The 55,612-nt window shown below is 64.3% G+C and carries 56 protein-coding genes (1 of these 56 cut by a window edge); 21 read left to right on the forward strand and 35 right to left on the reverse strand.

Going from position 1 to position 55,612, the window contains the following annotated elements:
* Positions 1-586 precede the first annotated feature (586 nt).
* The 3 genes from QWL29_RS19525 to QWL29_RS19535 are packed head-to-tail and all read left to right on the forward strand — an operon-like array spanning position 587 to position 1,897.
* Positions 587-1,075 (forward strand): Hcp family type VI secretion system effector, encoded by a 489-nt coding sequence (locus QWL29_RS19525; protein ID WP_305824545.1) that lies wholly within the window; start codon positions 587-589, stop codon positions 1,073-1,075.
* Position 1,076: 1 nt separating this feature from the next.
* Positions 1,077-1,487, forward strand: a complete 411-nt coding sequence (locus QWL29_RS19530) for a BPSL0067 family protein (protein WP_305824546.1) — start codon at positions 1,077-1,079, stop codon at positions 1,485-1,487.
* Positions 1,484-1,897 carry an STY0301 family protein gene (locus QWL29_RS19535; protein WP_305824547.1) on the forward strand — a complete coding sequence of 138 codons (414 nt, stop codon included), beginning with the start codon at positions 1,484-1,486 and terminating at the stop codon, positions 1,895-1,897. The genes QWL29_RS19530 and QWL29_RS19535 overlap by 4 nt, the downstream gene beginning before the upstream one ends.
* A 110-nt stretch (positions 1,898-2,007) precedes the next feature.
* Here the strand turns inward: QWL29_RS19535 and QWL29_RS19540 are convergent, their stop codons facing one another.
* Positions 2,008-2,637: a type 1 glutamine amidotransferase domain-containing protein gene (locus tag QWL29_RS19540; protein ID WP_305824548.1), complete on the reverse strand. Its 630-nt coding sequence runs from the start codon at positions 2,635-2,637 to the stop codon at positions 2,008-2,010.
* A gap of 87 nt (positions 2,638-2,724) precedes the next feature.
* The gene (locus QWL29_RS19545) at positions 2,725-3,639 is read right to left on the reverse strand and encodes a DnaJ C-terminal domain-containing protein (RefSeq protein ID WP_305824549.1); all 915 of its coding nucleotides are present in this window, start codon (positions 3,637-3,639) and stop codon (positions 2,725-2,727) included.
* Positions 3,640-3,819: 180 nt separating this feature from the next.
* Here QWL29_RS19545 and QWL29_RS19550 point away from each other — a divergent pair, with 180 nt between their 5' ends.
* Entirely contained in the window at positions 3,820-5,229 is a 1,410-nt protein-coding gene (locus tag QWL29_RS19550; RefSeq protein ID WP_305824550.1) for an MATE family efflux transporter, read from the forward strand.
* Between the two features lie 57 nt (positions 5,230-5,286).
* On the opposite strand, the gene QWL29_RS19555 is transcribed toward QWL29_RS19550, so the two are convergent.
* The gene (locus QWL29_RS19555; protein WP_305824551.1) at positions 5,287-5,826 is read right to left on the reverse strand and encodes a hypothetical protein; all 540 of its coding nucleotides are present in this window, start codon (positions 5,824-5,826) and stop codon (positions 5,287-5,289) included.
* Between the two features lie 155 nt (positions 5,827-5,981).
* Between QWL29_RS19555 and QWL29_RS19560 the strand changes: the two genes are divergently transcribed.
* Positions 5,982-8,201: a S9 family peptidase gene (locus tag QWL29_RS19560; RefSeq protein WP_305824552.1), complete on the forward strand. Its 2,220-nt coding sequence runs from the start codon at positions 5,982-5,984 to the stop codon at positions 8,199-8,201.
* A 362-nt stretch (positions 8,202-8,563) separates the two neighbouring features.
* Positions 8,564-9,760 (forward strand): right-handed parallel beta-helix repeat-containing protein, encoded by a 1,197-nt coding sequence (locus QWL29_RS19565; protein ID WP_305824553.1) that lies wholly within the window; start codon positions 8,564-8,566, stop codon positions 9,758-9,760.
* Positions 9,761-9,879: 119 nt separating this feature from the next.
* Here QWL29_RS19565 and QWL29_RS19570 read toward each other — a convergent pair whose 3' ends face one another.
* On the reverse strand, positions 9,880-10,065 hold the full coding sequence (locus QWL29_RS19570; protein ID WP_305824554.1) for a CsbD family protein: 186 nt from the start codon (positions 10,063-10,065) through the stop codon (positions 9,880-9,882).
* A gap of 198 nt (positions 10,066-10,263) precedes the next feature.
* Between QWL29_RS19570 and QWL29_RS19575 the strand changes: the two genes are divergently transcribed.
* A complete protein-coding gene (locus QWL29_RS19575) occupies positions 10,264-11,358 on the forward strand; it encodes an AI-2E family transporter (protein WP_305824555.1) in 1,095 nt (364 codons plus the stop codon).
* A 99-nt stretch (positions 11,359-11,457) separates the two neighbouring features.
* Here QWL29_RS19575 and QWL29_RS19580 read toward each other — a convergent pair whose 3' ends face one another.
* The 3 genes from QWL29_RS19580 to QWL29_RS19590 are packed head-to-tail and all read right to left on the reverse strand — an operon-like array spanning position 11,458 to position 14,440.
* Entirely contained in the window at positions 11,458-11,634 is a 177-nt protein-coding gene (locus QWL29_RS19580) for a CsbD family protein (RefSeq protein WP_305824556.1), read from the reverse strand.
* 38 nt (positions 11,635-11,672) lie between these two features.
* On the reverse strand, positions 11,673-12,371 hold the full coding sequence (locus tag QWL29_RS19585) for a class I SAM-dependent methyltransferase (RefSeq protein WP_305824557.1): 699 nt from the start codon (positions 12,369-12,371) through the stop codon (positions 11,673-11,675).
* A complete protein-coding gene (locus tag QWL29_RS19590; RefSeq protein ID WP_305824558.1) occupies positions 12,371-14,440 on the reverse strand; it encodes a M13 family metallopeptidase in 2,070 nt (689 codons plus the stop codon). Before QWL29_RS19590 ends, QWL29_RS19585 begins: the two co-directional genes overlap by 1 nt.
* A 283-nt stretch (positions 14,441-14,723) precedes the next feature.
* Here QWL29_RS19590 and QWL29_RS19595 point away from each other — a divergent pair, with 283 nt between their 5' ends.
* Positions 14,724-15,005 carry a flagellar protein FliT gene (locus QWL29_RS19595; protein WP_305824559.1) on the forward strand — a complete coding sequence of 94 codons (282 nt, stop codon included), beginning with the start codon at positions 14,724-14,726 and terminating at the stop codon, positions 15,003-15,005.
* Between the two features lie 410 nt (positions 15,006-15,415).
* Here QWL29_RS19595 and QWL29_RS19600 read toward each other — a convergent pair whose 3' ends face one another.
* A complete protein-coding gene (locus QWL29_RS19600; RefSeq protein WP_305824560.1) occupies positions 15,416-16,750 on the reverse strand; it encodes a FimV/HubP-related protein in 1,335 nt (444 codons plus the stop codon).
* Between the two features lie 87 nt (positions 16,751-16,837).
* Here QWL29_RS19600 and fumC point away from each other — a divergent pair, with 87 nt between their 5' ends.
* From fumC to QWL29_RS19615, 3 genes are all read left to right on the forward strand, one after another.
* Positions 16,838-18,232, forward strand: a complete 1,395-nt coding sequence (gene fumC, locus QWL29_RS19605) for a class II fumarate hydratase (RefSeq protein WP_305824561.1) — start codon at positions 16,838-16,840, stop codon at positions 18,230-18,232.
* A gap of 75 nt (positions 18,233-18,307) precedes the next feature.
* Positions 18,308-18,520: an RNA-binding S4 domain-containing protein gene (locus QWL29_RS19610; protein ID WP_305824562.1), complete on the forward strand. Its 213-nt coding sequence runs from the start codon at positions 18,308-18,310 to the stop codon at positions 18,518-18,520.
* Positions 18,521-18,691: 171 nt separating this feature from the next.
* Entirely contained in the window at positions 18,692-18,976 is a 285-nt protein-coding gene (locus QWL29_RS19615; RefSeq protein WP_305824563.1) for a DUF883 domain-containing protein, read from the forward strand.
* Between the two features lie 41 nt (positions 18,977-19,017).
* On the opposite strand, the gene QWL29_RS19620 is transcribed toward QWL29_RS19615, so the two are convergent.
* The 7 genes from QWL29_RS19620 to QWL29_RS19650 all read right to left on the reverse strand — a co-directional run bounded on the left by QWL29_RS19620 (position 19,018) and on the right by QWL29_RS19650 (position 23,962).
* Positions 19,018-19,218, reverse strand: a complete 201-nt coding sequence (locus QWL29_RS19620; RefSeq protein WP_305824564.1) for a YjfB family protein — start codon at positions 19,216-19,218, stop codon at positions 19,018-19,020.
* Positions 19,219-19,255: 37 nt separating this feature from the next.
* Positions 19,256-19,810 (reverse strand): molybdopterin-guanine dinucleotide biosynthesis protein B, encoded by a 555-nt coding sequence (gene mobB, locus QWL29_RS19625; protein ID WP_305824565.1) that lies wholly within the window; start codon positions 19,808-19,810, stop codon positions 19,256-19,258.
* Positions 19,797-20,774 (reverse strand): general secretion pathway protein GspB, encoded by a 978-nt coding sequence (locus QWL29_RS19630; RefSeq protein ID WP_305824566.1) that lies wholly within the window; start codon positions 20,772-20,774, stop codon positions 19,797-19,799. The genes mobB and QWL29_RS19630 overlap by 14 nt, the downstream gene beginning before the upstream one ends.
* Complete coding sequence (locus QWL29_RS19635; protein ID WP_305824567.1) at positions 20,775-22,382, reverse strand: ExeA family protein; 1,608 nt, start codon at positions 22,380-22,382, stop codon at positions 20,775-20,777. It abuts the gene before it with no gap.
* A gap of 6 nt (positions 22,383-22,388) precedes the next feature.
* Positions 22,389-22,874, reverse strand: a complete 486-nt coding sequence (locus QWL29_RS19640) for a hypothetical protein (RefSeq protein WP_305824568.1) — start codon at positions 22,872-22,874, stop codon at positions 22,389-22,391.
* Positions 22,871-23,056: a hypothetical protein gene (locus QWL29_RS19645; RefSeq protein WP_305824569.1), complete on the reverse strand. Its 186-nt coding sequence runs from the start codon at positions 23,054-23,056 to the stop codon at positions 22,871-22,873. Before QWL29_RS19645 ends, QWL29_RS19640 begins: the two co-directional genes overlap by 4 nt.
* 81 nt (positions 23,057-23,137) lie before the next feature.
* Positions 23,138-23,962 carry a metal-dependent hydrolase gene (locus QWL29_RS19650; RefSeq protein ID WP_305824570.1) on the reverse strand — a complete coding sequence of 275 codons (825 nt, stop codon included), beginning with the start codon at positions 23,960-23,962 and terminating at the stop codon, positions 23,138-23,140.
* Between the two features lie 179 nt (positions 23,963-24,141).
* Here QWL29_RS19650 and QWL29_RS19655 point away from each other — a divergent pair, with 179 nt between their 5' ends.
* The 8 genes from QWL29_RS19655 (at position 24,142) to QWL29_RS19690 (ending at position 33,515) form a co-directional block, all read left to right on the forward strand.
* A complete protein-coding gene (locus QWL29_RS19655) occupies positions 24,142-25,236 on the forward strand; it encodes a head GIN domain-containing protein (RefSeq protein ID WP_305824571.1) in 1,095 nt (364 codons plus the stop codon).
* Positions 25,237-25,601: 365 nt separating this feature from the next.
* Positions 25,602-26,492 (forward strand): glucosamine kinase nucleotide-binding domain-containing protein, encoded by an 891-nt coding sequence (locus QWL29_RS19660; protein ID WP_305824572.1) that lies wholly within the window; start codon positions 25,602-25,604, stop codon positions 26,490-26,492.
* The gene (gene nagA / locus QWL29_RS19665; RefSeq protein WP_305824573.1) at positions 26,489-27,583 is read left to right on the forward strand and encodes an N-acetylglucosamine-6-phosphate deacetylase; all 1,095 of its coding nucleotides are present in this window, start codon (positions 26,489-26,491) and stop codon (positions 27,581-27,583) included. The genes QWL29_RS19660 and nagA overlap by 4 nt, the downstream gene beginning before the upstream one ends.
* Positions 27,580-28,608, forward strand: coding sequence for an SIS domain-containing protein (locus QWL29_RS19670; protein ID WP_305824574.1), 1,029 nt, complete (start codon positions 27,580-27,582; stop codon positions 28,606-28,608). Before nagA ends, QWL29_RS19670 begins: the two co-directional genes overlap by 4 nt.
* A 4-nt stretch (positions 28,609-28,612) precedes the next feature.
* Entirely contained in the window at positions 28,613-30,124 is a 1,512-nt protein-coding gene (locus QWL29_RS19675) for a glycoside hydrolase family 3 protein (RefSeq protein WP_305824575.1), read from the forward strand.
* A 191-nt stretch (positions 30,125-30,315) separates the two neighbouring features.
* The gene (locus QWL29_RS19680; protein WP_305824576.1) at positions 30,316-31,638 is read left to right on the forward strand and encodes a tetratricopeptide repeat protein; all 1,323 of its coding nucleotides are present in this window, start codon (positions 30,316-30,318) and stop codon (positions 31,636-31,638) included.
* 157 nt (positions 31,639-31,795) lie between these two features.
* Entirely contained in the window at positions 31,796-32,866 is a 1,071-nt protein-coding gene (locus tag QWL29_RS19685) for a flavodoxin family protein (RefSeq protein ID WP_305824577.1), read from the forward strand.
* A 136-nt stretch (positions 32,867-33,002) separates the two neighbouring features.
* Positions 33,003-33,515 carry a GNAT family N-acetyltransferase gene (locus tag QWL29_RS19690; RefSeq protein WP_305824578.1) on the forward strand — a complete coding sequence of 171 codons (513 nt, stop codon included), beginning with the start codon at positions 33,003-33,005 and terminating at the stop codon, positions 33,513-33,515.
* On the opposite strand, the gene QWL29_RS19695 is transcribed toward QWL29_RS19690, so the two are convergent.
* The 10 genes from QWL29_RS19695 to rpsP all read right to left on the reverse strand — a co-directional run bounded on the left by QWL29_RS19695 (position 33,516) and on the right by rpsP (position 42,396).
* A complete protein-coding gene (locus tag QWL29_RS19695; RefSeq protein WP_305824579.1) occupies positions 33,516-34,304 on the reverse strand; it encodes a glucose 1-dehydrogenase in 789 nt (262 codons plus the stop codon).
* Between the two features lie 97 nt (positions 34,305-34,401).
* The gene (locus QWL29_RS19700; protein ID WP_305824580.1) at positions 34,402-37,149 is read right to left on the reverse strand and encodes a M16 family metallopeptidase; all 2,748 of its coding nucleotides are present in this window, start codon (positions 37,147-37,149) and stop codon (positions 34,402-34,404) included.
* Between the two features lie 192 nt (positions 37,150-37,341).
* Positions 37,342-37,791, reverse strand: coding sequence for a CBS domain-containing protein (locus QWL29_RS19705; RefSeq protein ID WP_305824581.1), 450 nt, complete (start codon positions 37,789-37,791; stop codon positions 37,342-37,344).
* A 79-nt stretch (positions 37,792-37,870) separates the two neighbouring features.
* Complete coding sequence (locus QWL29_RS19710; RefSeq protein WP_305824582.1) at positions 37,871-38,221, reverse strand: DUF3579 domain-containing protein; 351 nt, start codon at positions 38,219-38,221, stop codon at positions 37,871-37,873.
* Positions 38,222-38,398: 177 nt separating this feature from the next.
* Positions 38,399-39,358: a CobD/CbiB family protein gene (locus QWL29_RS19715; protein ID WP_305824583.1), complete on the reverse strand. Its 960-nt coding sequence runs from the start codon at positions 39,356-39,358 to the stop codon at positions 38,399-38,401.
* A 147-nt stretch (positions 39,359-39,505) separates the two neighbouring features.
* A complete protein-coding gene (locus QWL29_RS19720) occupies positions 39,506-40,177 on the reverse strand; it encodes a CoA pyrophosphatase (protein WP_305824584.1) in 672 nt (223 codons plus the stop codon).
* 80 nt (positions 40,178-40,257) lie between these two features.
* The gene (gene rplS, locus QWL29_RS19725) at positions 40,258-40,647 is read right to left on the reverse strand and encodes a 50S ribosomal protein L19 (RefSeq protein WP_305824585.1); all 390 of its coding nucleotides are present in this window, start codon (positions 40,645-40,647) and stop codon (positions 40,258-40,260) included.
* Between the two features lie 110 nt (positions 40,648-40,757).
* The gene (gene trmD, locus QWL29_RS19730; protein WP_305824586.1) at positions 40,758-41,525 is read right to left on the reverse strand and encodes a tRNA (guanosine(37)-N1)-methyltransferase TrmD; all 768 of its coding nucleotides are present in this window, start codon (positions 41,523-41,525) and stop codon (positions 40,758-40,760) included.
* Between the two features lie 26 nt (positions 41,526-41,551).
* Entirely contained in the window at positions 41,552-42,130 is a 579-nt protein-coding gene (gene rimM, locus QWL29_RS19735; RefSeq protein ID WP_305824587.1) for a ribosome maturation factor RimM, read from the reverse strand.
* Between the two features lie 17 nt (positions 42,131-42,147).
* Positions 42,148-42,396 (reverse strand): 30S ribosomal protein S16, encoded by a 249-nt coding sequence (gene rpsP, locus QWL29_RS19740; RefSeq protein WP_182991427.1) that lies wholly within the window; start codon positions 42,394-42,396, stop codon positions 42,148-42,150.
* 263 nt (positions 42,397-42,659) lie between these two features.
* Here rpsP and QWL29_RS19745 point away from each other — a divergent pair, with 263 nt between their 5' ends.
* Positions 42,660-43,073, forward strand: coding sequence for a TM2 domain-containing protein (locus tag QWL29_RS19745; protein WP_305824588.1), 414 nt, complete (start codon positions 42,660-42,662; stop codon positions 43,071-43,073).
* Positions 43,074-43,264: 191 nt separating this feature from the next.
* Here QWL29_RS19745 and QWL29_RS19750 read toward each other — a convergent pair whose 3' ends face one another.
* From QWL29_RS19750 to QWL29_RS19785, 8 genes are all read right to left on the reverse strand, one after another.
* A complete protein-coding gene (locus QWL29_RS19750; protein ID WP_305824589.1) occupies positions 43,265-45,067 on the reverse strand; it encodes an acyl-CoA dehydrogenase in 1,803 nt (600 codons plus the stop codon).
* 155 nt (positions 45,068-45,222) lie between these two features.
* The gene (locus QWL29_RS19755) at positions 45,223-46,155 is read right to left on the reverse strand and encodes an electron transfer flavoprotein subunit alpha/FixB family protein (protein WP_305824590.1); all 933 of its coding nucleotides are present in this window, start codon (positions 46,153-46,155) and stop codon (positions 45,223-45,225) included.
* Between the two features lie 14 nt (positions 46,156-46,169).
* Entirely contained in the window at positions 46,170-46,919 is a 750-nt protein-coding gene (locus QWL29_RS19760) for an electron transfer flavoprotein subunit beta/FixA family protein (RefSeq protein ID WP_305824591.1), read from the reverse strand.
* Between the two features lie 208 nt (positions 46,920-47,127).
* Positions 47,128-47,355: a sulfurtransferase TusA family protein gene (locus QWL29_RS19765; protein WP_231059000.1), complete on the reverse strand. Its 228-nt coding sequence runs from the start codon at positions 47,353-47,355 to the stop codon at positions 47,128-47,130.
* Between the two features lie 228 nt (positions 47,356-47,583).
* On the reverse strand, positions 47,584-48,591 hold the full coding sequence (locus tag QWL29_RS19770) for an OmpA family protein (RefSeq protein ID WP_305824592.1): 1,008 nt from the start codon (positions 48,589-48,591) through the stop codon (positions 47,584-47,586).
* Positions 48,592-48,755: 164 nt separating this feature from the next.
* Positions 48,756-51,365 carry an alanine--tRNA ligase gene (gene alaS, locus QWL29_RS19775; protein WP_305824593.1) on the reverse strand — a complete coding sequence of 870 codons (2,610 nt, stop codon included), beginning with the start codon at positions 51,363-51,365 and terminating at the stop codon, positions 48,756-48,758.
* Positions 51,366-51,874: 509 nt separating this feature from the next.
* A complete protein-coding gene (ugpQ, locus tag QWL29_RS19780) occupies positions 51,875-52,642 on the reverse strand; it encodes a glycerophosphodiester phosphodiesterase (RefSeq protein ID WP_305824594.1) in 768 nt (255 codons plus the stop codon).
* Complete coding sequence (locus QWL29_RS19785) at positions 52,639-52,980, reverse strand: DUF1294 domain-containing protein (protein ID WP_305824595.1); 342 nt, start codon at positions 52,978-52,980, stop codon at positions 52,639-52,641. Before QWL29_RS19785 ends, ugpQ begins: the two co-directional genes overlap by 4 nt.
* Before the next feature lie 669 nt (positions 52,981-53,649).
* On the opposite strand from QWL29_RS19785, the gene QWL29_RS19790 reads away from it, so the two are divergent.
* Complete coding sequence (locus tag QWL29_RS19790) at positions 53,650-54,096, forward strand: DUF3597 domain-containing protein (RefSeq protein ID WP_305824606.1); 447 nt, start codon at positions 53,650-53,652, stop codon at positions 54,094-54,096.
* 106 nt (positions 54,097-54,202) lie between these two features.
* Here QWL29_RS19790 and QWL29_RS19795 read toward each other — a convergent pair whose 3' ends face one another.
* Together QWL29_RS19795 and trpS are read right to left on the reverse strand one after the other, a co-directional pair.
* The gene (locus QWL29_RS19795; protein ID WP_305824596.1) at positions 54,203-55,252 is read right to left on the reverse strand and encodes a serine endopeptidase; all 1,050 of its coding nucleotides are present in this window, start codon (positions 55,250-55,252) and stop codon (positions 54,203-54,205) included.
* A gap of 177 nt (positions 55,253-55,429) precedes the next feature.
* Positions 55,430-55,612, reverse strand: the end of a protein-coding gene (gene trpS / locus QWL29_RS19800; protein WP_305824597.1) for a tryptophan--tRNA ligase. It continues 858 nt past the right edge of the window; the window shows 183 of its 1,041 coding nt (coding positions 859-1,041); the start codon falls outside the window, past its right edge; the stop codon is at positions 55,430-55,432.

A 55,612-nucleotide genomic window follows, 5' to 3' on the forward strand; every position in this document is an offset into this window, starting at 1 on the left:
AGCCGGTGGGGTTTTGTTTTTGAATACTTCGTGCCGGACAGCGGGGATTGAGCCCACGGACGAAACGGACGCGTAGGGGTGAGTGGGGAATTCGAACTGCGCAGCAGTGAGCCGACGAACGCCTTTGCGCATGCAGGCGCAAAGGCAGCAGGGGTTTCGAGCTGCGCAGCAGCGAGCCTGCGAGCGACCTTGCGCCTCCGGGCGCAAGGGCTCTTCGATTCGTCCGATTAAGGGAATCGCGAAGCGATTCCTGCAGTTCGCCTCCACCAGTATTCAAAAACAAATCCCTGCCGGCGCAAGCCGGTGGGGCTTTGTTTTTTAAATACCTATGCCGAACAGCGAGAATTGAATTCAAGACTGCACGGATGCGGGACAAGCAGGGATTTCGGACTGCGTGGCTGCAAGCCTGCAGATGACCATGCGCTAACTGCACAAGATCCTTCTACTCCACCTGGCTCGAAGATGTCGAACAAGGCTTGGATTCTTGCCTCTTCAATCCCAGATGCACCCCATTGCCTTAAGCACAATCAAATCGTCAGCTTCACCATAAACGCACAATGACCTCCCGCACATACCCGGAGGCATCATGGCAAGCGACGCATATCTGCAGCTCGATGGCATCAAAGGCGAATCCCAGGATCAGGGGCACACCGACTGGATCGAAGTCTCGGGAGTACGGTGGGGCATCCAGCAACCGAAGTCCGCGACAAGCTCCACAGCCGGCGGGCACACGGCGGAACGTGCCGAGCTCACCGATATCACATTTGAAAAGATCGCAGATCTCGCATCGCCTATCCTGATGCAGACCTGTGCAATGGGAAAGACCATACCCAAAGCGAAATTCGAGTTCATGCGCGCCGATGGGAACGGCGAGCCCATCAAGTATTTTGAAGTCGAGCTGGAGAATGTCCTCATCGGCATGATTTCACCTTTGCTCAGCGTCGGACTGCATCAGGAAACGGTTGGCCTCAAATTTTCCCAGGTGAAGTGGCGCTATACCAAACAGAAAGTCGGCGGTGGTGCCTCCGGCAATACTGCTGGAAGCTGGAACCTCGCCACAAACCGAATGGCATGACATGCCGCATATTTATCCGGAAGTAAAGAAACTCGAGGGTAAGGATAAGATCGGTGATGGAAACTGCGTAGCACTCGTTCAGGTACTGACAAAAGTAGGCCACACTAGTACGTGGCGGCCAGGCGAGCGCGTTTTGGATGCGATGGTGATCGCTCCAGGCACCGTCATCGCCACGTTTGAAAATGGCAGATATCCGAACAGGTCAACCGGGAACCATGCTGCGCTTTACCTGTACTCCGGTCCGCGCAGTCAACAGACTGGCAAGCCGCAATACATCGTGGTAATGGACCAGTGGACCCGAAAGCCAAAAATCACTGCACGCAGCATTTATCCACGTGGAGCGCAGTTGCATTCGGCAGGAAACCGAATCGACGATTCCGATAACGCCGACCATTTCTACGTCGTGAAATGAAAACACTCTTACTTGCGATCTTTTCCCTAAGCCCTCCGGCATTCGCTGCAGAGCAGCACATCGAATGTCCTGCCCGCTATCCGGCGGAAGACATCGCGCTTCCACAAAGCGGACAATGGGAAACCGGCCTCGTACCTGCCGGGATTCCACTCGACGGCGGTGGCATGTACGCCGGACCGATTCAACGTCGTGGTGAACTGCGCGGGAGCGAACGGCGCATCAAGGGCGGCTTTGTCACGCACTTCGGCTTCGGCCGCGATCAGCGTCCGCCCGGAAAATGGTTCGTCTGCTATTACGGACATGTGCAACTGATGCGCCGTGTAGCGGATACTGCCACGGCATGTGAGCTGACACACAAGAATCCAAAATTTCCAGATGCGCCAACTGTAAAACTCATCTGCCGGGATTAAGGCGAGCTGGCAAGGATAACCGGCGCATACAGTCGCTGACGTATCGAAGAGGAGGCAAGCAAGCGAGCATTGCGCCGGTACTTGCCGGCGCAATATCGATACGCTTCAGATCACGAACTCGCCCCCGCATCCGCAGCCTGCGGATCCATCCGCAACGCCTTGAACAAAGCATCGTTAAACGCCGGAATATCGTCCGGCTTGCGGCTCGTGATCAGCTTGTCGTCGATCACCACCTCCTGGTCGACCCATTCCGCCCCGGCCGCACGCATGTCGTCCTGGATCTCGGGATAGCTGGTCAGGTGCTTCGACTCGGCAATCCCCGCGTCGATCAACACCCACGGCCCGTGGCAGATCGCGGCCAATGGCTTGTCCTCGGCGTAGAAATTCCGGACAAACGCCACCGAGTCCGCATCCTTGCGCAGCAGCTTCGGATTTTCTTCGCCACCCGGCAGCACCAGCGCATCGAAGTCGCCCGGCACCGCATCCTTGACGTTCATCTCGACCTTGAAAGTATCGCCCGGCTGGTCGTGGTTCATACCCTGCACTTCCTCGCCCACGCCCTTTGGCGAAACCAGAATCACCTGCGCGCCCTGCTCTTCAAGAAAGCTGCGCGGCCCCGTGTATTCGACCTGCTCCACGCCGTCCGTCATCAGCACGGCAATGCGCTTGCCCTGCAGCGTGCGTGCCACGCCGACGCCTTCGACTGCCTGGTCAACGCCGCCATGATTACTCTGTTCCATACGATCTCCTCAAGATGAATAACTGTGAATCATTTGTTATCGATTGTAGGAGGCCGCATCCGGAAATGGCGCGCGCTACGCGGCGCGCTACGCGACGCGCGGATTAAACGCCAGGTCGCGCGCCATCGCCTGATAAATCGCCCGCGCCTTGTCGTTGTCGGCCGGCGGCAGCACCACTTCCAGCACCAGGAACAGGTCGCCCGGCGTCGCCGCAGGAATTCCCTTGCCCTTCAGCCGCAGCTTGCGCCCGCTCTGCGAGCCGGCCGGCAGCGCCACCTCGACCTTGCCCGATGGCGTCTGCACCGATACGCTGCCGCCAAGCGCCGCTTCCCACGGCGTCACCGGCACCGTTTCGTACACGTGCGCACCGTCCACGCGATACCGCGCATCCTGGGAGAACTGGATTTCGAGATACAAGTCGCCCGGGCCGGCGCCGCCATGCCCCTCGTGCCCCTGCCCCGCCAGGCGCAATTGCTGCCCCGGCGTCACGCCGCGCGGAATGCTCACGTTCAGCGTCTTGTCGCGCAACACCGTGCGTCCGCGGCCGTCCTGGTGCGGCACGCGCAGGTTCACGGTACGCGTCGCGCCGCGATAGGCATCGGCCAGGTCGACCGTGATGGCGGCGTGGATATCGTCGCCGCGCATCTGGAAGCCGCCGCGGCGCGACCCGCCCGCCTTGGCGAACAGGTCGGCAAAGAACTCGTCGGCGCCGGTGCCGCCGAAGTCGAAGTGCCCATTCCAGTCCGGCGACGCATCGAACTGTTCGCCAGCGTATTGGGCACCCGCGTAGGCACGGCCGCGCGCATCGTAGGCGGCGCGCTTGTCGGCGTCGCCAAGCACCTCGTAGGCTTCGTTGATTTCCTTGGTCTTCGCGTCGGCGTCCTTGTGCTTGCTGACATCGGGGTGGTACTTGCGTACCTGCTTGCGGTACGCCTTCTTGATGTCGTCCGCTGACGCTGTCCTGTCGACACCAAGGGTTTCGTAATAGTCCTTGTATTCCACAGTGCACTCCCAAAAGCAGTGTTCACGAATGGTTCCCATATGGGGCCGTCAATACGAAATTAAAGACGGCGCGATGCCAACTTCGCCTGCACCATTGCGGCGCACGCCAGACACCTGCCCTCACAAGATTAGCAAGTAGACAGTAAAATCGAGGGTTTCCAAGAACAAGAAATCCGCCTCATGACCACCAGCGCCACACTCAGCAATACTCTCTCTCCCGTCCGCGCCGAAATCTCCACGCTCTGGAAATTGTCCTGGCCGATGCTGGTCGGGCAGCTGGCAACGGTGGGCATGGGCGTGGCCGACGTGGCGATGACCGGCCACGTCAGCGCCGAGGAGCTGGCTGCCGTGTCGCTGGGCGCCTCGGTGTGGTCGATCGTGCTGGTCACCGTGATGGGCACGATGATGGCGATTAACACCGTCGTCGCCCACGAGATCGGCGGCGGACGCTACGACAAGATCCCGCACTCGGTGCGCCAGTCGCTGTGGAAGGGGCTGATCGTTGGCCTGGTGGCCTGTCTCGCGGCCAACCTGGCCACCCTGCTGTTCGACCACATCGGCCTCGACCAGGCGGTGGCCGCCCGCGCCGCGCTGTTCCTGCACGTCACCAGCGTCGGCATGCCGGCCTTTGCCTGCTACCGCGCTCTGTACGGCTACACGACCAGCATCAACCAGACCAAGCCGATCATGATCATCGCCATCTTCGGGCTGCTGTTCAATATCGCCAGCAACTGGCTGCTGGTGTTCGGCAACTGGGGCTTCCCGCAGCTGGGCGCGGTCGGCTGTGCGGTGTCGACTGCCGTCGGCATGTGGCTGATGCTGATCGCCATGGTGGCATGGATCAAGCTCTCCAGCGCCTACCGCATGACCTACCCGTTCACGAAGATGGAAGGTCCGGACTGGAAAGAGATTCGCGAAATGTTCCGCCTCGGCTTGCCGATCGGCGTGACTTATTTTGCCGAGGTCAGCGCCTTTGGCCTGATCAGCCTGCTCGTGGCGCGCTTCGGCGTGGTGCAGGTGTCGGCGCACCAGGTGGCGCTGAACTTTTCCTCGCTGGTGTTCATGGTGCCGCTGAGCTTTGGCATCGGCCTGCTGACGCGCGTCGGCCAGGCGATGGGCGAAGGCAATCCGGTGCGGGCGCGCTTTGTCGCCTGGGTCGGCGTCGGCATGTCGGTCGCCTTCGGCGTGCTGTCGGCTGCCTTCATCGCGATCTTCCGCTGGGAAATCGCACGCGCCTATACCTCGGACCCGGCGGTGCAGGAAGCCTGCGTGCACCTGCTGCTGTTCGCGGCGCTGTTCCAGCTGTCGGACGCCACCCAGGTCGCCACCGCCTCGGCGATCCGCGGCTACCAGGTCACGCGCGCGCCGATGATCATCCAGCTGGTTGCCTTCTGGGGCTTTTCGCTGCCGCTGGGTTATATCCTCGGCATTGCGCCGGCCTGGTTCGGTCTGTCGCCGGCAGCGCCGATGGAGACCACCGGCTTCTGGATCGGCCTGGTGCTGGGGCTGACGATTGCCGCCGTGCTGCTGACCTGGAGTTTCGATCGCCTGTCGCGCCAGCGGGTCCGCGCCGCGCAGCACGCGGCGTAAGGAGGAGCCTTGCCGTTCCCTGCGACCTGCGGCCTGCGCAGGGAACGGCAAGGCTCCTCAGCGTTTGACCTCGATGCGGTTCTTGCGGTATTCCCACTTGCCGAACTCGCCAAATGCCGGCTCGTCGACCAGGTCGTCGACCGCATCCTGCTCGCGCTTCATACGGCGCACCAGCGCCTTGTCGGTCAGCGGCACCTTTGTCGCTTCATAGATATCGCGCCGCAGCGTGCCGTCGACGCCCTGCGTGAGCACCGTCAGCCGGCGCGCTGCCGGGTCGAAGGCCATGCGCTCGTGCCAGGTGTTGCGGTCCTGCAGATACATTTCGCCGTTGCGCCATTGCGCCACGTAACGCTGGCTGCATACTTCCTTCGGGCTCTTTTTCCATTCGCAGGCATGGAGGATGGACACATGCCGGTCGTCCAGCTTCTTGATCGCGATGCGGCCCTTGGTATAGGCCCAGTTGCTGTCGGGCTCGGTGGTTGACGAGACCAGCTCGTATTGGCCCTCGAACTGGGCCATGGGCAGCGCGACGGCGGTCGCGCTCATGCATAGCGCAGCCAGGGCGAGGCCGGCGCGCAGGGAAAGGCGTGTGGTCATGGTTCTCCTTATAAATTTACAAATAGTATAAGTGCAATCTCCATTTGGCTCAGCACGGCGCAGGCTGGTTGCTAACCGTGATCGTTACTGCTTTTAGGGTCCCACTCTGGTATTGTCTCGTCCGTTGCATTTAGCTAATTTTAACGAGACACACAATGCGCTTAATCCTTTGCCTGCTGGCCGCACTCGCGGCTGCGCCCGCCTCGGCGGAACGCCTGACGCTCGACCGTATCCACGGCGAACCTTCGCTTGCCGGTCCCGGCGTGAAAACCCTGAAGGTGTCGCCCGACGGCGAGCGCGTGACCTTCCTGCGCGGCCGCGACGACAACCAGTTCCAGCAAGACCTGTGGGAATACAACATGAAGGACAAGACCACGCGCCGCCTGGTCGACTCCAAGAAGCTGGTCCCGAACGAGGAACTGTCGCTTGAGGAAAAGGCGCGCCGCGAACGCGCGCGTACCGCCAGCCTGTCGGGCATCATCTCGTATAGCTGGGCACCTAGTGGCAAGCAGCTGCTGGTGCCGATCGCCGGCGACCTGTACCTGGTCGACGTCGCCAATCCCGACACCGCGCGCAAAGTTGCATCGGGCAATGTGCTCGACCCGAAGATTTCGCCCAGGGGCCGCTACGTTTCCTTCGTGCGCAACCAGAACCTGTTCGTCATCGACCTGAAGACCGGCGCCGAGCGCCAGCTGACCCAGGATGGCAAAGGCACCGTGCACAACGGCGAGGCCGAGTTCATTGCGCAGGAAGAAATGGACCAGACCACCGGCTACTACTGGGCGCCGGACGATTCCGCCATTGCGTATAAACGGTATGACGAAGCGCCGGTGCCGGTGGCGCGCCGCTTCGAGATCTTTGCCGACCGCACCGAAGTGATCGACCAGCACTACCCTGCCGCCGGCGACCCGAACGTGCTGGTGGATTTGTTCATCGTCTCGCCTGACACCGGCGTCTCGCGCAAGATCGACCTCGGCGCCGACAAGGACATCTACCTGGTGCGCGCCGACTGGAGCGCGGACGGCAAGACCCTGGCCTACCAGCGCCAGACGCGCGACCAGAAGCGCCTCGACCTGGTGGCCGTGGACGCCGCCACCCTGGCCCAGCGCACCCTGCTGACCGAAACCTCGCCGACCTGGGTCAGCATCCACAACGACCTGCGCTTCCTGAAGGACCGTTCGGCCTTCATCTGGGCATCCGAGCGCAGCGGCCGCAATCACTTGTATTTGTATGATTTGAACGGCAAGCTGATCAACGCGATTTCCAGCGGCGAATGGGGTGTCGATAACGTGCTGGCCGTCGACGAGAAGGCCGGCAAGGTGTATGTGTCGTCGAACCGCGACGCCGTCATCGACAAGCAGACCTATGCGCTGGCTCTGAACGGCAGCAACGCCAACAAGCCGGCCCGCATCAGCAAGGGCGACGGCTGGCATGAGGCTGCCTTCGCAGGCAACGGCAAGATTTTTGTCGACACCTATTCGAGCCCGACCACCCCGCCGCAAGTGTCGATCCGCCGCGCCGATGGCGCCATGGTCGAGTGGCTGCAGCACAATGAGCTGAACGCGAGTCACCCGTTCGCGAAGTACCTGCCCGATTTGCTGCCGACCGAATTCGGCACCATCAAGGCGCACGATGGCCAGACCCTGCACTACTCGATGATCAAGCCGGCCAACTTCGATGCGACGAAAAAGTACCCGGTCTTCCTGTTCACCTACGGCGGCCCGCACTCGCAGCGCGTGACCCGTACCTGGGGCAATTACTTTGACCAGTACATGGCCCAGCAAGGCTTCGTCGTATTCCGCCTGGACAATCGCGGCTCGAGCCGCCGCGAGCGCCAGTTTACCGATGTTATCTATAACAACCTCGGCAAGAACGAAGTCGAAGACCAGGTCACGGGTGTCGATTGGCTGGCCCAGCAGAGCTTTGTCGATCCGAAACGCGTGGGCGTGTTCGGCTGGAGCTACGGCGGCTTCATGACCCTGCGCCTGCTGGCGGCAGCGTCGGACAATATCGCGATGGGCGTGTCGGTGGCGCCGGTCACCGACTGGTCGCTGTACGACACCCACTACACCGAGCAGTTCGTCGGCGCCACGCCGAAGTCGGATCCGGACGCCTACGCGCGCAGCGGCGTGTTCGCCCACCTGGATGGCTTGAAGTCACCGCTGCTGCTGATCCACGGCATGGCTGACGACAATGTCCTGTTCACCAACAGCACCCGCCTGATCGACGAACTCGTCAAGCGTAACGTCCAGTTCGACCTGATGACCTACCCGGGCGCCAAGCACGGCATCTCGGGCCGTACCAGCCAGCGCCACGTGTATGGCTTGATCGAGGCCTTCTTCAAGAAAAACCTGGGCGGGACCGCAGCAGAATGATTTAACGCCCAGTTGCCATTGTTGTTGCCAAAAAGGCCGGAAGCCGCATGAACAGTGGCTTAACCGGCCTTTTATTTTTCCTAATGGAAAAAAAGTCTTTCTCTGTTGTAATTATTTGTTCTGTAATTACGAAAAAAGTCAACGCTATTTGTCGTCTTTATGCAACGGCGTTGAAATTTTTTTTGTGTCGAATTTCGTCACGAAATCCACTTTCTTTCCTATGAGAAGTATTTGAACTGAACTCGGCTGTTTAGGTTTGCTGTAACAAATTATGTCCGCACGGAATTAATTCCGCACGGTATTCTGCGTATTCCTGATCTCACAGACGCTCTTTCCGGAGCGCGCACTCCAGAGGAATACCAATGCAATCGATCCGCTTCAGCACCACCCGCATCGCTTTCGCCGCCTCCGCTCTCGTGCTCGGCGCCGCCATCGCAGCACCGGCTTCGGCCGCCACCCTGAGCGTTGGCGCAGGCAAGACCTACGCCACCCCATGCAAAGCCTTTGCCGCCGCCAAGGCCAGCGACATCGTCGAAATCCAGGCCGGCACCTACTCCGGCGACGTCTGCGCAATTTCCGCCAGCAAGCTCACCATCCGCGGCGTGAACGGTCGTCCGCACATCAAGGCCGGCGGCAAGAATTCCGGCGGCAAGGCAATCTGGGTCGTGCGCGGCAATGACATCACGGTCGACAACGTCGAGATGTCGGGCGCCGCCGTCCCGGACAAGAATGGCGCCGCCCTGCGCCTCGAAGGCACCAACTTCACGCTGCGCAACTCGTTCCTGCACGACAACGAGAACGGTGTCCTAAGCGGCGTGAACGAAGCCAGTACCGTGACCATGGAATACAACGAGTTCGGCCATAACGGCCGCGGCGACGGCTACACCCACAATGTGTACATCGGCAAGGTCGCGAAACTCTACTTCCGCTACAACTTCTCGCACGACGCAGATGTCGGCCACAACCTGAAGACCCGCGGTTTGTACAACATGATCGCGTACAACCGCTTCTCGAGCCTGCGCTTGGGCGAAACCGGCAGCACCGCAGCCGGCAAGCCGAGCTACGAAGTCAACGTGCCGAACGGCGGCACCACCTATCTGATCGGCAACGTGATCCAGCAACCGGCGTCGAACAACAACCCGGCCATGGTGTCGTATGGCGAAGAAGGCGTGGGCACCCGCAAGACCGACCTGTACGTGATCAACAATACCTTCGTGAACGACGAAAGCGCGCGCGGTACCTTTGTGACGATCCGGAATGCGACCACGCCAGCCAAGCTGATCAACAATATCTTCGTTGGCGGCGGCACGGTGACCGCCCAGGCCACGGCAGTCCAGAAGACCAACTACCGCTCGGTGGCAGGCAACTTCGTCAACAAGGCAACGTATGACCTGCGTCCGGCGACGCCTGCGCAGATTGCCAATGCCGGTTCGAACCCGGGCAACTCGGCCGGCGGCCTGGCCCTGAAGCCGACCGCGAGCTACAAGCACACCGCAGCGTACTCGACCCGTTCGACCCTGGGCGGCTCGATCGACATCGGCGCCTACGAAGTCCAGTAACGTCCCGGCGGCGAAGTAAACATGAAACGGGCCCCGTGCGTCTGAGACGCCGGGGCCCGTTTTCGTTGCCGGCCGCCGCCGGCCGGGGTAACCCAGCGCGGCCTGGCGGCAGACGCAGCTTAGACGCGGTCGATGCCGTCTTTCAGCGTTTCCTTCGCATCGCCGTATTTTTCCTGGGTCTTGCCTTCGACCTGGTTCTTCAGGCCCTTGGCTTCGGTTTCAGGGCTGTCGACCAGCTTGCCAGCTTCTTCCTGGATTTTGCCGCCGATGTCTTTCAGTTTGCCTTTGACTTGATCTTCATTCATGGTCGTTCTCCTTGCGTGATAAGCGCGGTCGATGTGCCGCGCGATGGGTCCAGAATACGCCGCCTGATCCTGCCCATCTGTACGGCCACGCACACAGCTCGTCCATATCGTAGGAATGCACGTTGATGCTCATCCATGCGCCAGTTGTCGTTACGTGATGGTAATCTGACATTATCCTTTTGATAATCGAGCACCCGCATGAACGAACAGATGTCCACCCTTCCCGACCGCGACGAACCTGAGGCCGCACCCAAGCGCAAGCTGATGAAACGCACCGCCATCATCGATGGTATCGGCGTCCTCTTCATCCTCGGCCTGGCCGCCGTCTGGTTTGCCGCCGACGCCCTGCTGCTGCTGTTTGCCTGCGTCCTGTTTTCGGTCCTGCTCTATAAACTGAGCCAGCTGGTGGCGCGCCATACCGGCATCAAGCGGCCCATCGCCCTGGCCATCGTGGTGCTGCTGCTGTTTGCCGTGATCGGACTGGGCGGCTGGGCCATGGCGCCGCAGATTGCCGAGCAGTCGAACAAGCTGGCCGAGGCGGTGCCGCAGTCGATCGGCAAGCTGCAGGAATTCGTCCAGCAGCATCCGATCCTGCAGCGCCTGGCCTCGGAACTGCCGGCGCCGGAAGAAGCCGTGAAGCAGATGTCCTCGATGATGCCGAATGCGGGGCTGTTCTTTACCGGCATCTTTGGCGCGATCGGCAATGTGGTCATCATCATGGTTGTCGGCATTTATTTCGCCGCCTCGCCGCACCTGTATACAAGCGGCTTCGTCAAGCTGGTACCCCAGCCGAAACGCCCGCGCGCGCGCCAGGTGCTGCAGAAAATGGGCGGCAATTTGTCCAGCTGGCTGCTGGGCACCTCGGTCTCGATGCTGATCGTCGGCGTCGTCACCTCCGTCGGCCTGAGCCTGCTGGGCGTGCCGCTGGCCCTAATCCTCGGCATTATTGCCGGGCTGCTGGATTTCGTTCCCTACGTCGGCCCCATCATGGCCGGCGTGCCGGCGGTGCTGATTGCGTTCTCGATCAGTCCCGACATGGCCTTGTACGTGGTCCTGCTGTTCGCCGGCATCCAGGTGGTGCAGGGCTACATCCTGCAGCCGATGATCGAATCGCGCGCGGTCGACCTGCCGCCGGCGCTCATCATTGCGATGCAGCTGGTGTTCGGTACGCTGTTCGGCTTTGCCGGCGTGGCGCTGGCGACGCCGCTGACGGCTGCGCTGAAGGTGATCGTGCAGATGCTGTACGTGGAAGATATGCTGGGAGACAAGATCGAGGAAGACGACAAGTCCTGACCGGCGGCACGGGCGCGGATTACGTCCCGGTATAAAACAAAACAACCGCGACGTATCGCGGCTGTTGTTCATTGAATGGTCAGGATGGGCGAGGCGCGCTTAGCGGTTGCCCTTGACGATGTCCTTCAGGTCGCCCTTCTTCTCCTGGACCTTGCCTTCGGCCTGGTTCGACAAGCCTTCGGACTGCTGCTGGCGGTTGCCCACGGCTTCGCCGACCTTTTCCTGGATCTTGCCGCCGATGTCCTTGGCCTTGCCCTTGATCTGGTCTTCGTTCATGACATAACCTCTTTGATGTAGTGAAACGAAGTCACACCTTAAGCCGGATGATTGGACCTCTCTGTGCGCTGGTTAACATTGGGTTTGCGCCACAAACTGGCCAGCCAGGGCTGCTGTTCGCGCGGCAGGCCTTCCGGCCGGTAGTAATGATGCAGCGGGACGAAGCCCGCCACGGCCAGGTGCCGCTCCCATGTTGGATAATCGTAATAGCTGCCGTAGCGCGGCCCGTTCCAGCCCTCTTCGTTGTGCCCGCGCGGGTTCGAACTGAACAGCACGCCGCCCGGCTTCAGGGCGCCGTGCAGCGCCGCCAGTACTTCGGGCAGCGCCGCGCTCGGCACATGGAACAGCGAAGCGTTCGCAAACACGCCGTCGAAGCTGTCTGGCGGCAAGTCCAGGTGCAGGAAGTCCTGGTGCCAGACCTCGCAGCCGCTGTACGCGCGCGCCATGGCCACGAACTCGGCCGAACCGTCGAGTCCAACCGCACGGTGCCCGAGCGTGCTGAAGGTTTTCAGGTCGCGCCCCGGCCCGCAGCCCAGGTCGAGCAGCGTGAACGGCGCTGGCGCCTCGATGGCCGCCAGCAGCGCCCCGATGTTCTGGCTGACGTCATGGTCGATCGTTCCGGCAAAGAATTGCCGGGCGTTGCGCTCGTAATGCGCGAGCGTGCGGCGTGTGATGCCGTCCAGGGCGCCAGGGGCGTCGTCGGCACCGTGGGCGCCGGGGTCGTTGGCCTCCCTCATCACCAGATCCGCACCCGGTCTTGCGGCGCCAGATACAGCGTTTGCCCCGGCTTGACGTCGAAGGCCCGGTACCAGCCGTCCAGGTTACGCACGATGTAGGTACGATACTGGGCCGGCGCGTGGCCATCGGTCAGCACGGCGCGGCGCAGCGAGGCTTCGCGCATCTTGGTGCGCCAGCCCTGGGCGAAGCCGGTAAAGAACTGGCGCTCGCCATCGCTCCCCGCAGCCTTGCCCGCCGGCGAGGCTGCATACGCGTCGAAGGCTGCCTGCAGCCCGGCCAGGTCGGCCAGGTTTTCGCTCAGGGTCAGTTGCCCGTTCACCGCCAGGTCCGGGAAAGGTTGATAGGTGTTGTACTGCGCCACCAGCTTGCCCGACGCGGCCTTGAAGTGGGCCAGGTCTTCTTTCGTCCACCAGTCGCGCAGGCGGCCCTGGGCATCGAACTGGGCGCCCTGGTCGTCGAAGCTGTGGCTGATCTCGTGCCCGATGATGGCGCCGATCGCACCATAATTGGCGGCGTCGGATGACTTCGGGTCGAAGAACGGCGGCTGCAGGATGGCGGCCGGGAAGTTCAGCGCGTTCTGCAGCGGCAGGTTCACGGCGTTCACCAGTTGCGGCGGCATGGCCCAATCCGTACGCTGCGGCTTCCTGCCGAGCTTGGCCAGTTCCTGCTCGTAATGGAATGCCTCGGCGCGGACGGCATTGCCAAAGGCGTCGTCGCGCTTCACGTTCAGGCCATCATAGGATTTCCACTGGTCCGGATAGCCGACGCCCACGTACAGCGATTTGACTTTTGCCTGGGCCTGGGCGCGGGTGGCCGGCGCCATCCATTCCAGCTTGTCGATGCGCGCGCTGAAGGCCTCGATGATGTTGGCGACCATCTTTTGTACGCGCGCCTTGTCTTGCGCCGGAAAATAGCGGCCCACATAAATCTTGCCGACGGCTTCGTCCATGGCTTCGTTGGTGGCGGCCAGGGCGCGCTTCCAGCGCACCGATTGCTGCGGGGTGCCGGTCAGGGCCTTGCCGTTGAACTCGAAACGCTGGTCGGCAAAGGCTTTCGGCAGCAGGCTGGCGTAGCCATTGAGCTTGTGGAAGGCGAGGTAATCGCGCCAGACGGCAACGTCGGCATGTGCCAGCAAGCGCGCGGCGCCCGTCACCGCGCCCGGATGGTAGACCTGGAAGCGTTCCTGGCCGGACAGGCGTGCCGCCTTGAAGAAGGCATTCCAGTCCACGCCCGGCGCTCTGGCGGCGAAATCCTTCAGGGTCCAGACATGGTTCGATTTCTGGATGTCGCTCGACTCCTCGCGCGTGGCGTGGGTTTGCGCCAGCGCCAGTTCGAGTTCGAATACACGGGCGGCGCGTTCGTCGCTCTTGTCGAAGCCGGCCAGCTTCAGCATGGCGGCGATGTGCTGCTGGTACTTGGTGCGCAGCTCGGCCATGCGCGTGTTGTTTTCCAGGTAGTAGGCGCGGTCGGGCATGCCCAGGCCGCCCTGCAGCAGGTAAGGCAGGTTGCGCGAGGAATCGGTCAGGCCTTGCGCGACCCATACACCGAACAAATTCTCGGTGAAGAAATCGGTGGCGTTCAGCGGGTCGACGTCGGCGCGCACTGAAGCGCCCAGCGCGCGCACCAGCGCCGCCTTGTCCTTGATCGCGGCGATCTCCGCCAGCATCGGCCTGATCGGGGCCAGTCCGCGCTTCTCGATGGCGGCCTCGTCCATGTAGGCAGCATAGAAGTCGGCCACCTTGCGCGCTTCGCCGGACGTCCCCTTGGCCGCGCCGAGTTCCTCGATCATTTTCGCGATGCGGGTATTCGTGTCTTCGGCCAGGGCGCCCATGGCGCTCCAGGAACCGCGGTCGGCCGGGATCTCGGTCTTGGCCAGCCAGTCGCCGTTGGCATAGGCGAAGAAATCGTCGCCGGGCAAGACGGTCATGGCGGCCGGCTTGTCGGCCTTGGTGGCGGCGGGTGCGGCAGGTGCAGCGGCCTGGGCAGCGGCGAAGGCCGGCGCACCGCAGGCGGCGCCAGCGAGGGCCAGGGCGACGGCGGTCCTGGCCAGGGTCCAGCGAGTATTCATGTGCTTCCTTGTGTTGTTCGGTGACCTTGCGATGGGTTTGCAGCGGCGCGGATGCGTTTGTTCGGCGTCCTCGGATTCGACCCGGCGTTCCGGACCGAAGTTCTTCGGTCACATATTGTCCATCATATCGCCATGACGCAAATCAGAGGGACCTGCAGCGGAGGCGGGTGTTGATAAAAAAATTTTCTAAAAAATGTAGCAAAAGGCCTAAAGTTTCCAACAACACTGCCGTAAAAGGAGGACAACCGGTAATCCGGCCGGAAAAAATTGTCGCGGTGCCAAGATGAACCAGAACGAAGTCCTCGCTATGTACGAAAATATTGCCGGCCTGACGGGCAAGATGGCTGGCGCCGCACAATCAGGTGACTGGAACGGTTTCGACACGCTGCAGGGCGAGTGCGCCACCCAGGCCAGCGCCGCCGCAACCGGCGTCCCTGCCCTCGAGGGCGCCCGCCGCCTGCGCAAGATCGACCTGCTGAAGCAGATCATGGCCAACGACCGCGCGATCCGCGACATCACCGAGCCATGGATGGGCCAGCTCGACCGCGCGATGTGCGCGCACTGAGCCGGATCTGCTCGAACGAACAAGGCGCCTGCGGGCGCTTTTTTGTTGGGCGGGTGGTATGGCCTGGAAAACCAGGCAAGCAACAAAAAAGGCGCCCATGGGCGCCTTTGCTTTGCTGCACGCGGAATGCATCCGTTTGCATGAATTCGGAGAGCGAACACCAGGCTAGTCCCGGTGCCGCCTCTTTGCCGGTTGCATCCGGCGTCGACTGCCGCTGTTGGCAGACAACCGCTTCCGTACACAGGCATCTTGCGACGTACATCTGGTTCCCGCGCCACGCTATCGGTGGTGGCTGCGCCAGATCCTGAGGCCGTTTTTTGTGGTTTTATTAACCAGCGAATTCAGTATAACCGAATTTTTCAGCTTGTGTAGACCAATTCGTGCGCGCCCATTTCGGCCCTGCCGGCGGCTCATTCCGGCTGGGTAAGCGGCTGGGCAAGCGGCTGATCGTCGGCGGCTTGCGGTTCGGTACGCGCAGCTTGCGCCGGGCGCTTTCGGGGCCGCAACGCCGCCAGGCGCGCTTTCAACACGGCCATCAAGCTCGGCTTCGCCGGCCCGCCGTCCTGGGGCAATACCACTACTTCCGGTTCGCGCGCCGTCCTCAGTTCCTTGCCGGCAGCCGCGCGGCGGCGGCGCCACACCAGGAACAGGCCGGCCAGCGCCAGCAGGCCCGCCAGCGCGCCGCCGATGGCCAGCCAGGGCAGCGGCTCTTCCGGCGGTGCGGCCGGTTTCGGCTTGCGGTGGATGCGCGGCGCTGCCTTTGGGCCGGCATCCGCCTTGGCGTCCGCCTTGGCATCCAGCTTGGCATCCGGCTTGGCCTGCGCTTTCGCATCGAGTTTCGCATTTGCCCGGGCGACGGTTTCGGCATCGGCTTCGGACGCCGATTTCACGCCGGCTGCCACCTGCAGGACTTTCACCTTGTCCTCGAGATGGCCGAGTTCCTGGCGCAAAGCCTCGTTTTTCGCACCCAGCACGGCGCAGGCGTTGGACTCGGCAGCAGCCGGGGCCGAGGCCGGAGCGCAGGCTGCGGGCGCTGCTGATCCCGTCGTCTTGGCAGCTTCGGCATCCGGTTTCACGGCTGGCCTGGCAGCGGCAACGGCCGGCTTCGTCGGGGTGGCATGCGCCGCGTCCTCCGCAGGATCCTCATTGGCTGTGGGCTGGACAGCTACGGGAAGGCGTTTTGGCGGCGCGGGCTTGTGCACAGGCACCGCGGCCTTGGCAGCCTTGGCCGGTTGCGCGGCTACCGCGGCAGGCACGGCGGGCTCGGCAGCCGGCGGGGCAGGAACCGGGGTAATGACCGGCGCCAGGGCGAGCGCAGCGACCGGAACAGGCGCCGGCGGCGGCGCAGGATTCGGATCCGGTGTCAGCCATAGCGTCACCAGGCGTACCGAGCGCTGGCCGCCATCGACCAGTTCCAGGTAGACGTGCAAGTGCTTGCTTTCAACCGGTTTGACCGAAGCCAGACGCAGGAACTGTTTGCCGCCCTGGCGGATCACAGCAATGTCGAGACCGGAGAGCACCGGCGGCATGGCGATGTTGGCGCCGCGGTAGACGTCCGGGCGGGCCAGATGGGCCTGTACCGGTTTCGATGGCTCCTCGACGGAAGTCAGCTCGACGTCGGCGGCCAGCGGCTGGCCGATGTACGACAGCACGCGGGCGTCGCCGAGCTCCGCAGCGTGGGCAAGGCCAATCGCCGCGAACGGAAGCAGCAGGACGGAAAGCAGGTAAAAAGGGCGAATTGCCATATGCGGGGATGAATTTGTAGCCTCAGCGTAATTAACGGGTGTTGCGCTACACTCTTTAGCTCCAGCTTTGAAATAACAGGACCGCCAATGGAAAACCGTATCGAAAAAGACAGCTTTGGCCCGATCGAGGTAGCGTCCGGCCATTTGTGGGGCGCCCAGACCCAGCGCTCCCTGCACCACTTCCACATTTCCACCGAAAAGATGGCGCCGGAACTGGTAGCCGCGCTGGCCCAGGTCAAGCGCGCCGCCGCCGCCGTCAACCGCTCGCTCGGCAAGCTGCCGAAGGACAAGGCCGACGCCATCATGGCCGCCGCCGACGAAGTCCTTGCCGGCAAGCATCCCGAGGAATTTCCGCTCGCCGTGTGGCAGACCGGTTCTGGCACCCAGAGCAACATGAACATGAACGAAGTGCTGGCCAACCGCGGCTCCGAGCTGATGGGCGGCGAGCGCGGCGAAGCGCGCCTGCTGCACCCGAACGACCATGTCAACATGGGCCAGTCCTCGAACGATATCTTCCCGACCGCCATGCACGTGGCGGCGGCGCTCGCCGTCTCCAAGGAAGTGCTGCCGGCCCTGGCGCGCCTGCGCAGCACCTTCACCGTGAAGTCGCGCGACTTCGCCGACATCGTCAAGATCGGCCGCACCCACCTGCAGGACGCCACGCCGCTGACGCTGGGCCAGGAGTTTTCCGGCTACGTGGCCCAGCTCGAATTTTCCGAATCCGCGATCCGCGCTTCCCTGCCCGGCCTGCTGGCGCTGGCTGCGGGCGGCACCGCGGTCGGCACCGGCCTGAACGCGCACCCCGAGTTCGCCCCGCGCATCGCCGCCGAGCTCGGCTCGCGCACCGGCTTGTCGTTCAAGAGCGCGCAGAACAAGTTCGCCGCCCTGGCCGGGCACGACGCCCTGGTCGCGGCCCACGGCGCCTTCAAGACCCTGGCCGCCGCCCTCATGAAGATCGCCAACGACATCCGCTGGATGGCGTCGGGCCCGCGCTCGGGCCTGGGCGAAATCACGATCCCGGAAAACGAGCCGGGCAGCTCGATCATGCCGGGCAAGGTGAACCCGACCCAGTGCGAGGCGATGACGATGCTGTGCTGCCAGGTGTTCGGCAACGACGTCGCGCTGACCATTGGCGGTTCGCAGGGCAACTTCGAGTTGAACGTGTTCAAGCCCATGATCGCGCACAATTTCCTGCAAAGCGCGCGCCTGCTGGCCGATGGCATGCGTTCCTTCGACGAGCACTGCGCCCAGGGCATCGAGCCGAACCGCCAGCGCATTGGCGAACTCATGGAGCAGTCGCTGATGCTGGTGACCGCACTGGCGCCCCACATCGGGTATGATCGCGCCGCGCAGATCGCCAAGCATGCGGAGCACGAAGGCATCACGCTGCGCGAGGCGGCCCTGCAATCGGGCCACGTCAGCGCGGAACAGTTCTCCGAATGGATCGTTCCGATCGACATGACGCGGCCTGACCCGGCGTAAGGACGGTGTGGGGCATGCGCGCCAACAGAAATGGCGTCCTCAACCGTACGCCCCACAATTTTTCCCGAGGATAGAATGCAAAAGACAACTTTCGAACTGACATCCGAGTTCGTCGAACTCAACCAGCTGCTGAAACTGGCGGGTTTGTGCGACAGCGGCGGCGCTGGCAAGAACATCGTGGCCAGCGGCGCGGTGTCGGTCGATGGCAAGCAGGAACTGCGCAAGACCGCCAAGATCCGCACCGGCCAGACCGTGAGGGTGGGCGACGTGCAGATTTCTGTGGAGTAAAGGGGCTGCCGGCCTGAGCTTCATGCGTTTGAGATCAGACAAACGCGACCGGTAGTCCTTGCTTATATTTTAAGAGCGGCTGGCAATACCCTCGGGGCGAGACACTGCAACCTGGCCCTCGGGACATTGCCCGGCACTCCAGGATGTGACTAACCGGTTGAGGTGAACGCAATGAATACTCCGGACGACAACCCCCAAACGCAGGAGCGGCTGATCGGCGACCTGCGTCTCGTGATCGAAAACGCGGAAGAGCTGCTGAAAAACACCGATCACTACACCAGCGTGCTGTACCAGAATGCGCGCACCAAGCTGTCCATGGCGCTGAATGCCGCCAACGAGGAACTCGAACGTTTCGAGGATGCGCAATTGACGCGCATGATGGAAGCCACGCGCCTTGCCAATGAACGTTTCGCCGACAACTCCGGCGAAGCGCGCGTCCTGCGCGCGTTTCACTGAGCGCATACAACAACGCCGCGTCGTGACGCCGCGTTTGCCATTCAGGCCGTGGTATTGATGGTGTTGCCCAGATGAGCCGGCAGGTTCTGCGCCGGCTGCGGCGGCTGTATACCCTCCAGCAACTGAGCGGCGTGCGAGCGCTGCATGTCCTGCTGCTTCTTCAGCATGGTCACCGCAACTTCCTGCTTGTTACCGGTTTCGGCCATGGTGGTGGACAGCTTGGCGATGGCGAGGACGTCCATATCGGTCTCCTGTAGAGGGTTATCCTTTCTTAACGGCTCAACCCCGGCGAACTTTAGGCTTTGTCATCATCCAATTGCTGAGCCAAGCCAGGACGCTGTCGCGGGCATTCAGGTCCAGCCACGCCGTGCCGGGCGCGAGTGCGTCGGGCGCAGGGGCGTCCGAGGCCACGGCCACCACCAGCGGATCGTCGACGTGCAGCGGCGGTTTCCCCAGTCCGGGCCGAAACACTTCCAGTTTGGGCAGTGCTTCCCATTTATAGCCTTCAACCAGGGTCAGGTCGGCCGGACCAAGGCGCGCCAGCTGCTCGCGCAGGCTCGGTTCTTCCGCGCCGCGCAGTTCGCGCATGATGGCGTAGCGGTAAGGCGAGGCGATCATCACCTCGGCCGCACCGGCCATGCGCAGGCGCGCGCTGTCCTTCTGCGGCGGTTCGAGCACGATGTCGTGGTGGCTGTGCTTGACGATGTTCACGCGCAGGCCGCGCTGCGCAAGGGCGCCGACCAGGAATTCGAGCAGGGTCGTCTTGCCGCTGCCCGACCAGCCGACCACGGCCAATACCGGGCCAGGGCCCGGGCCGTCGTCAATACCCGACACGATAGCGGGTACCCCGGTAGTTCATGACCGCATACTTCGGCATCAGGCGCTCCAGCACCAGGCCGGGCGCCAGCTCCTCGCCTTCGCGGCGCAGCATCTTGTCGACCAACAGCAAGCGGTCGGCGGGATTCGGCGAATAGATATAGCCGCCGACACTGACCCGCGGCACCTCGCGCTGTATCGCTTCCGGCAATTGCTGCAGGGTGCGCAGGTTTTCCTCGGCCGGCTCGGGCGCGCGCGCCACCGGCGCCGGGTCGGGCGCACGTGCGGCAGGCGCCGGCAGGTAGACCGCTTCCGGACTGGAAGCGGCGACGCTGGCAGGCGCCGGAGTGTTCCGGGCAGCCGGGGCCGCCCTGCCATCCGGCTGGGTGGACGGGCGCGAACGCGCCGTATCCCCGGCAGGCGCCGCCGCGTTTGCCGGCCGCGCCGCGGGCGCCGCTTCGGCGGCCGTCACGGCATTGGCGGCCTGGCGCGGGGCTTGCGCAGGCAGCTCACGGAGCGCCGCGGCGGGGGCCGCCGCGCTCGGCGATGCTGCGCCGGCAGTCGGCGCCGGCGTGTTTGGCGATGCCGCCAGGGTGCCTGCAGCCGGTGCCGAAGTCGGAGCTGGCGCAGTGGACACAGGCGCTGGCGCACTTGCCGCCAACGAAGGCGCCTGCGCAGCCGCATCCGTTAAAACCGCCGGCGCCGGGACAGCCGCCCCGGCCGATGCAGCCACCCCACCCGTCCCCTGCGCGGTGGAAGCCGGCACGGCCACCTGCGGCGCAGGCGCCTGGGAGCGCCAGGCCAGTACGCCGGCGATACCGGCAATCACGATCCCGGCTGACAGCCCGACCAGCAGCGGCTTGCGGCTGGCGCCGGCAGCCGGCGCGGGAACATGGCTGGGCGCCGGCGTATGGATATCCGGGGCGTTGCCGAGCTGGCGTTCGGCCTGCGCCTTCTTGAGTGCTTCGAGAATGTACGACATTTATTGTCCCGTCCTGGCGGCGGCGAGCAGGCGCGGCTCGTTCACGCCGCCGAGCTGATTCAGGCGCATGAAGGTGCGCGGCCCGGCCACGCCGTCGGCCTTCAGGTTCTGTTTGGCCTGGAATGCGCGCAGCAGTTCCTGGGTGTGGGTACCAAAGGCCTGGCGCGCCGGCGGCGGTGCAGTGCCGTCCAGGCGCGCCAGCTGGGCAGCGAGCCAGTCGACGTCCGGCCCTTCGTCGCCGGCGGCGACCTGGTCGCGGAAGCTGCGCGGCACTTTCCAGAAGGTGGTGAACTCGCCGGTGAAACGCAGCGCCAGCGCGGCCAGGTCCATGCGCTCGCGCTTGGCGCCGGCCTCGAAGGTCGCGGCGCCTTCGTCCATGCCGGTGAGCACCGCGTAGTGCGTCCTGGCGCCGTCGCGCAGGGTCAACACGGCGGGACGGTCGAGCTGGCGCAGCTCGAACAGGCCGCCCTTGCCCTGGTGGCAACGCAGGTTGCGGCGCAGCGCCGCCTGGCAGGGCTCGCCCGCCGGCAACGCTTCTCCCCACAGCCCGGCCAGCACGCGCAGGGCCGCGGCTTCTTCGGCGCGCCCCTGCGGCAAGCCCGCCCTGGCTGCCGGGGCGGCAGGCGCTCCAACCGGTTTGATTTTTTGTGCCGGGACAGCCGGTGCGCTCGCTACTTGTGCCGGTGCGGCGCCATGCGGCAGCACCTGCCAGGCGGCTGCGGCGCTGAGCACGGCGCCGGCCAGCACGCCGCCCGCCACCAGCGGCCAGCGCGGCGCACGGGCCGGCGCCGCCGCTTCGCCGGCAAATACTTCGCCGGCAGCGGTGCGCAGGATCTTTTTCGTCACCTCGCGGCTGTTCTCGACATAGGCGCCCAGCAGCGCGCGGTCGCACAGCAGGTTGATGCGGCGCGGGAGGCCGTGGGTGATGCGGTGCACGAACGGCACGGTCGCATGCGGAAACACCGCCGCGCCCTGGAAGCCGGCCACTGCCATGCGGTGCGCGATGTAGGCGCCGGTTTCGGGCTCGGACAGCGGCCCCAGGTGGTAGCGCGCGATCACGCGCTGGGCCAGCTGTTCCAGTTCCGGACGCGCCAGCATGGTGCGCAGTTCCGGCTGGCCGATCAGGATGATCTGCAGCAGCTTGCGCTCGCTGGTTTCGAGGTTGGTCAGCAGGCGCAGCTGCTCCAGCACCTCGGCCGACAAGTTCTGGGCCTCGTCGATGACGAGCACGTTGTTGCGTCCCTGGGCATGCGACGCCAGTAAATAATCGTTGATGGCGTCGACATAGGCCTTCACGCCACCCTGCCCTTGCGGCACGGCGATGCGGAATTCCTCGCACACCGACTGCAGCAGCTCGGCCACGGTCAGCTTCGGGTTGAAGATATAGGCGAGGCGGCAATTTTCGGGCACCTGCTCGATGAAGCAGCGGCAGACCGTGGTCTTGCCGGCGCCGATCTCGCCGGTCAGCAGCACGAAGCCGCCACCGCTGCCGATCCCGTACAGCAAGTGGGCCAGCGCCTCGCGGTGGCGCTCGCTCATGAACAGGTAGCGCGGGTCGGGCGCGATCGAGAACGGCGCGCCCTTCAGGCTGAAATAGTGGTTGTACATGCGAAGCTAGGGTGCCGGCGGCAAGGGTTTGTATCTTGCGCAGTATATTTTGGATTTGTTGTTCTGATAAGCGATGACGCTGCCGGGGTTTGATACGCGTAAGGGATAGGGCGAGGCGTCGACCGCGCGGTGGCGGATGCCGGCGCTGGTGCGGATCGCTTCGGCCAGCTCGTCCGGCTTGCTGTCGGCGACGGCCGCCACGAACACCAGTTCGCCTGTGTCGTCGCTGACCATGACTTCCTGCACCGGCTTGCCCCACAGGGTGGCGTCGAGCTTGAACCAGTACGCGCCCTGTTCGTGCTTGTAGGGCGGGCCGAAGGCAGTGCTCAAGTAGGCGTGGAAATAAGCATTGTCGAGCTGGCTGCGGCAGAGCAAGGCGCCGCCCACGGTCGGCTCGAAGGTCGATGGCAGCGCCGCGGCGCCGGCCCAGGAACAGGCGCAAGCCAGCGCCAGCCCCAGTACGGCAGCGATGCGCACCCGGCCCACGCTCACGCCCTCGACAGCCAGTTGCGGTTGGCGGCGATCTTCGCCTTGGCCGTGGCCGGCAAGGCTTCGTAGCAGCCCGGATGCTGCTTGAGGGCGTGTTCGCGCACCTCTTTCTCGAGGCCGTTCACGATAAAGACGTAGACAATGGCGCCGGTGTTGTTCTTGCGCGTGCCCATGTAACGAATCACTTGTTTATCCTCTCTCTCGCCCCGCTTGCGGAAGGCACATTATGACATCTCGCCGCCCCGCCCGGCACGCAGGCAAGCTTCTTACATGGCCTTGCCCCGCACCGGGCGCCAGGACGCGCTGTTATCTTGCAGCCAATCCTCGATCAGCTTGCGGTTATCGTGGCGCCACGGGTGGAAGCGCGGCGACAGGTAGGCCAGCACCGGTTTCGCCAGGTGCCAGGCCAGGCCGCTGCGCCCAAACCAGGTATTCACTGCGCTGCCCCAGGTGCGCAGGCGGAACAATTGCCCGTCGTTGCGCAGGTTGTGCAAGGTCTGCATGAGGCTGTCGTAGGCAAACACCATGCTGGCGTGCAGGAACCACGCCACCCGGCGCCGGTAGCCGCCGCCGGCCGCCACGTAGGCGTCGAAGGCCACGCCCTTGTGCTCGGTTTCCTCGACCGCATGCCAGTACCACAGGGTTTTCATGTGCGGCTCGGCGCCGGCCAGCCAGTCGGGGTGGCGCAGCACGCCATCGGCCAGCACCGCCGTGTAGTGTTCCAGCGCGCAAGTGATCGCCAGGCGATCCAGCACTCCCAGCTTATCGACACGGGCGAGGCGTTTCTTGAGTTTTTCTTCGCGCGTATAAGGCAGGCCGTGGCCTTCGAGCTGTTTGTTATACAAGGCGTGCAGGTAGCGGTGGGTCGCTTCCTGGCCGATGAAATCCTTGACCTCGGCGCGCAGCACTGGGTCCGTCAGGCAATCTTGGGGCACGTCGCGCACCGCATCGATGAACAATTGCTCACCGCGAGGGAAGCTCATCGACAAGGCATTGAACAATTGGGTGCGGTAAGCGTCGCTACCATTCCAGTGGCGGCCGAAACCCTGGGACAGGTCGACGTCGATCTTGCGGACAGTCAGGCTGGACATGCGAACTCCTCGATATGACGTGAGATGCGAACGACGGGACCAGAAAACAAGCGCGGCTCAGCTCCCTTCTTCGACCGCTGGCCCCTCGGTTTTGTTCGTTCGTCGGTTGAACCGCGTATGTTCGTTCAGTTTCGCCTATCGTGGACGCTGTGTTCATCACAAAAACAACAAAGGAAACCATGAATAGCCAACGCAAGCACATTGCCCTCGCTGCCGCCCTGTGCGCCGGCCTCGCCCTGCTCCACCCCGCCGGCGCCCAGGACAGGCGCGGCGCCCACACCACCGAGAAGCGTACCGTACCGGCCTTCGACGCCATCGAACTGTCCGGACCATTCCGCGTGATCGTCAACGAGGGGCCGCCAGGCCTGGAACTGTCGGGCGATCCGGCGCGCCTGGCCGACATCGAGACCACGGTGCGCAACGGCAAGCTGGTCGTGCGGCAAAAGTCGCGCTGGACTATCCAGCTCAGCTTCGGCAAGAAGAACGAGGAAGTCGTGGTGCGCATCGGCGCCACCGGCCTGCGCAGCCTGGACACCAGCGGCAGCGGCGACGTCGAACTCGAGCGCGTTGCCGGCCCGCGCTTCACGCTGACTTCCAGCGGCCCGGGCGACGTCCATGCCCGCGGCGAAGTGCGCGAGCTGAGCGTTACCAGCAGCGGTAGCGGCGACCTCGATTTGCGCCGGCTGCGGGCGGACAAGCTGGAACTGGACATGTCCGGGCCCGGCGACGTGCAGGTGGCCGGCATCGGCAGGGAACTGGCGGCGCGCGTCAGCGGCTCGGGCGACCTCGAGGGCGAGGACTTGCGCCTGGAGCGGGCCGTGGCGCGCCTGAGCGGACCCGGCGATGTGAACCTGCGCGGCAGTGCGCGCGCGTTGCGGGTCGAGGTCAGGGGATCGGGCGACTTCGACGGTTGCCGGCTGGAGGCCGAGCGCGTGGAGTCGGTGCAGAACGGGCCTGGGGATGTTTGCGTGGCGGGCAACATTCGCCAGTTCGAGGGCGAGGTGCAGGGATCGGGCGACCTGGAAGCGCGTGGGCTGCAGGCGGGGCGCGCCGTGCTGCGCATGGGTGGGCCGGGGACGGCTACCCTGAGCGGCACTGCCGACGAGCTGCGTGCCGAGCTGAGCGGGTCGGGCAGCCTGGAGGGGCGGCGCTTGACGGTGCGGCAGAGCGATATCAGTGTGCATGGGCCGGGGAGTGCGAGGGTGAGTCAGGTGCGGGATGGGCGGGGTGAGGTGGTGGTGGTGGAGCGGAATGGGAGGAGGAATGGGGGGTGATGGGGCGTCGCAGCGGCGCCCGTCCGATGCGTGAAACGTGAATAACGTAGGGTGGGCGCCCCGTGCCCACGCGTAAAGCGTGAGCGGTGTTAACGTTCTGATTGCGTCGCGTATGTGCATTTGGACGGCTAACTCTGCTCATCGTTCCGCGTGGGCACGGAGTGCCCACCCTACCATCGTTCCGCGTGGGCACGTTCGTCATTGATGCCGCAGGCATCAATGACCCCACCCACGGGTATCGAATTCGGAAGCGATACCAGTTTGCATACCAGTTCCCTGGAGAATTGAATACCAATTAAATACCTGTTGACAAGCCGAACCCGCCTCCCTATAGTGCCCTGACCTCCCCCGGCACTCTTATTCTCATGATCGAATACCTCATCGGCGTCGATGGTGGCGGCACCGGCACCCGTGTTCGCCTGGCTTCCCTGGACGGCGTCGAGCTGGCCCAGGCCACGGCGGGGCCGTCGGCTTTGTCGCAAGGCATCGCCAAGGCCTGGACCACCATTCTTTCCGCCGTCGGCGAAGCCTGCGCGGCGGCCGACATCGGCGATCCGCCCCTCGCGGCGATGGGTATCGGTCTCGGGCTGGCGGGCGTACACAACAAGGAATGGGCGGCGCAATTTACCGCCGCGAATCCCGGCTTTGCCGCACTGGTGCTCGATACCGATGGTTTCTCTACCCTGATGGGCGCCCACGGCGGCAAGCCCGGCGCCATCGTCGCCATCGGCACCGGCAGCGTCGGTGAAGCCCTGCTCGAGGACGGCACCAAGGTCGAGGTCGGCGGCTGGGGCTTTCCGGCCGGCGACGAGGCCAGCGGCGCCTGGATGGGCCTGCGCGCCCTGAACCACATCGAACAAGTGCTCGACGGCCGCGTCGACGGCGGCGCCTTTGCGCGCGAGGTCATCGCGCATTGCGGCGGCACCCGCGACGCCGTGCAGATCTGGCTCGGGCGCGCCAACCAGACCGCCTATGCCAGCCTGGCACGCTTCGTGGTTGCCCATGGCGAGACCGACCCGGTGGCGCGCGCCATCCTCGAACACGCCGGGCGCGAAGTGGCCGGCATCGCACGCGCCCTCGACACGGACGGTACGCTGCCGCTGTCGCTGTGCGGCGGCCTGGGCGAGGTCCTGCTGGCCTGGCTGCCCGAGGACACCCGCGCCCGCTGCACTCCGCCCGAAGGCGACTCGGCCAAAGGCGCGCTGCGCATGATCGCGTTGTACATAGAAGGCCATGGCGGAGGCGCACCCCAATGAAAGGCAATATCCTTACGCCAAACGGCTGGGTCCATGGCGAGCTGCGCCTTGATGAGACCGGCGCCACCATTGCCGCCATCGAGGGCAGCACGGCCGATCCGCAGGCCAACGGCGACGACTACATCCTGCCCGGCTTCATCGACGTTCATGTGCATGGCGGCGCCGGGCGCGACATGATGGAAGGCGGCGACGCCCCGCACGTGATCGCCGCCCTGCACGCCAGGCACGGCACCACCAGCCTGCTGGCCACCACCATGACCGCGCCGCCCGAGGACATCGAGCGTGCCCTGGCCGCCATCGGCGCCGCTTGCAGGGAACGCGGCAAGGGCGAGGCGCGCATCCTGGGCGTGCACCTGGAAGGTCCGTACATCAATGCCGCCAAGCTCGGCGCCCAGCCGCCGTTTGCAAAGGAAGCCTCGCTGGCCGAGGTCGAAGCCTATGGCCGCCAGGCGCCAATGCGCCTGATCACGGTGGCGCCGGAAATCCATGGCCACCTGGAACTGGTGCGCCTGCTGGCCGACCAGGGCATCCGCGTCCAGATCGGCCACACCAGCGGCTCGTATGAAGACGGCGTGGCCGCGCTGGAACACGGCGCCGCCGGATTTACCCATTTGTTCAACGCCATGCCCGGCCTGCACCACCGCGAACCCGGCATGGTCGGCGCCGCCCTGGCGCATGCGCAATATGCCGAGATCATTCCCGATCTGCTGCACGTGCATCCGGGCGCGATCAAGGTGGCGCTGCGCGCCATCCCGCACCTGTTCTGCGTCACCGATTCCACGGCCGCCGCCGGCATGCCCGACGGCGAATACATGCTGGGGCGCCAGGTCGTGCACAAGTGCATGGGCGGCGTGCGCCTGGCCGACGGCACCCTGGCCGGCTCCACGCTCACCATGGACGGGGCCCTGCGCAACCTGGTGCAGATCGGCCTGCCGCTGGCCGAGGCCTCGCGCCGCGTGTCGACGAATGCCGCCGATTACCTCGGCGAAACGCAGCGCGGGCGCCTGGCGCCGGGCTGCCATGCCGACTTCGTCGTGCTGGGCCGCGACCTGCACATCAAAGCCGTTTATATCGAAGGAGAACCAGTATGACCACGACCTCGTTGATGCTGCAGGAAGCCCTGTCTGCCGGGGATTGCGTTGCCCTGCAGCTGAGCCAGGACGTGGAGCGCTACGCCGAACTCGGCCGCACGCTGCGTTCGACCAGTTTCCACAGCGCCGTGACGGTGGCGCGCGGCAGTTCCGATCACGCGTCGAATTATGTCGCCTACCTGATCATGTCGCGCCTCGGCCGCCTGGTGACCTCGCTGCCGATGTCGCTGGTCACCCTGTACAAATCGCCGCTGGCGACGCGCGACACGCTCGCCATCGCCATCTCGCAGTCGGGGCAGAGCCCGGACGTGGTCGAGCCGATCCAGTACTTCCGCGGCGGCGGCGCCACCACCGTGGCCCTGGTCAACGATGCCGAATCGCCGCTGGCGCAGAGCGCCGCCTGGAGCATGCCCCTGCACGCCGGCAAGGAACACAGCGTGGCCGCCACCAAGAGTTTCATCACCAGCCTGGTGGCCGGCGCGCGCCTGGTGGCCGAGTGGCAGGACGATGACGAGCTGCGCGCCGGCCTGGCCGCCCTGCCCGACGACTTGCGCAAGGCCAGCCAGGCCGACTGGTCGGCCGCCTTCGAGGTGCTGGCCCCGGCGCGCAACATCATGGTGGTCGGTCGCGGCATCAGCTTCCCGATTGCCCTGGAAGCGGCCCTGAAATTCAAGGAAACCTCCGCCCTGCAGGCCGAAGCCTTTTCCGGCGCCGAGATCAAGCACGGTCCGATGGCGCTGATCGAGGAAGGCTATCCGCTGCTGATCTTCGCCACCCGCGGCCCGGCCCAGGCCGGCCTGCTGGCCCTGGCAAGCGAGATGCGCGGCCGCGGTGCGCGCGTGCTGCTGGCCGCGCCGGAAGACGTGGCCGAACGCGACCTGACCCTGCCGGTGGCAGCCACCCCGGACCTCGACCCGATCGTCGCGATCCAGGCCTTTTATGTGATGGCGGCCCAGCTGTCGAAGGCACGCGGCCTCGACCCCGACCGCCCGCGCCACCTGAGCAAAGTCACCAGGACCAACTGAGCCGATGAAGCAGACCATGGACGACTTGAGGAACATCGCTGGCCAGTTGATCATGGTGCGCCTGTTCGGCACCGAACTGGACGACGACACGGCCGCCTTCCTGCGCCAGAACGCCATCCGCGGCGCCTGCCTGTTCCGCCAGAACATGCTCGATGCCGCGCAATTGACCGGCTTTACCGGCGCCCTGCGCGACACGATGGGCGAACAGGCCCTGATCGCGCTCGACCAGGAAGGCGGCGCCGTGGTGCGCTCGACCTGGGTGCCGGCCCCGCCCTCGGCGATGGCGCTGGGCGCGGCGAACGATCCGGAACTGGCGTTCGAGGTCGGCGCGGCGGTGGCGCGCGCGGTGCGCGGGCTCGGCTTCAACTGGAACTTCGCCCCGGTACTGGACCTGAACAACAACCCGCACAACCCGGTGATCGCCGAGCGTTCCTTCGGCGCCGACCCGGAAACCGCCACCCGCATCGCCCTGGCCTGGATGGCCGGCAGCGAAAGCGAAGGCGTGGCCTGCTGCGTCAAGCACTTCCCCGGCCACGGCGACACCCACGTCGATTCGCACCGGGCGCTGCCCACCGTCGACAAGCCGCTGGCGGAACTGGAACGCTTCGAGTTCGCACCGTTCCGGATGGCAGCGGGAGGTACAACGCCGGCGCCGGCCATGATGACCGCCCACATCGTCTACCCCGCGCTCGACCCCGAGTACCCGGCTACGATGTCGCACACCATCCTTACCGGCATCCTGCGCGAACAGTGGGATTACCAGGGTGTGGTGATCACCGACGGCATGGACATGCACGCGATCGCCCACCGCTACGGCGCCGGCCAGGCCGCCGTGCGCGCCCTGGTGGCGGGCGCCGACATGGTGATGGCGATCGGTTCGCGCGTGACCCAGGAAGAAACGGTGGCGGCGATTGCTGCGGCCATCGGATCCGGTGAATTGCCGATGGCACAGGTCGAGCAGAAACTGGCGCGCTTGGCTGCGCTGGCAGCGGGGCACCCGGCCGGCACAGCCGACGCTGTCGCGTTCCAGGACACCGACAGCGCCGACCGCGCCCTGATGGCGCGCGCCTGGCAGCGCGGCCTGAGCGCGCGCGGCGCGGTGCGCCGTCCCGCGCCCGGCAGCAAGATCCGCCTGGTGGCGCGCCAGGATGTGGTCAGCGACGGCGTGTCCGAAGCCGGCGTGCCGGCGGCCACGCTGGCCGCTTCGCTCGGGCAATTGTTCGAGGTCGAGCTGGTCACCTTCGCCGACGCCGAAGCCTTCGACTGGAACGCCCTGCCCCAGGATGGCCGTTTCACGATCCTGGCCTCGACCTCGCGCCGCCGCTATGGCCCGCACGCGCGCGACACCTGGCGCCCCGATTTGCACCTGGCCCTGTGGAATCCCTACCAGGCGCTCGACTTCGCGGCCCCGGCCCTGATGACCTACGGCTTCGCGGCCCCGGCGCTGGACGCCGTGAATGCCTGGCTGGCCGGCAGCATCGAGGCCGAAGGACATTGCCCGGTGCCCGGTTTTTGACAGCTGGATGTTGCCGCGATCTACTCGCAGTAACGCAATGTAACCGCTCCCCCGCAGGGCCGCACCCTGCGGCACAATAGCGCCGCAGGGTCCCGGCCCGTTTTATGGGACAATGCGCGTTTGCTCAAGCTTGGCAAAAACGCCACCTTGCCGCGGCTTATTTAACGTTCATCTTTTTAGAAGGATCATTCATGTCCCATTTCCGCCTCGCTCGCCTCTGCCTGCTGCTGGCTGCCGTCGGCCTGAACACCGCGCCTGCCCTGATGACGAGCGCCCACGCCCAGAAAGCCGACGCCCCTGCGGCGGCTGCGGCCAACACGGTGCGCCCGGAACTGTACAAGCTGATCGATTCGGCCCAGGTCCAGCAACTGGTGGCCGCCAAGAACGTCACCGAGCTGCAGAACCGCGTTACCCAGGCCGAAGCGCTCCCGAACCGGACGCCTTACGAAAACTACGCCATCAGCCGCGTCAAGATGGTGACCGCCTCGGTCTCCGGCAACAATGCCGCCCTGGCCACTGCCATCGAGGAAGTCCTGAACTCCGGCTTCGAGCCAAAGGAGTCGCAGTCCAAGCTGGTGCTGGCCGTTGCCGACATCCGCTACAAGGAACAGAACTACCCTGCCGCCGTCGAGCAGCTCAAGCGCTATGAAACGATGGGCGGCGACATGACGACCGCGCGTCCGCTGCTGGTGCGCGCCATGTACCTGGGCAAGGACTATACCGGCGCCAAGACCCAGCTGCTGCAGACCATCGCCGACAACGAAAAGGCCGGCAAGACCCCGACCCAGGAAGACCTGAAGCTGCTGATCAGCGCCGCTCATGAGTCGAAGGACACCGCCGCCTACAATACCGCGGTCGAGAAGATGGTGGCCTTCTATCCGACCGACGAGTACTGGAGCGAACTGATTCGCGTAGGCGTGATCAAGAAGCCGGGCTTCAGCCAGGATAACTTCATGACCGTGCTGCGCCTCGAGTTCGCCGCCATGAAGACCCTGCGCGAGGAAGACTACGTCGACCTGGCCGAGACCGCCCTGCGCGACGGCTTCCCGACCGAAGCCAAGAACGTGATGGACGCAGGTTATTCTGCCGGCGTGCTGGGCAAGGGCGCCAACGCCAAGGCCCACGGCCAGTTGCGCGACCGCGCCAACAAGGGCGCCGCCGACGATGCCAAGAACATCGCTTCCGGCGAAGCCTCGGCCGCCAAGGCCAAGACCGGCGCCGGCCTGGTCAACCTGGGCTGGGCCTACAGCACCATGGGCCAGCACGACAAGGCAATCGGCTTCATCCAGCAAGGCATCGCCAAGGGCGGCCTGAAGCAGCCCGACGAAGCCAGGCTGCGCCTGGGCGCGGCGCAAGCCAAGGCCGGCCGCAAGGACGAAGCGATCAAGACCTTCGAAAGCGTGAAGGCCGGCGGCGGACTGTCGGATGCCGCGCGCATCTGGACCATGCTGCTGAAGCAGCCTGCCGGCGCGGGCGCGCAGGCAACTGCTGCGGCGGCGCCAGCCGGCCAGTAAAAAGCATCGGCCGCCTGCCCTTTCCCGGGCAAGCAAAAAGCGGGGGCGCGCAAGCGTACCCTGCTTTTTTTACATCCTGCATGCCCGCCTCGGTGCGCCAACGAACATCCGCATCGCCTTGCCCCTTCGATAATGGACGCCTGATCAAGGAGGCGGCATGACAATGGTGCGCAAGGGCCAGGCACCCGCAAGGCCGGAGCGGGACGAATTTCATCGCAAGTTCATCGGGCAGTTCTTCGACCCGGCATTCGAAGCGGTCGCAGGGGAATTGGCCAAGGTCGAGGAAATCGCCTGGCAGGCGTACCAGGACAAGCGCAAGGCGCCGCGCACGGTAAAGGCCGGCCCCGGCTTCACCGACCCGGACTACGATTTGTCGATCGAGTGGAAACAAACGCGCGACCGCCTGCTGGCTGCCGAAGCGAAGCAGAAAGACCCGGCCACGCCCAGCCGCGTGCTGGTGATCAACGCTTCGGCGCGCAACGACGGCACCTGCCCCAGCGAAATATCGAAGACCTGGCGCATGAGCAACATGGCCAAGGAAGTCCTGGCCGCCCAGGGCATCGAAGCAGACCTGCTCGACCTGAGCCGCCTGACCTCCGACTACGACCGCCACATCCATCCCTGCAAGGCCTGCGTCTCGACCGCGATGCCGCTCTGCCACTGGCCGTGCAGCTGCTACCCGAACCATTCCGAGCGCCAGACCGGCGACTGGATGAACGAGATCTACGAACGCTGGGTCGCCGCCCACGGGATCATCATCATGACCCCGGTCTACTGGTACCAGACCCCATCCACCCTGAAGCTGATGATCGACCGCCTGGTCTGCGCCGACGGCGGCAACCCCGACCCGAGCTCGACCCAGGGCAAGGACCCTGAGATCGCCAAGCGCATCGAGCTCGATGGCTGGGATTATCCGAAGCACCTGGCCGGGCGCGCGTTCGGCCTGGTGGTGCACGGCGACGTGGCCGGCATCGAGGGTACGCGGCGCTCGCTGTCGGACTGGCTGAACTGGATGGGCCTGGTCGATTCGGGCAGCTTTGGCCAGCTCGACCGTTTTATCGGCTACTACGAATCGTACGCCGAGAGCCACGATGTGCTGGACCGCGACACCGTGTTCCAGGAAGAAGTGCGCAACGTCACGCGCGCGGTGGCGCTGGCGGTACAGGACATCCGCTCCGGACGCGTGATCCCGCCGGATGCGCGCCTGAAGGATCCCCGTCCGAAGTGAGCCGGCCCCACAGGCCAACCGACGAATCCGACGATGCTTGCCGGATCGTTATCATATTGAACACGCATGCGCCGGACATGGTAGTATTGTTGCAAAACAAAAACTACTTTTTCCTGACATGAATACATCAAACCGCATGCCCATCATCCGTCCGCTGTATCCCGACGAATGGGCAATCTACCGCGAGCTGCGCCTGCGCTCGCTGGCCGATGCGCCGGATGCCTTCTACAGCACGCTCGACACCGAAAGCGCCCGCAGCGCCGAGGACTGGGCGGCGCGGCTGGCGGCGGCGGCGGTGTCGGGCGCGGATTGCCCCCTGGTGGCCGAGCTGGAAGGCCAGCCTGCCGGCCTGGTCTGGGCGAAAATGGACAGTATCAATCCCCTCCTCGTGCACCTGTTCCAGATGTGGGTGGCGCCGGAATGCCGCGCCAGGGGCGTCGGCCGCGGCTTGCTCGATGCGGCGCTGGCATGGGCGCGCGAGCGCGAAGTGCGTTTTGCCGAGCTCGACGTCACGCTGGGGAACTCCTCGGCCCTGCGCCTGTACGAGCGCGCCGGGTTCAAGGCGGTGAATGCACCGGTGCCAATGCGCGCCGGGTCAGACCTGATGCTGCAGCAGATGCGGCTGATGCTGGATGGGGTGGCGGAGTAATCAGATGGCGGTGAAGCCGCCGTCGGCGGTCAGCTGGTGGCCGGTGACGAACGAGGATTGCTCGGAGCACAGCCACAGGATGGCGTCGGCAATCTCGTGCGGCTCGGCGAAACGGTCCATCGGGTGCGCGGCGCGCAGTTTCTTTTCCAGCGCCGCTTCGCCGCCCAGTGCGCGCGCCAGCATCGGCGTGCGCACCGCGCCCGGGCACAGGGCGTTGACCCGGATGCCATCCTTGGCGTACTCGGCCGCGGCGGTGCGGGTCAGGCCGGCCACCGCGTGCTTGCTGGCCGCATACGCGCCTTGCGAAGGCGCGCCTACCAGGCCATAGCTCGACGACAAATTGACGATGGCGCCGCCGCCCTGCTCCTTCATGCGGCGCAGCTGATATTTCATCGACAGCCAGACACCCTTGACGTTGACGTCCATCAGGCGATCGAAATCGTCTTCCTCGATCTCGTCCAGCAGCGCACCGGCGGCCTGCTGGCCGGCGCAATTGACTGCGCAATCCAACCGGCCGTAGTGATACTCGGTCTTGTCGAGCAGGATCTCGACGTCCTGCGCGCGGGTCACGTTCGCCTGCACGAACAGCGCCTTGCCGCCGTTTTCCACGATCATGGCCGCGGTTGCGTGGCCGCCGTCGACCGACACGTCGGCAATCACCACCGAGGCGCCGGCGCGGCCAAAGGCGAGCGCCGTCGCACGCCCGATGCCGCTCGCGCCGCCCGTTACCAGCGCAACCTTGCCGGCAAACGTGGCCGGAGGCGGTTCCGCTTTATTCTTGTTCTTCATGTACATCGACTCCTGGTCACCCAAATGATGCCTGCGGGCAACATCATAACCGGAAGCTGTCCTTTGTTCAATCGTGCGTCGGTGCGGCGCAACAGGCTCAGGGCGCCGGTTTCGCCTTTTGCTGGTCGCCGGCCACCACAACCGACAATTTCGCCGGGTCGATCGCCTTGCGGAAAGCAGCGTTCAGCTGCACCAGCGTAACTGCCATCAGCTTGTCCTCGAACTGGCGCGACCATTCGTAGGTGCGGTCGCGGAACAGGTAGGCGGTCCAGCCGGTGGCCAGGGCGCCGTCGTCGGCGCGGGTCTGGATACGCTGCTGCATCAGGCCCGATTTCGCGCCAGTCAGCTCGGCGGCCGTGAAGCCGTCCTTCAGCACCCGCGCCAGTTCCTCGCGCACGGCGGCGTCGAGCTTCACCAGGTTCTGCGGGGCGGCGATGGCGCTGATGGCGAAGCTGCCGGCGCGGTCGAGGTCACCGGCGTCGAGCTGGGAACCGCCGCCGTAGGACAGGCCATCCTTCTGGCGGATACGGTCCATCAGGCGCGAGCGCAAACCGCCCTCGCCGAAGACGTAGTTGGCCAGCATCAGGGCCGGGTAGTCCGGGTCGTCGATGTTCAGGTCCAGGTTCAGGCGCGCGATGTAGACGCCGTTCTCCTTGTCCGGCGTGTCAAGGGTCTTCTTCAGGGGGCTGATCGTTTCGAAGCGGCGCAGCACCGGGGCCACGTTTTCCTGCGCCTTCCATTTGCCGAAGAGTTCGTCGACCAGCGGCACTACGGCGGCGGCATCGAAATCGCCGACGATGGCCAGCTCGGCCGGCACGCTGCCGTAGTAGCGGCGGTGGAAGTCGGCCAGGTCTTCGACCTTCGCCGCCTTCAGCTCGGCCATGTCTTCGTCAAACGTGTTGGCATGGCGCACGTCGCCCTTCGGGTAGGTGTCGAAGTGCTCGGCCAGGGCGCGCGCCGCCACGGCCTGCGGCTCGCCGCGGCTCGCTTCCAGCCCGACCAGGGCCTGGTTCTGCAGCTGCTCGAATTCGGCCTTCGGGAAAGCCGGCTCCTTCAAGACATGGGCCACCAGGCGCAGGGCGTCGTGCAGGTGCTCGCGGGTGGTCTGGAAATGGCTCAGGCTGCCGACGATCTTCAGGCGGTCGAATTCGTCGGACAACTGTTCGCGCGTGAAGCGGCCGGTGCCGCGCGTCAGCATGGCGCCGGTCAGTTGGGGAATCGCGCCGGTGCCGAACAAATTCTTTTCGTCGCCGATGTGCTGGCGCAAGTCGACGGTGACGGTTTCGCCGCGGTTCTTTTTCGGCAGCAGGGCCAGCTTGACGCCGCCGGCGCGCGTCAATTGCGTGCGCTTCATGATGTTGGCCTGGGTCGGATCGAAGTCTTCCGACACCAGGGTCGCCGCGCGCGGCTTGAATTGTTCCAGGATGCTGGCCACGCTCGGCGCCGCCGGAATGGTGGCGCGCTGCGGCGCATCCTCGGGAACGAAGGTGCCGGTCACGCGGTTGTCGCGCCGGAAGTAGCGCTGCGCCACATCCGCCACCTCGCGCGCGTTGATGGTCTTGATGCGTTCGCGCCCGGTGAAGAACAGGCGCCAGTCGCCCAGCGCGATGGTTTCCGACAGCGCCACGCCCACCTGCTGCGGGTCGTTCAGGCTGCGCTCCATCTGGTTCTCGTAGAGGCGGCGCACGCGCGCCATTTCCTCCTCGGTGGGCGGCGTGGCGGCAAAGCTTTCCACCGCCTCGGTCAGGGCGGCGCGCACCGGCTCGATCGGCTCGCCCTTCTTGACCACGGCGCCGATCATTTGCAGCCCCGGCGCATAGCCGGTCTGGCCATAGCTGAACACCTGGCTGGCCTTGCCGGTCTCGACCAGCTGCTTGTGCAGGCGGCCGGTCGGCACGTCGCCCAGGATGGACGAGGCAAAGGCCATCACGTCGCTGTCGTCGTGGATAGCGGACGGCACCTTGTAGCCCAGCATCACGAGCTGGACGTCGCCCTGGCGCCGCACTGCAAAGCTGCGCTCGCCATCCTGCTGGGGCTCGACGGTCCAGAAAGCCGGCAAGCTGCGCTTCGGTTTCGGAATCACGCCGAACAGGCGGCTGATCCTGGCCAGGGTGGCGTCCGGGTCGAACTTGCCGGCCACCAGCAGCACCGCATTATCCGGCTGGTAATAGGTACGGTAAAAGGCTTGCAGGTTGGCGATGCGCACGTTCTCGATGTCGCTGCGGTTGCCGATGGTCGAGCGGCCATAGCTGTGCCAGTCGTAGGCCACGCTTTCCATGCGCTTGACCAGCACGCTCGATGGCGAATTCTCGCCGCTCTCGTACTCGTTGCGCACCACCGTCATTTCCGAATCCAGGTCCTTTTGCGCAATGAAGGAGCCGGTCATGCGGTCGGCTTCCATCTGCAGCGCCCAGTCGAGGTTGTCGTTGGCGGCCTGGAAGACTTCGTAGTAGTTGGTGCGGTCGAGCGAGGTGGTGCCGTTGAAGTCCATGCCGCGGTCGGCGAACTGGCGCGTGATGTCGCGGTTCTTGCGCGCGCCCTTGAACATCAGGTGTTCGAGCAGGTGGGCCATGCCGGTTTCGCCATAGTTCTCGTGGCGCGAGCCAACCAGGTAAGTGACGTTGACGGTGACGGTGGGACGCGAGCTGTCGGGGAACAGCAGGACCTTCAGGCCGTTGGCGAGGCGGTACTCGGTGATGCCTTCGACCGAGGGGCCGAGCGTGACGCCCTTCGGCAGGGGCTTGGCGGGAGCGGTAGCAGCGGTGACGCTGGCGGCGGCGAGGAAGGCAAAGGCGCCTGCGATCAGGTGCGCGGGCAAGCGGCGCTGGTAACTCGTCGAAATCATGTGTTCCCGTCAAATGGTGCGTCCGTGCGAACGCGCATGCGCCGCCAACGCGGCGCGCCAGCGGCGATGGTAACAGATGGCCGGATGAATAGATGCTTGCACGCACTATTGCGGTGCGCGCAAGCAGACACGGGTGAGCAGCTGCGGGTCAATCGGTGCCGGGGCCGCCAACGCCGCGCGCCGCCGTATGGCTCAATGCCGCGCGCGTTTTTCGTGGGCCTGGCCACTGGCGCTGATGCGCGACAGATCGCCCATTTCCTCGGCCAGGAATTCGAGCAGGTCGTCGGCGCTGACGATGCCGCTCAAGCCGCCGGCGCTGTTGACGACAGGCACGCGGCGGATGCCGCGCAGGCGCATGTGCTCGATGGTTTCGTAGACGTCGTCGGCCTCGCGGCAGCTGAGCAGGTCGTCGCTCATGATGTCGTCGACCTGCAAACCGGCCGGATCGAGGCCAAGGGCAATAACGGAAACAACGATGTCGCGGTCGGTGACGATGCCTACCGGCACCGGCTGGCCGTCGGCCTGGTCGATGACGATCAGGTCGCCGACGTGGTGCTTGCGCATCAGGAGCGCCGCGCCCTGCACGGTTTCGTCGCGCGTGCAGGTGACGGTCTGGGTGGTGCAGATTTCGCCGATGTTCATGATGACGCCCTCCCTCTGCGGTCCACGCTAATGCAGGAGAGTGGGCGCAGTTTGACCTTGGTCAAACTGCTGGCGGAACTTATTTGGCTTTTGAATCGCCCGGCAGTTCGACGAAGCAGGCGTCGACGACTTGCAAGTCGTTGTCCTTGGCGAAATTCACGACGAAGTGGTACGCCAGCGGTTCGGCCTTCTGCAGCTTGTTGTCGACGACGACAGCCTTGACGCCGTTCACCACGGTCGGGTGTACATAGGGGGAAAACTGCAGGTGGGCATGGCGGCCGCCGCTGCCTTCGGGACGGAAACAGGACATGACGCCGCACAGGCGCTCCGCCCAGTCGCTGGGGCGGAACTGCTTGCCTTTGTTCGTCAGTCCCAGGATGAAGAATTCGCCATTGGCGCTTTCACTCCCGGTGTGCGGTAAGTCTGCCATAGTGCTGCTTGCTGATACAAGAATACTGCGTGGAGGAGACAACGGCAGTATTATATCTTATAGAAGACCTGCGGACGAGTCCTGTCTCCGGAACTTTAGCCCGGCCGCCGGTAAAGCGCGCCAACTTCAGGCTATCGGAGAATATCTGCGCGCAAGTCGCGTTATCTGCCAGAACGCCTACCCCAGCCAGACCACGCTCGAAAGCAGGAGCAACAGGATCATCCATAGTATCAGAGCGCGCCACACCAGGCCCACGGTGCTTTGCAGTGCGCGCAGGTTCGGCTCTTCGCCGGGCAGGACGTCGGTCTCGGCGTCGCCCAGGTCGACCAGGGCGGCGTCCGCCGGCAACAGTTGCGGCGCGTTCTCGAACGGGGAGCCGAGGCGCACGCCCATGGCGCCGCCGCCGGCCGCCAGGATGATGCCGCGCGATTCGTCGGCCCAGCGGCTGGCAAAATTGCGCCAGGCATAAATGGCATCCTCGAAGTTGCCGACCACGGCAAAGGCGATCGCCGTCAGGCGCACCGGAATCCAGTCGATCCAATAAAATGCCTTGGCGGCGAACTGGCCGAAGGCTTCGTTGCGCATATGCTCGGGCTCGTTCCAGGCGCGCGCCAGGTATTCCGACACGCGGTACAGCACGGCGCAGGCCGGGCCGGCCGGCATCAGGAACCAGAAAAACACGCCGAACACGCTGCGGTGGGTGGTGATCAGGGATTTTTCAACGGCGATGCGCGCGATTTCCTGGGCATCCATGCCTACCGTGTCGATGCGCGCCCATTCGGCCAGCAAGGTGCGGGCGGTGGCTTCGTCGCCCTGGTTCAGGGCCAGCTGGATCGACGTGAAGTAATGGCTGTAGTGGCGGAAACCCAGGGTCAGGTAGACCACCGCCACGTTCCAGGCAAAGGCGAGGAACACGAAACCGTAGTAGACGAGTACCCAGTAGACGATGGCGACCGGCACCACCAGCACCAGCATCATCAACATCCATCCCAGGCGGCCGTTCTTTGGCTCGCCGGCGTTGAACCAGCCTTCGATGCGCATTGCAAGCGTCTTGATGCCGCCGTAGACCTGGTTATCCGCGCGCAGGGGCTTCAATTGCTCGATCAGCAAGGCGCACAGGATGGAAAAAAATGTCATGCAAATCCTTCTTTTGTTATGGCAATACCACGCTGCCCGCTACGATAGCGCAGTCGCCCGCCATAATCAAATCCTGGGCGCCTGTGTTAATGACGACTTAAGCCGGATGCCCGCCCCATCCTCCTGCCTGATGGTCGCCGCGCCCCCTCAGGCGCGCAGGAAATGAAAGAGATTGCGCAGCATGCCGGCCGTGGCGCCCCAGATGAAGAAGCGCTCGTAGGGCATGGCGTAGAAGCTGCGCCGCCCTGCCCCTTCCGGCAGCTCGAAGGACATGCGCTGGTGGTGGGCGCCGTTCATCAGGAAGGCGAGCGGCACCTCGAAGATCTCGGCCACTTCGCCGGGGTCGGCAACCAGCTCGAACGGCGGCGTCACCAGCGCCACCACCGGACGCACGCGGTAGGCGCTGGCGGTGATGTACTCGGGCAGCACGCCGACGATCTGCACGTGGCGCCGGTGCAGGCCGATTTCTTCTTCGGATTCGCGCAGCGCCGTCTCGATCGGCGAGGAATCGTATTCCTCGGCGCGGCCGCCCGGGAAGCTGATCTGGCCGGCGTGGCTGCTCAGGTGGTCGGTGCGCTGGGTCAGCAGCACCGTCAAGCCTTCGGGGCGGTCGACCAGCGGCACCAGCACCGAGGCGCGGCGCAGCTTGTAACCGGGCTGGAACGGCAACTCTTCGGCGGCCTCGGGATCCCAGGCGCGCAGGGTCTCGGCGAAGCGTGCACGCAGGCGGGCGGCGGTCAGCAGCGCCGGATCGACGGGCGGTTCGCCGGCGATGGCGTCCACCGGCAGGCGGGTGGGATCGAGATGCAGCTTTACCAAAAGATTTCCTCCAGCCAAAACGAGGGACAGATAAAGAAAAAGGCATCCCGAAGGATGCCTTTTTCATTCCACAGATGCTATTACTCAGCAGCAGCTGGGGTAGCGGCGACGCGGCGCTGCGGCAGTTTCTCTTTGATACGTGCCGATTTGCCCGAACGCTCACGCAGGTAGTACAGCTTCGCACGACGAACGTCGCCGCGGCGCTTGACTTCGATCGACGCGATCAGTGGGGAGTACAGCTGGAACGTACGTTCCACGCCTTCGCCCGACGAGATCTTGCGAACGATGAAGTTCGAGTTCAGGCCACGGTTACGGCGCGAGATGACGACGCCTTCGTATGCCTGGGCGCGCTTGCGGGTGCCTTCGACGACGTTGACGTTGACGATCACGGTGTCGCCAGGTGCGAAATCAGGAATGGCACGGCCGAGGCGCGCGATTTCTTCCTGTTCGAGTTGCTGAATCAGATTCATGCTTATGACTCCAAAAACCATCTTGCCGGCGCTGTACTGTTGCCCGGTAGAGGATGGGGTTGAACATACGGGCAACATGCCCGTCTGCCTCGCACCATGTTAGCGGTGCTTTATTTCAGCTGGCTCTCTTGCGAGAGCGTGGCCAAAAACTTTTCGTCGGCGGCTGTCAGGCGCCCCGCCTGGCGGGCCTGCTCCAACAATTCCGGCCGCTTGTTCAGCGTCGCCTCCAGCATGCGCTGGCGGCGCCACTTGGTAATTTCTGCGTGGTTGCCGCCCATCAGGACCGGCGGCACCGGCATGTCTTCATACACTTCCGGACGCGTGTAATGCGGCGAATCGAGCAGGCCGTTGACGAAGCTGTCTTCGACCGCCGAGGCATCGTCGCCCAGCACGCCGGGCAAGAGCCGCACCACTGCATCCATCAATGCCATCGCCGGCAATTCGCCGCCGGAGAGCACGAAATCGCCGAGAGAAATTTCCTCATCGACGACACGGTCCAGCAAACGCTGGTCCACCGCTTCGTAGCGGCCGCACAGGATGACGAGACCAGGCTCGTCTTTCAAGGCCGTCACGCGCTCGTGGGTCAGCGGTTTGCCTTGCGGCGACATGAAGACCACGCGCGGCGGCGGCAAGCCTCGTTCGACCTGGCGCGCCTTGGCCGCATTGATCGTTGCCTCGAGCGGCTTGGCCATCATCACCATCCCGGGGCCGCCGCCATACGGGCGGTCATCCACGGTGCGGTGGCGATCAGTCGTGAAATCGCGTGGATTCCACAAGGTCAGGCCCCAGCGTTCCTGCTCGAAGGCGCGCCGGGTCACACCCGACTGCGTCAACGCGGCAAACATTTCGGGAAAAAGGCTCACGACGTCAAACTGCATCGGACTATCGTTTCATAGCGGAGGGGTCAAAAATCAAGACCCCAGTCCAGGGTAATCGTTTTTGCTGTGAGGTCGACGGTTTTCACGAACTGGTCCACATAGGGCACCAGGCGTTCCGGCGCCTTCTCGGCACTGCCTGGAACGGGCACCGGCTCGATGCGCAAAATCGATTGCGCGCCGTTGCTCATCATGTCGGTCACCTTGCCGAGGGCTTCGCCCTGCAAATTGACCGCATCCAGGCCGATCAGGTCGGACCAGTAATATTCGTCTTCCTCGAGTTCGGGAAATGCGCTGCGTGCCACATGGACGGCCGCGCCTTTCAGCGCCTCCGCCAGGTTGCGGTCGCTCATCCCGACCAGGGTGGCGACCACGTCGCCGCCATGCATCTTTGCGGTCCGCACGGTGACGGACTGCGGGGCCGGCTTGTCGATTGACTTGTCAGCCGACTTGTCGAGCCACCAGGTCTTGACGCTCAGCAGCGCATCGGCGTCCGTCGAGAACGGCGTGACGCGGATGGCGCCGGCAATGCCATAGGCGCCGGAAACATACCCGACCTGAGTCAGGTCGTCGGGGGCTTGCGCCCCGCTTGCTGCTGAAGCGGTCAAACCAGGCTTACCTGAACTTAGGCAGCCGGGGTCTGCTGAGCGACCAGGCGAGCAACGGTTGGCGACAGTTGTGCGCCAACGCCTTGCCAGTAGGCCAGACGGTCCGCGGTGATCTTCAGGCCGACTTCAGCGCCCGAAGCCATCGGGTTGTAGAAGCCGATGCGCTCGATGAAACGGCCGTCGCGGCGATTGCGCGAGTCGGTTGCAACGATGTTGAAGAACGGGCGCTTTTTTGCGCCGCCACGAGCCAAACGGATAACGACCATAATAATTCCAAAAAGTTGTACTGGACGGAGAAAGCCGACGATTATAGCGCGCAATGCCGCACAGCGGCAAGCGATATGACAACAGGGCGCGCGGTCCCGGCCGAATTGCGCATTATGGCTGATTTTGCGCCGCACCGCTACCCACCTCATTTCCATGTTGTGGTGGCATCGTCAATTCGATACATGGCATTTACATAAAATGTGATGCTTTTAAAATATTTATGAACCATACTTGCGCCTTTGTTTAACAAACTCCCGATCGCATGCCTTACAAGAACAAGACGCTGGCGACCGCATTGGCGCTGTCCCTGGGCGGGCTGGGCGCGCACCGCTTCTACCTGCACGGCGGCGTCGACCGGATTGGCGTGCTGCATGCCTGCAGCCTGCCCGTTGCCGGCCTGCTGTATACCCGGACCGACGGCGGCGTCGACGTGTTCTTTGCGCTGCTGCCGCTGCTGGTCTCGTACATCGCCGCCTTCATTGCCGCCCTGGCCATCGGCCTGACGCCGGACGGGAAATGGGACGCCCGCTTCAATACCGGCGCCGCCAAACGCACGGAGTCGACCTGGATCCTCGCCGTGCTGCTGGTAGCGACGCTGATGGTCGGTGCGACCGTGCTGATCGCCACGATCTCGCGCCTGTTCGACCTGATGTACACCGGCGGCGCCTACGGCTGAGCGCCCTCTCCTCTTGTTAAATGCCGCTCGGCCAGCGGTACTTCGGCAGCCTGTGATGTTACGAACGCGGCTGTGGTGCTTCGTTTAAGCGAGATCAAGCTCGGCGCTGAATCGTCGGGTGGGCACGAGTGCCCACCCGACGGAAAACAAAAAAGCGGCCCGCAGGCCGCTTTCGTATCGCAAGCGAGCGATCAGAACTGCTCGATGTCCAGCGCCAGCACGCCGGCGCTGCCTTCGACGATCGCGCTGCGCAGACCCTGCGCACCCGACAGGATATGATCCGCAAAGAAGCGCGCCGTGGCGATCTTGGCGCGCAAGAAAGCGGCATCGCCTTCGCCTGCTTCCAGTTTCTTCTGCGCGACCAGCGCTGCGCGCCCCATCTGCCAGCCGCCCAGCACGATGCCGGCCAGCTTCAGGTAGAGCACGGAACCGGCGAACACGCCCTTGATGTTCGGCTTGACGTTGGCCACCACGAAGTCGACCACCTCTTCCAGCGCCGCCGCACCCAGGCCCAGCTGCTTACTGATTGCAGCAAAATCTGCGGCAAAATCGCCGCCCTGCAGCTCGCCCAGCGCAGCCTCGGTCTCGCGCACCTGGTCGATGATGGCCTTCGCCACCGCGCCGCCGTCACGTGCGGTCTTGCGGCCGACCAGGTCATTGGCCTGGATCGCGGTCGTGCCTTCGTAGATAGTCAGGATCTTGGCGTCGCGATAGTGCTGCGCGGCGCCGGTTTCCTCGATGAAGCCCATGCCGCCGTGCACCTGCACGCCGTCACGCGCGACGTTCTCGCTCATTTCGGTCGACCAGCCCTTGATGATCGGGACCAGGTATTCGTAGACGGCCAGGTTGGCGCGGCGCGTGGTGTCGTCGGCGTGGTAGTGGGCCACATCCGAAATGCCGGCGCCGACGTAGGCCAGCGCACGCGCGGCCTCGGTCTGGGCGCGCATCGACATCAGCATGCGGCGCACGTCCGGGTGGTGGATGATGGCGACCGGGCCGGCGGAGCCAGCGAGGTCGCGCGACTGCACGCGTTCCTTGGCGAACGCCACTGCCTGCTGGTAGGCGCGCTCGGCCAGGCCGATGCCCTGCAGGCCGACGCCGAAGCGGGCCGCGTTCATCATGATGAACATGTATTCCAGGCCGCGGTTTTCTTCGCCGACCAGGGTGCCGATGGCGCCGCCGTTGTCGCCGAACTGCAGCACGGCGGTCGGGCTGGCCTTGATGCCCAGCTTGTGCTCGATCGACACGCAGTGGGCGTCGTTGCGCTCGCCGGGCGTGCCGTCTTCGTTGATCATGAACTTCGGCACGATGAACAGCGAGATCCCCTTCACGCCCGGCGGCGCGTCCGGCGTGCGCGCCAGGACCAGGTGGATGATGTTCTCGGCCATGTCGTGCTCACCGTAGGTGATGTAGATCTTGGTGCCGAAGATTTTGTAGGTGCCGTCGTCCTGCGGCACGGCGCGGGTGCGCACGGCGGCCAGGTCCGAACCGGCCTGCGGCTCGGTCAGGTTCATGGTGCCGGTCCATTTGCCGGTGACCAGCGGCTCGAGGTAGCGCGCCTTTTGCTCGCTTGATCCAGCGGTGAGGAGTGCTTCGATGGCGCCGTCCGACAGCAGGGCCACCAGGGCGAACGAAATCGAGGCCGCGTTCAGCATCTCGGTGCACGGCGTCGATACCAGCTTCGGCAGGCCCTGGCCGCCGAATTCGGTCGGGTGCTGCACGCCCTGCCAGCCGGATTCGGCGAAGGCCTGGAAGGCGACCTTGAAGCCGGCGGCGGTGGTCACCTGGCCGTCGTGCCAGAAGCTCGGCTCCTTGTCGCTCGGGTGGTTCAATGGGGCGATGACTTCGCCGCAGAATTTCGCGTTCTCTTCCAGCACCGCTTCCACGGTGTCGATGGTCGCGTCTTCGCAGCCAGGCAGCTGGGACACGACGTTCAGGCCGGCCAGTTCGTTCATGACGAACAGCATGTCTTTGATCGGGGCTTGGTAGCTCACGATATCTCCTCAGAATGGATGTAAAACAGGCCACGACAGCCGGATGGGCAGCGTGGCCTGTGTGTATCTCGTTCGTAACGGTGCGCGCAAATGGTGGGTACAAGTACCCACCCTACAAGCACCGTCGGGTGGGTTCTCGAACCCACCATCACAAATTAACCCAGCTCTTGAACCAGTTGCGGAATCACTTCGAACAGGTCGCCCACCAGGCCGTAGTCGGCCACCGAGAAGATCGGCGCTTCCGGGTCCTTGTTGATGGCGACGATGGTCTTCGAGTCCTTCATGCCGGCCAGGTGCTGGATCGCGCCCGAGATGCCGACGGCGATGTACAGCGACGGCGCGACGATCTTGCCGGTCTGGCCAACCTGCCAGTCGTTCGGCACGTAGCCGGCGTCGACGGCGGCGCGCGAGGCGCCCATGGCGGCGCCCAGCTTGTCGGCCAGCGGCTCGAGCAGCTTGAAGTTGTCGCCCGAGCCCATGCCGCGGCCACCGGAAACGATGATTTTCGCTGCGGTGAGTTCCGGACGGTCCGATTTGGCCAGCTCGCGGCCCACGAAGCTCGACTTGCCGAAGTCGGCAGCCGCTGCGATCGTTTCCACGGCAGCCGAACCACCGGTGGCAGGAGCAGCGTCGAAGCCGGTGCCGCGCACGGTGATGACTTTCACGCTGTCGGTCGACTGCACGGTGGCAATCGCGTTACCGGCGTAGATCGGGCGCTCGAAGGTGTCGGGCGAATCGACCTTGGTGATTTCCGAGATTTGCGCCACGTCGAGCTTGGCGGCGACGCGCGGCAGGATGTTCTTGCCGTAGGCGGTAGCCGGAGCCAGGATGTGCGAGTAGGAGCCGGCAATCGCCAGGATCTGCTCGGCCACGTTTTCGGCCAGGCCGTCGGCGAAGTAGGCCGCGTCGGCGACCAGCACTTTCGCCACGCCGGCGATCTGCGCGGCGGCTTCGGCGGCGGCGCCGCAGTTCGAGCCGGCGACCAGGATGTGCACGTCGCCGCCGCACTGGGCAGCCGCGGTCACGGTGTGGTGGGTTGCGCCCTTCAGGGAGCCATTGTCGTGTTCAGCAATTACGAGTGCGACCATGATGTGTCCTATATTTAGATGACTTTGGCTTCGTTGCGCAGCTTGGCAACGAGGGTGGCGACGTCCGGCACCTTCACGCCGGCCGAGCGCTTGGCCGGCTCGACGACTTTCAGGGTCTTCAGGCGCGGTGCGACGTCAACACCCAGGTCTTCCGGCTTGACGGTTTCCAGCGGCTTTTTCTTGGCCTTCATGATGTTCGGCAGCGTCACGTAGCGCGGCTCGTTCAGGCGCAGGTCGGTGGTGACGATGGCAGGAAGCGTCAAAGCAACAGTTTCCAGGCCGCCGTCGACTTCGCGGGTCACGGTGACCTTGCCGTCTTCCAGCACCACTTTCGAGGCGAAGGTCGCCTGTGGCCAGCCCAGCAGGGCCGCCAGCATCTGGCCGGTCTGGTTCGAGTCGTCGTCGATGGCCTGCTTGCCCAGGATGATCAGCTGCGGCTGCTCCTTGTCGGCCAGCGCCTTCATGATCTTGGCCACGGCCAGCGGCTCGGTCTCGCCCGAGGTTTCCACCAGGATGCCGCGGTCGGCGCCGATCGCCATGCCGGTGCGCAGGGTTTCCTGGCACTGCGGCACACCGATCGAGACGGCCACCACCTCGGTGACCTTGCCAGCTTCCTTCAAACGGGTCGCTTCTTCGAGTGCGATCTCGTCGAACGGGTTCATCGACATTTTGACGTTGGCGATATCGACGCCGCTGCCGTCGGACTTGACGCGGACCTTGACGTTATAGTCGACCACGCGTTTGACGGGTACCAGGACTTTCATAGGTGTGCCTTTGAAAAATTGAAGAGGTAGACTTGGCTAAAGTGGCCTAGATTATAAGAGATAAAATGCCGCCAAACCGGATTAAAGCACGATCGTGCGATTTTTGGCTAGAGTGAACCTTCGAAATCGTGCTCAACGAATAAAAATTGGCGTGATCGGAAGACGAACGGGGCAAGGAACTGCCCCGCCGGAAGGTGCAAGCAAACGCTTACTTGCGGCGCATCAGGAAGGTGAACTCACCGTTTTCAACGGTGTGGGCCAGCAGCGCGTTGCCGGTCTGTTTAGCAAATGCCTGGAAGTCACGCACGGAGCCGGTGTCGGTGGCCACGATGCGCAGCACCTGGCCGCTCTCCATCTCGGCCAGCGCCTTCTTTGCTTTCAGGATGGGCAAGGGACAGTTCAGTCCGCGCGCATCCAGGTCTTTCTGGAACTCCATGGTATCAATGTCGATAGTGAGGTCGCTCATCGCTCGCCTGCAAAGTGGTGGTACTGAAATCGCATACTACTCCAATTCGGGCAGTATGACGCAGCGCACCAAAATAGTCACACATTGTTGCAGGGGTACAACCAGAATGTAAAAATGACCAGAACGCTTGCACCGCTGTGCAACATGTGCTCATCAATAAGCACTGCGACGGTGCAAACCAACTTGCTTATTGTTCGACTATTGCTCGACCAGCTCGACGCGGCGGTTCTTCTGGCGGCCCTCGTCACGCCGGTTCGAGGCCAGCGGCGCATACGCCGCCACGCCCTTGGCCGACAGGCGTTTCGGGTCGACCTGGTAGCCGGCGACCAGGGCCTTGACCACGGCATCGGCGCGCTGCTGCGACAGCGCCAGGTTCTGGGCCAGCACGCCCTGGTTGTCGGTATGGCCGACCACGAAGACTTTCAGCTTCGGGTCCTGCTGCAGCATCTTGGCCATCTCGGCCAGCGCCGGCTGCGAATCCGGCTTCACGTCCGCCTTGCCGGTGTCGAAGTAGACGCCATACACCGCCACCTTGCCTTCATCGGCGATGCCCTTGGCCATCTCGGCCGCGTTCAGGTTGGCGGCGACCTTGCCGGTTTCCATGGGCTTGCCCTCGACGATCTCGAGATAGATGCCGCCCTTGAAGTTCTTCACCGGCGCGACGACATACGTGGCCACGTGCACCGCCGAGCCATCCGGACGCGTACCGCTGGCCAGCAGGTAGCGCATGTCGCGCCGGCCATAATTGAACGGCGACCACTCGTTATGCCTGCCCTTGACAAACTTGTTGCCCAGGCGCTGGGTGAGCCAGTATTCGCCGAAATCGTCGCCGCAGGTTTCCTTGGCACAGGTGAACACGGTCTTCATGCCGGCCTTGTCCAGCGCAGCCTGGTAGTTGCGCATGACCTCGAGCGGAGAGCGTTCCGCCGGGTAGTTGTAGGCAATCCGGGTGAGCTTGCCTTCCAGTGTCAACGACTTCTCGAACACCGGACGGCGCTCCTTGTCGTGGTAACGTTTGCCGGCCGGCAACATGGCTGCGTCGAAAGCCTTGACCTCGTAGCCGACCATCGTCGCGCCTTCGTAGCGCGACAGCAGCGGGTGGTCCTGTGCGCCCGTGACGGTGTCGCCGGCCGGCGCCCTGGCCCAGGCCGGCGCGCCGGAGGCAGTCACGAACAGCAGCAGTGCAGCAAGCCCATGGCGTCGCATGCGTATTCCTTGAAGTAGCAAATAACCAAGGGATTGTAAGGATGAGATGACCAGGCGGCAATGCCTAGTCATCCTGCATACGCAATCGTGCGTGGCGGACGGGCCAAAAAAAACGCCGCATGACGCGGCGTTCCTGGAGCAGGCTTCCTGGAGAGGATGAATGCTTACGCGCGCTCGCCCACCCAGCCGGCCACACCGGCCAGCGCCTGCGGAAGTCCAGCCGGATCGGTACCGCCGGCTTGCGCCATGTCCGGACGGCCACCGCCCTTGCCGCCCACTTGCTGGGCGACGAAGTTGACCAGTTCGCCGGCCTTGACTTTACCGGTGGCGTCCTTGGTCACGCCCGCGATCAGGCTGACCTTGCCATCGGCGACCGAGGCCAGCACGATGGCGGCGGTGCCCAGCTTGTCCTTCAGCCTGTCCATGGCTTCGCGCAGGGTGCCGACGTCGGCGCCTTCCATCGTTGCTGCCAGCACCTTGATGCCGTTCACGTCGACAGCCTGGTTCAGCAGCTCGTCGCCCTGGCCGGCGGCCAGTTTCGACTTCAGCGCCGCCACTTCCTTTTCCAGCACCTTGACCTGATCCTGCACCTGGGCGATGCGCGATGGCAGCTCGTCCGGGCCGGTCTTCAGGGCCGAGGCGGCAGCCAGCAGCCTGGCGTTGGTCGCCTGCACCCAAGCCAGCGCGCCCTCGCCCGTCACCGCTTCGATACGGCGGATGCCGGCAGCGACGCCGCCTTCCGACACGATCTTGAACAGGCCGATGTCGCCGGTACGGGTCACGTGGACGCCGCCGCACAGCTCTTTCGAGGAACCGATGTCCAGCACGCGCACTTCGTCGCCGTACTTCTCGCCGAACAGGGCCATGGCGCCATGTTTCACCGCGTCGTCAAAGCTCATGTGCTGGGCTTGGGTGGGGTGGTTTTCCAGGATCTCGCGGTTGACGATCTGCTCGACTTGCGCGATCTGTTCCTGTGTCACTGGCGCGTTGTGGCTGAAGTCGAAGCGGGTTTTATCAGGATCGACCAGCGAACCCTTCTGCTGCACGTGGCCGCCCAGCACTTCGCGCAAGGCCTTGTGCATCAGGTGGGTCGCCGAGTGGTTGCGGATGGTGCGCGCACGCTTGCCCTGGTCCACTTGTGCATCGACGGTGTCGCCGACCTTCAGCGAGCCGCTACGCAGCACGCCGTGGTGGCCGAACACGTCGGCCTGGATCTTCAGGGTGTCTTCGACTTCGAACTGGCCGGCTGCCGAAGCAACGACGCCGTGGTCGCCGACCTGGCCGCCCGATTCCGCGTAGAACGGGGTGGTGTCGAGGACGACGATGCCTTCCTGGCCTTCCTTCAGTTCCTGCACCGACACGCCTTCGGAGTACAGCGCCAGCACGTGGGTGTTGTGCACCAGCGACTCGTAGCCGACGAACTTGGTCTTGTCGCCTGCATATTCCACCTTGGCAGCCATCTTGAACTTGCCGGCGGCGCGCGCGGTTTTCTTCTGCTGCTCCATGGCGGCCGTGAAGCCGGCTTCATCCAGCGTGATATTGCGTTCGCGGCAGATGTCGGCGGTCAGGTCAAGCGGGAAACCGTAGGTGTCGTACAGGGTGAAGGCGGTGCCGCCGTCCAGGTTGTCCGGATCCTTGGCCAGCTGGGCTTCCAGGATCTTCATGCCGTTTTCCAGGGTCTCGCCGAAACGCTCTTCCTCGGCCTTCAGCACCTGGGCCACGCGTTCCTTGGCTTCGCTCAGTTCCGGATAGGCCGAACCCATCTCGATGTCGAGGTCGGCGACGAGCTTGTAGAAGAACGGACGGGTCTGGCCCAGCTTGTGGCCGTGGCGCAGCGCGCGGCGGATGATGCGGCGCAGGACGTAGCCGTGGCCTTCGCTGCTCGGGATGATGCCGTCGACGATCAGGAAGGACGCGGCGCGGATGTGGTCCGCGATCACTTTCAGCGAGTTGTTGTTCAGGTCAGCGGCGCCGGTTTCGCGGGCGGCGGCCTTGATCAAATTCTGGAACAGATCGATCTCGTAGTTGCTGTGCACGTGCTGCAGCACCGCGGCCAGGCGCTCCATGCCCATGCCGGTGTCGATCGACGGCTTCGGCAGCGGGGTCAGGACGCCGGATTCATCGCGGTTGAACTGCATGAACACCAGGTTCCAGATCTCGATGAAGCGGTCGCCGTCTTCTTCCGGCGAGCCTGGAGGACCGCCCCAGATATCGGCGCCGTGGTCGTAGAACACTTCGGTGCACGGACCGCAAGGGCCGGTGTCGGCCATCTGCCAGAAGTTGTCGGAGGCGTAGCGCGCGCCCTTGTTGTCGCCGATGCGGATGATGCGCTCTTTCGGCACACCGATTTCGTTGGCCCAGATGTCGTAGGCTTCGTCGTCCTCGAAGTAGACGGTGACGGTCAGTTTTTCCGCCGGCAGCTGGTAAACTTTTGTCAGCAGTTCCCAACAAAAGTTGATCGCGTCGCGCTTGAAGTAATCGCCGAAGCTGAAGTTACCCAGCATTTCGAAGAAGGTGTGGTGACGCGCGGTGTAGCCGACGTTTTCCAGGTCGTTGTGCTTGCCGCCGGCGCGCACGCAGCGCTGCACGGTGGTGGCGCGCTTGTAGGGGCGCGAATCGAGGCCGAGGAAGACGTCCTTGAACTGCACCATTCCGCTGTTGGTCAACAACATGGTCGGATCGTTGCCCGGCACGAGCGGGCTGGACCGTACGATCGTATGGCCCTTGGACTCAAAGAACTTGAGGAACTTTTCGCGAATTTCGGAAGATTTCATGTTGGCGGATGCGGAAAGAGAGCAGTACGGTATATAAAGAAACGATTATATCAGTCAGTTGTGACTTATTTGCATGGCGTGCAAGGCGGGGTTTTGCCACTGGTAGAGGTTGTGAAAAAATTGTCAGGGCAAGGCGCCGAGTCGAAGACAGTACGAGCGTACGGCGAGACGACGCAACGCCGCCATGGCGATTTTTTCACAACCTCGTAGGGTGGGCTCTTGAGCCCACGCGGATTGAAGATACCGATAACGGCCCAGGCAACAGCCCCATTTGCGTATGCACGTGGTTTTCAAGCGNCGCAACGCCGCCATGGCGATTTTTTCACAACCTCGTAGGGTGGGCTCTTGAGCCCACGCGGATTGAAGATACCGATAACGGCCCAGGCAACAGCCCCATTTGCGTATGCACGTGGTTTTCAAGCGGCGCCGATGATCACTTGATGAGACCGCGTGGGCACAAGTGCCCACCCTACCCCCCCGTATTCGAGTATCCAGTCCAGGTGCCAGCGTTAAATGAAATCCGGTCCGATCAGGTCAATGCGGTCGGTGCAGAACGCATCCACACCCCAGCCCAGCAGCTCCCGCGCCCGCGCCGGTTCGTTGACGGTATAGCAAAACAGCGCATACCCCGCCCCCTTCACCGCCAGCGCCAGCTCGCGCGTCAAGTGCCGGTGATTCACATGCAGCGCCACCGCCCCCAGCGCCTGCACCCGCCGCTCCCAATCCGGCGGCAACTCGCTCATCAACAGCGCGCGCGGCACCTCGGGCGCCACTTCGCGCGCCGCCTCCAGCGCCAGCTCGCTGAACGAAGATAATAAAGGCACCACATCCCACCGCCCCGCCGCAATCTCATCGGCAAACATCCCGGCAGCAATCCGCGCCACCGCCCCACCGGTCTCGATGTCATATCCCGGCGCCGGCTTGATCTCCATGTTCATCCACACGCCATGCGCCTTGCAAAAGCCCGCAAACTCGACGAACAGCGGCACCGGCTCGCCATCGTGGGCACGCGCGAACCAGCTGCCGGCATCCATTGCCGCCAGCTCCAGCGCGTCGTAGTCGAACACATTCCCCGCCCCGGCCACCGTGCGCCCGAGATAGGGGTCGTGCATGACCACCGCTATGCCATCGCGCGCCAGCATGATGTCGTACTCGATGGCGCGAAAGCCGCGCCGCATGCCCTCGCGCAGCCCGGCCATGGTGTTCTCCGGCGCCAGCGTGCCGCCGCCGCGGTGGGCCAGCACGCGTACCGGATACGACCAAACGGGAACCATCATGGTGCGGCCATCCTCGAAGACAAGACAAGGAAGCCCGCCACGTTCGCCGCCACCGTCGCCCAGAACATTGTCCGGAAAGAGCGCTTCGCCGACTTGTGCCGCAGCCATTGCTGGGCCAGCAGCCCGCCCGGCCAGCCGCCCACCAGGCCAAGCAGCAGCAGGGTCCGCTCGGGCGTGCGCCAGCCACCCTTGCGTGCCGCCGATTTGTCGATAGCGTAGGCAACGAAGCAGCTCAGGCTGGTTACGGCATAGGCGCCCGCCACCAGCGGCGGCAAGTCCCAGGCCAGGGTAGCGCCGGCATACAGCAGGGCAAACAGGAGGAGAGGCAGATAAGGCATGCGGCCAGCTTAGCGCGAGCGCCAATTAATTACCAGCAGGCAGCAACTGGCGGCTTTTGTCTGTTGTAGGTTCGTCAGCGTACCGAAAACCGGTGCTCAACCGTCTTACGCTCTCTTTTCAACGTCAATGAAGCAGGAGGACACATGGGTTTTGATTTAGGGAATTTGCTCGGGCAATACCTGGGCGGCGGCGCGAATACCGCGCAGGCATCGGACGACTTCGACCGCGCAGCGCAAGCGGCGCCGCGCGACACCCTCGCGCAGGGCTTGGCCCAGGCATTGCGTTCCGACCAGACGCCACCCTTCCCGCAGATGCTGGCCCAGATGTTCGGCAACAGCAATCCGGACCAGCGCGCAGGCATGCTGAACCAGCTGATTGCCGGCGCCGGCCCTGGGCTGCTGGGTAAACTCGGCGGGCTCTTTGGTGGGAACGGTGGCAAAGTGACGCCGGAACAGGCTTCGCAAGTCTCCGAGCAGCAGATCAAGGACATCGCCGAACAGGCGCAGAAGGAAAACCCGGGCATCCTCGACCGCATGGGCGAGTTCTACGCCGAACACCCGACCGCGGTCAAGGCGATCGGCGCTACCGCGCTGGCCGTTGCACTCGGCGCCATGGCGCAGGGCATCCAGCGCCGCAATTCAACTTCCACCCCCGAAAAGGAGAACAATGTGGGCATCCTGAGCAATATCTTCCATAAAATCTTCCCGCAGAAGTCGGCTCCAGCGCCGGCGCAACAGCAAAACGCGCCAGCCGCCGCCCCAGCTCCGGCCGCACCAGCCCAGCCAGCCGGCCAGGCCGCACCGAACCCGGCGCCCACCGCACCGGCCGCCGCCGCGCCTGCCTCTACCCTGAACCAGCAGGTGGACGTGGAAGAAATCCTGAACGCCAAGCTCAAGGCCTCGGGCCAGCAGCTGAACTGGCGCACCTCGATCGTCGACCTGATGAAGCTGCTCGACCTCGACTCCAGCCTGGCTGCGCGCAAGGAACTGGCCGCCGAACTGCACTACAGCGGCGACACGGGCGATTCGGCCTCGATGAACATCTGGCTGCACAAGCAGGTCATGAAGAAGCTGGCAGAAAACGGCGGCAAGGTGCCGGCCGACCTGCAGGACTAAGCGCCTGAAGAGATAAGCAGTAAGCGGTAAGTAATTAATATGTAGTCAGCAGCGCCCTGCGGCCGGCACCTCGCCAGCCGCAGGGCGTTGATCCGCCAGCGGGCCGTCAATCCGCCAGCGTCGTGTTCGCCGCGGTTCCGCACGAAAAGCAGAACCGCGCAAACGCGTTCTTGCGCGTATTGCAGCAGCCGCAGCGGTCGAACAGGCCGATGCCGCAGTGCGGGCAGTAATCGATGCTCGTATCCTTCAGGTCGACCGTGCGCTCGCAGCCCGGGCACACGCTCTTGGCCAGGCGTTGCAGGACCAGGTCGTAGCGCATGGTCTGGCGCCGCGCCACGTCGGGCAAGGCTTCGCTTTCCTTCTGGCGCGCCAGATAGCGCTGCAGCGAGACGATCGCGTAGCGCCCTACCACCACCGTCACCACGATCCCCACCACGTAGCGCACATAGCCGCCATAGCTGGGCAAATACGGCACCAGCTCGAAGAAGAAGGCGAACAGGGCAAAGTAGATGAAGCCCCAGGCAAACGGCCAGTAAGTGCTCTTCCTCTTGTGTGCGAACAGCCAGCCGGCGATTACCAGCAGCGGCAGGGTCAATGCCAGCCGGTACAGGAACACGCGCAATTCCTTGGAACGCGCCGCCTCGTAGTGCGCCTGCACGGCCGGGCGCTCCAGCGCCTGCCAGTTGCGTTCCGTGCTTTCGGCCTGCTGGGTGGCGTCGAGCATGGCCTGGCGCTGGGCCTCGACGGCGCCGAGGGCCTTGCGCTCCCCGGCTTCCAGCGTGTCGAGGGCTTTCGTACGGTTGATGAGTTCGGTGTCCTGGTCGGGCCGCGCCGTGACCCGGCGCGTGGCCAGCCAGTTATCGAAGGAGGCCCTGGCCGAGGCCGTGTTCGAGCGCGCCACCTCGTGCTGCTGCTCGGCCTGCTGGAGTGCGGCGCGGGAGGCGGCCTGCTTCTGTTCGGCCGCATCGCGCTGGGACTGCAGCGCGGCGAGACGCTGCGGGTCCATGAACTGCTCGACCGTGAGGGGCGCCTCGACGTCCCACAAGTTCTCGACGATCTTGCCGCCCAGGCCGATCAGGAAGGCGGCGAAAATGAAGGCAACCAGCCACAGCGCGCGGCCCATCCAGCGCTCGGTCAAGCGCAACCCTTTCGACATGACGTTCTCCTCGATTGACGATGGAGCGCAGCTTGTCACATGTCAAAGCGGAGAGCCAGCTGGCAGAACGAAGGAGCGGAATGCGATACCGGGGGTATCGGAAAGCGGGCGAACGGCGTGGAGGAAGGCGCACCGGCACAGACAGGCCGGGTACGCCTGAACATCATCAGAAATAGATTAGAAGTAAGACAGGCCCAGCGCGCGGCGCACTTCGTCCATCGTCTGCGCTGCGGTTTCGCGCGCCTTCATCGTGCCCTCCTTCAGCATCTGCAGCACTTGCCCCTTGTCCTGGGCAAACTCTTCGCGGCGGGCGCGGATCGGCGCCAGCATTTCCTGCAGCACCACGTCGAGGCGCTTCTT

Source organism: Massilia brevitalea, from assembly GCF_030711405.1.
Lineage (GTDB): Bacteria > Pseudomonadota > Gammaproteobacteria > Burkholderiales > Burkholderiaceae_D > Telluria > Telluria brevitalea.

Excerpts from the sequence above, each read along its gene's own strand:
- QWL29_RS19525 (WP_305824545.1), top strand. The coding sequence starts at position 587 with ATGGCAAGCGACGCATATCTGCAGCTCGATGGCATCAAAGGCGAATCC.
- QWL29_RS19530 (WP_305824546.1), top strand. The coding sequence starts at position 1,077 with ATGCCGCATATTTATCCGGAAGTAAAGAAACTCGAGGGTAAGGATAAG.
- QWL29_RS19535 (WP_305824547.1), top strand. The coding sequence starts at position 1,484 with ATGAAAACACTCTTACTTGCGATCTTTTCCCTAAGCCCTCCGGCATTC.
- QWL29_RS19540 (WP_305824548.1), bottom strand. The coding sequence starts at position 2,637 with ATGGAACAGAGTAATCATGGCGGCGTTGACCAGGCAGTCGAAGGCGTC.
- QWL29_RS19550 (WP_305824550.1), top strand. The coding sequence starts at position 3,820 with ATGACCACCAGCGCCACACTCAGCAATACTCTCTCTCCCGTCCGCGCC.
- QWL29_RS19555 (WP_305824551.1), bottom strand. The coding sequence starts at position 5,826 with ATGACCACACGCCTTTCCCTGCGCGCCGGCCTCGCCCTGGCTGCGCTA.
- QWL29_RS19560 (WP_305824552.1), top strand. The coding sequence starts at position 5,982 with ATGCGCTTAATCCTTTGCCTGCTGGCCGCACTCGCGGCTGCGCCCGCC.
- QWL29_RS19565 (WP_305824553.1), top strand. The coding sequence starts at position 8,564 with ATGCAATCGATCCGCTTCAGCACCACCCGCATCGCTTTCGCCGCCTCC.
- QWL29_RS19570 (WP_305824554.1), bottom strand. The coding sequence starts at position 10,065 with ATGAATGAAGATCAAGTCAAAGGCAAACTGAAAGACATCGGCGGCAAA.
- QWL29_RS19575 (WP_305824555.1), top strand. The coding sequence starts at position 10,264 with ATGAACGAACAGATGTCCACCCTTCCCGACCGCGACGAACCTGAGGCC.
- QWL29_RS19580 (WP_305824556.1), bottom strand. The coding sequence starts at position 11,634 with ATGAACGAAGACCAGATCAAGGGCAAGGCCAAGGACATCGGCGGCAAG.
- QWL29_RS19585 (WP_305824557.1), bottom strand. The coding sequence starts at position 12,371 with ATGAGGGAGGCCAACGACCCCGGCGCCCACGGTGCCGACGACGCCCCT.
- QWL29_RS19590 (WP_305824558.1), bottom strand. The coding sequence starts at position 14,440 with ATGAATACTCGCTGGACCCTGGCCAGGACCGCCGTCGCCCTGGCCCTC.
- QWL29_RS19595 (WP_305824559.1), top strand. The coding sequence starts at position 14,724 with ATGAACCAGAACGAAGTCCTCGCTATGTACGAAAATATTGCCGGCCTG.
- QWL29_RS19600 (WP_305824560.1), bottom strand. The coding sequence starts at position 16,750 with ATGGCAATTCGCCCTTTTTACCTGCTTTCCGTCCTGCTGCTTCCGTTC.
- fumC (WP_305824561.1), top strand. The coding sequence starts at position 16,838 with ATGGAAAACCGTATCGAAAAAGACAGCTTTGGCCCGATCGAGGTAGCG.
- QWL29_RS19610 (WP_305824562.1), top strand. The coding sequence starts at position 18,308 with ATGCAAAAGACAACTTTCGAACTGACATCCGAGTTCGTCGAACTCAAC.
- QWL29_RS19615 (WP_305824563.1), top strand. The coding sequence starts at position 18,692 with ATGAATACTCCGGACGACAACCCCCAAACGCAGGAGCGGCTGATCGGC.
- QWL29_RS19620 (WP_305824564.1), bottom strand. The coding sequence starts at position 19,218 with ATGGACGTCCTCGCCATCGCCAAGCTGTCCACCACCATGGCCGAAACC.
- QWL29_RS19630 (WP_305824566.1), bottom strand. The coding sequence starts at position 20,774 with ATGTCGTACATTCTCGAAGCACTCAAGAAGGCGCAGGCCGAACGCCAG.
- QWL29_RS19635 (WP_305824567.1), bottom strand. The coding sequence starts at position 22,382 with ATGTACAACCACTATTTCAGCCTGAAGGGCGCGCCGTTCTCGATCGCG.
- QWL29_RS19650 (WP_305824570.1), bottom strand. The coding sequence starts at position 23,962 with ATGTCCAGCCTGACTGTCCGCAAGATCGACGTCGACCTGTCCCAGGGT.
- QWL29_RS19655 (WP_305824571.1), top strand. The coding sequence starts at position 24,142 with ATGAATAGCCAACGCAAGCACATTGCCCTCGCTGCCGCCCTGTGCGCC.
- QWL29_RS19660 (WP_305824572.1), top strand. The coding sequence starts at position 25,602 with ATGATCGAATACCTCATCGGCGTCGATGGTGGCGGCACCGGCACCCGT.
- nagA (WP_305824573.1), top strand. The coding sequence starts at position 26,489 with ATGAAAGGCAATATCCTTACGCCAAACGGCTGGGTCCATGGCGAGCTG.
- QWL29_RS19670 (WP_305824574.1), top strand. The coding sequence starts at position 27,580 with ATGACCACGACCTCGTTGATGCTGCAGGAAGCCCTGTCTGCCGGGGAT.
- QWL29_RS19675 (WP_305824575.1), top strand. The coding sequence starts at position 28,613 with ATGAAGCAGACCATGGACGACTTGAGGAACATCGCTGGCCAGTTGATC.
- QWL29_RS19680 (WP_305824576.1), top strand. The coding sequence starts at position 30,316 with ATGTCCCATTTCCGCCTCGCTCGCCTCTGCCTGCTGCTGGCTGCCGTC.
- QWL29_RS19685 (WP_305824577.1), top strand. The coding sequence starts at position 31,796 with ATGACAATGGTGCGCAAGGGCCAGGCACCCGCAAGGCCGGAGCGGGAC.
- QWL29_RS19690 (WP_305824578.1), top strand. The coding sequence starts at position 33,003 with ATGCCCATCATCCGTCCGCTGTATCCCGACGAATGGGCAATCTACCGC.
- QWL29_RS19695 (WP_305824579.1), bottom strand. The coding sequence starts at position 34,304 with ATGAAGAACAAGAATAAAGCGGAACCGCCTCCGGCCACGTTTGCCGGC.
- QWL29_RS19700 (WP_305824580.1), bottom strand. The coding sequence starts at position 37,149 with ATGATTTCGACGAGTTACCAGCGCCGCTTGCCCGCGCACCTGATCGCA.
- QWL29_RS19705 (WP_305824581.1), bottom strand. The coding sequence starts at position 37,791 with ATGAACATCGGCGAAATCTGCACCACCCAGACCGTCACCTGCACGCGC.
- QWL29_RS19710 (WP_305824582.1), bottom strand. The coding sequence starts at position 38,221 with ATGGCAGACTTACCGCACACCGGGAGTGAAAGCGCCAATGGCGAATTC.
- QWL29_RS19715 (WP_305824583.1), bottom strand. The coding sequence starts at position 39,358 with ATGACATTTTTTTCCATCCTGTGCGCCTTGCTGATCGAGCAATTGAAG.
- rplS (WP_305824585.1), bottom strand. The coding sequence starts at position 40,647 with ATGAATCTGATTCAGCAACTCGAACAGGAAGAAATCGCGCGCCTCGGC.
- trmD (WP_305824586.1), bottom strand. The coding sequence starts at position 41,525 with ATGCAGTTTGACGTCGTGAGCCTTTTTCCCGAAATGTTTGCCGCGTTG.
- rpsP (WP_182991427.1), bottom strand. The coding sequence starts at position 42,396 with ATGGTCGTTATCCGTTTGGCTCGTGGCGGCGCAAAAAAGCGCCCGTTC.
- QWL29_RS19745 (WP_305824588.1), top strand. The coding sequence starts at position 42,660 with ATGCCTTACAAGAACAAGACGCTGGCGACCGCATTGGCGCTGTCCCTG.
- QWL29_RS19755 (WP_305824590.1), bottom strand. The coding sequence starts at position 46,155 with ATGGTCGCACTCGTAATTGCTGAACACGACAATGGCTCCCTGAAGGGC.
- QWL29_RS19760 (WP_305824591.1), bottom strand. The coding sequence starts at position 46,919 with ATGAAAGTCCTGGTACCCGTCAAACGCGTGGTCGACTATAACGTCAAG.
- QWL29_RS19765 (WP_231059000.1), bottom strand. The coding sequence starts at position 47,355 with ATGGAGTTCCAGAAAGACCTGGATGCGCGCGGACTGAACTGTCCCTTG.
- QWL29_RS19770 (WP_305824592.1), bottom strand. The coding sequence starts at position 48,591 with ATGCGACGCCATGGGCTTGCTGCACTGCTGCTGTTCGTGACTGCCTCC.
- alaS (WP_305824593.1), bottom strand. The coding sequence starts at position 51,365 with ATGAAATCTTCCGAAATTCGCGAAAAGTTCCTCAAGTTCTTTGAGTCC.
- ugpQ (WP_305824594.1), bottom strand. The coding sequence starts at position 52,642 with ATGATGGTTCCCGTTTGGTCGTATCCGGTACGCGTGCTGGCCCACCGC.
- QWL29_RS19785 (WP_305824595.1), bottom strand. The coding sequence starts at position 52,980 with ATGCCTTATCTGCCTCTCCTCCTGTTTGCCCTGCTGTATGCCGGCGCT.
- QWL29_RS19795 (WP_305824596.1), bottom strand. The coding sequence starts at position 55,252 with ATGTCGAAAGGGTTGCGCTTGACCGAGCGCTGGATGGGCCGCGCGCTG.